This window comes from Caulobacter sp. GW821-FHT12F03 (assembly GCF_058806855.1).
Genome location: NZ_JBXAQC010000001.1, coordinates 1,028,977 through 1,084,944, shown reverse-complemented (window position 1 = coordinate 1,084,944; position 55,968 = coordinate 1,028,977). Strand labels below are relative to the sequence as shown.

The window sequence follows — 55,968 nt, the reverse complement described above, 5'->3', positions numbered from 1 at the left end:
TCCGTTCTCCGGCATGACGTTCGGCAACAGAGCCGCTGCGACCTTCGGCGATCTGGATGGGGACGGTGATCTCGACGCCATCGTCGGCGTTCCCTTCACCGGCCTTCAGTATTTCGAGAATACCGGCGCCGCCGCGGCGCCGGTGTTCCAACAGAGGACCGGGGCGGCCGTTCCGTTTGACATCATGCCGGGTGATCAGGCGCCCGCGCCGGTGCTGATCGACCTGGACGCCGACGGCGACCTTGACCTGGTGTTCGGCGCCAACGACGGGACGATCCGGTATCAGGAGAACATCGGCACGGCGCTGGCCCCGGCCTTTGTCGAACGGACAGGTGCGGCCAATCCCTTTGTCGCCGTAGACGAGACCTTCCGCGCGTCGCCCGCGTTCGGAGACGTGGACGGAGACGGCGATCTGGATATGGTCGTCGGCGAGGCCTATGGCGAAGTTCTGAACTATTACGAGAATACCGGCACGGCCGGGGCGCCGGTGTTTGTCCTGCGCACAGGGGCGGCAGATCCCTTCAGCGGCCTCAATGTCGGACGAGACAGCAATCCATTCCTGGTGGACATCGATGGCGACGGTGACCTGGATGCGGTGGTCGGCCAGTCCAATGGCACGCTCACCTTCCTCGAGAACACAGGCTCTGCTGGCGCTCCGAGGTTCGTTGCCCGGAGCGGCGCCGCGAATCCCTTCAATGGCGTGACCGTTGGCTATGAAAGCATGCCGACATTCGCCGACCTGGATGGCGATGGCGATCTTGACGCCCTTGTCGGCAACTATATCGGTTACTCCGCCCCCTATGGCTTGGTGCCGGCCAACCTCAAGTTCTTCCAGAACCAGACGGTCCACAACAGCGTCAGCACGACGATCACCGTCACCCCTGAAATCGACGCCATCCTCGGCGGCGCAACGGCGGACAGCCTGACCGGATCGGGCGCGGCAGATCTGATCGACGGCGGAGCCGGTGACGACTTCCTCGACGGCGGAGCCGGCAACGACACCCTGATCGGCGGCGTGGGCGCGGACTACCTGCGGGGCGGAACCGGCGCGGACGCCATGACCGGCGGCGCGGGCAACGACACCTACGTTGTCGACAACGCCGGCGACACGACCGACGAAGCGGGCGGCGACGGGGTCGACCTGGTCATTTCGGCCGTCAGCTGGACCCTGGGCGCGGGCTTCGAGAACGCGACCCTGGCGGCGCCCGGCGGGGCGATCAACGCCACCGGCAACAGCCTGGACAACGTGCTTCTGGGCAACAGCTCGGCCAACGTCCTGTCGGGCCTGGACGGTAACGACACGCTGCTGGGCGACGGCGGCGCCGACACGCTGAACGGCGGCAACGACAATGACACCCTCGACGGCTCGGTCGGCAATGACGTCCTGAACGGCGACGCCGGCGTCGACACCCTGATCGGCGGGCTGGGCCATGACACGCTCGACGGCGGGACCGGGGCCGACAGCATGACCGGCGGCCTGGGCAACGACAGCTATGTCGTCGACGACGCCGGCGACACCGTCATCGAGGCCTCCGGCGAGGGGACCGACACGGTGACGGCCTCGATCACCTACACCCTGGGAAACAACCTCGAGAACCTGACCCTCAGCGGGGCCGGGTCGATCAACGGCACGGGCAACGCCCTGCGCAACACGATTATCGGCGGCGGCGGGGCCAACGTCCTGCACGGCGGCGGCGAGGTCGACACCATCACCGGTCTCGGCGGCGCCGACACCCTCTACGGCGATGACGGCAACGACGTGCTCGACGGCGGCGACGCCGACGACCTGCTCTACGGCGGCAACGGAACCGACCGGCTGACCGGCGGGGCGGGGGCAGACACCTTCGCCTTCACCGACCTGGACATCCACCGGTTCAGCACCGGCGCGGGCCTCGTCGAGAAGGACACCATCGTCGACCTCAGCTTCGCCGCCAACGACCGCATCGACCTCTCGGCCATCGACGCCAATGTGAACAGCGGCGGCGACCAGGCCTTCACCTTCGTCTCCGGCTTCACCCGCGTCGCCGGCCAGGCGGTGCTGTCCTACAACGGCGCGGTGACCACCCTGCAGCTCGACGTCGACGGCGACGGCAAGGCCGACTTCCGCATCGAGATCAACGGCAACCTCACCGCCACCACCGGCAACCTCTACACCGGCGGCGGCGACACCAACGGCGGCTGGGTGCTCTGAGCGCCCTGCCCGTTCGCCGCGTCGTCGGCGAACACCACCGGCGGACCGCCGAACAGAAGGCGGGCGCTGCCGACCATCATGTCGGTGGCGCCCGCGACGAGAGTCTCGAAGTTGGTCAGCAGATCCTCCGAGAACCGCTCGCCGTCGGCGGTCGGGACCAGCAGACCGCGGTGACGCGCCTGTCGGAGCAGACTGACGACCTGCATCCGCGAGGTCCCGCAGCGCCGGGCCAGGTCAGGGACATTGAAATCCACCGTCCCGCGGGGCGGGAAGACGTCCCCCGGGCGGCCCCCCTTGAGCATCTCGCAGAGAATGCCCACCCCCGCGAACCGCTGCGAAAAGGTGTCGACGGGATTGCTGACCGTTCCCCCCGCCTCCATCGTCAGCAGGGCGACCTCGCCGATGATGGCGATGTAGGCGGAACAGACCCCCGGCTCGTCGAGGCGCGCCAGCAGGGCGGCCATGACCGGATCGGTGTCGCGCCGCGCCTCGAGCTCCAGCCGCAGCCGCGCGCGGAACGCCGCGCGCAGCCGGTCCGTCGTGCGGTAGTGCTTCTCGCGCCCGTTGCGGGCTTCCGGCGCGGGTTCGATAAAGCCGATGAAGCGCAGGTAGCCGAGGATGGTGCGGGCCCGCCCCGGCCCGGACAGGTTCGACCGCCGCATCGCATCGCTCATCCGCGCCAGGGTCAGCCCGCCCGGCGTGGCTTCCAGCCAGCTCACCCAGGCGCCGGCGGTGAAGCGGCCCATGTCCTGCAGCAGGCGGCTGAGCTCTCCGGCTGGCCCCGGCAGCGGCGCCCAGACATCGACCACACGCCGGACCTGTGCGCTGAAATCCGGCATCGCCCGACGGCGCAGATGCGGCAATTCCTGGATCAGGGCGCGCGACAGCGCCCGAGGCCCCCACGCGCCCCCTAGATTACAGCCGTCGACCGACACACGCCCCGAACCCTGAATGCCCCCGGAATCGGCCGTCACCAGCCGCCGATCGCATCTAGCTGAACGCCGTTCACGATGTAATGTCGCGAGCCCCGAAATTTCCGGGCGCAGGCCGAAACGCCGCAATTTCGGGCACGCGCCGGCCGCAGCGCGGCGGGCGACGTTTTCGCCCGGGACGCGAGCCAAACCCAATTCGGGTAACGTTTTCAGTAACCCTGTCTGTTTTTTTCCATTCACCGCGCGGTCGCGCGCCGCGAGGTTCCGCGCTTGGCCGATTGTCCGAAACCATCGCCGCGGAAGCCTTCTCGCGGGCCGGATGCTGACCGGACTCCCGGCCCCTCTGACCTGTTTGTCCGGCCCTCCCCGGCCGATGCGAGAGCTCTGAAACACGATGACCGCCCCTACCCTGACCGGCACTTCCAGCGCGACGTTCAACGAGAACACCGTCAACGCGGCGCCCCAGGTGATCGACTCGGCCGTCGTGTTCACCGACCCGGACAATGACTACAACGGCGGCACGCTGGTCGTCAGCGGCCTGCTGGCCGAAGACCGGGTCTCGGTGCTCAGCGGCCAGTTCATCAGCCTATCGGGCGGCGTGGTCTACTACGACGCCGACGGCGCCGGCGGTGCCGCGGCCGTGGCCATTGGCACAGCCGCCGGGGGCTCGGGCACGACCTTCACGGTGACTTTCAACGCCAGCGCCACGTCGGCGATGATCGACCTGCTGATCGAGAACCTGACCTACGCCAATGTCAGTGACACGCCGACGGCGAGCCGGACCCTGACGATCAACGTCACCGACGCGGCGGGCGGCAGCACCGGTGTGGTGTCGCCGGTCTTCACCGAAGCGACTGGCGCGGCCAATCCGTTCAACGGCTTCTCCACCGCGAACAACAGCATTCCCGCGCTGGTCGACATCGATGGCGACGGTGACATGGACCTCGTCGGCGGTAGTTCCGGCGGCTCGCTCTTCCTCTGGCGCAACGGCACGACGGGTACGTCGGGCGCGTTCACCGCGGTGACCGGCGCCAGCAACCCGTTCAATGGTCTTTTTACTGGCTTCCAGAGCCAGCCGGACTTCTTTGACATAGACCAGGACGGTGACCTTGACCTGCTTGTCGGCAATCAGGACGGCTCGCTTGTCACCTACAGGAACGGGACCAACGGGAGCGCCGGCGCCTTTACGGTGGTCACTGGCGCCAGCAATCCGTTCAACGGCGTCTCGGCCGTCCCGGGCGGCTTCGCGGCGCCGACCTTCGCCGACGTGGACGCGGACGGCGATCGCGATCTGATCGTTGGCAGCGAACAGGGCACATTGCAGTTCTACCGCAACACCGGGGGCGTCTTCACCCTGGTCACCGGCGCGCAGGATCCGTTCAACGGGGTCGACTATGGCCATTGGGCGAAGACGGCCTTCGCCGATGTCGACGGCGACGGCGACATCGACATGATCCTGGGCGAGTACGCCGGACGGCTGGATTTCTATCGCAACGGGACCAACGGCGCCTCCGGCGCCTTCACGCTCGTGTCGGGCGCGTCAAACCCGTTCAACGGCGTGGATGTCGGCTTCGTCAGCGCACCGGAATTCGGCGACATCGATGGCGACGGCGATCTGGACATGGTGGCCGGCGGCCTGAACGGCCAGTTCCGCACCTGGATCAACAACACCCCGACCATCCCGACCGTCGCCATCACCGTCACCGCCCAGAACGACGCGCCGTCGGCAACCGGCCTGCCGACCGACGTGACGGTGACCGAGGACACGGCCTCGACCCTCGACCTCTCGGCCATCACCCTGAGCGACGTCGACACGGGCGGCGCGATCACCGTCGTCCTGACCGCCTCGGCCGGCACGATGACCGCCGCGAGCGGCGGCGGCGTGACCGTCAGCAACTCGGGAACCGGCGCGATCACCCTGTCCGGCACGGCCTCGGCCATCGACACCTTCCTGAACACGGCGTCGAACATTCTCTACACGGGCGCGTCCAACGCCAGCGGCGACAATGCCGCGACCCTCACCGTGACCGCCGATGACGGCGCCGGCGCGGTCGCGCTGGGCACGGTCAACATCGACATCACCGGCGTCAACGACGCCCCGACCCTCTCCGGCGTCGCCGCCTCGGCGACCTTCGGCGAGAACCTCGTCAACGCCACACCGCAGATCATCGACGCCAGCGTCACGTTCGCGGACCCCGACAGCAACTACAACGGCGGGACCCTGACCGTGTCCGGCCTGCTGGCCGAGGATCGCGTGTCGATCGCCAGCGGCGCCGTCGTCAGCCTGTCGGGCGGCACGGTCTACTACGACGCCGACGGCGCGGCCGGCGCCCCCGCCGTGGCCATCGGCACGGCGACGGGCGGGTCAGGCGCCACCTTCACCGTGACGTTCAACGGCGCCGTCACCTCGGCGATGGTCGACGCGGTCATCGAGAACCTGACCTACGCCAACGTCAGCGACACGCCGACGGCCAGCCGCACCCTGACCATCAATGTCACGGACGCGGCCGGCCGCGACGTCGCCGGCGCCACCGCCTTCTCGGCGGTCACCGGCGCGAGCAGTCCGTTCGACGGCATCGACTCCGGCTTCCACTCGCGCCTCGCCCTGGGCGACTTCGACAACGACGGCGACCTGGACCTGGTGCTCGGCAACAACGGCGGCACGGTCCAGTATTTCGAGAACACCGGCACGGCCACGGCGCCGGTCTACACCGCCCGCACCGGCGCGGGGGTCCCGTTCGACGGCCTGAACGTCGGTGGCAATCCCAAGACCTTCATCGCCGACGTCGACGGCGACGGCGACCGGGACGTGCTGTTTGGTCTCGTCGACGGCACGATCGCCTACTACGAGAACACCGGCACGGCCGCGTCGGCGACGTTCACCGTTCGCACCGGCGGAGCCAATCCGTTCAACGCCACGACGGTGGGCAGCGAAGGCACGCCGACGCTGGTCGACATCGACAATGACGGCGATCTCGACCTGTTCGTCGGCGACGGCAGCGGGGGCATCAGCTACTTCGAGAACACCGGTTCGGCCGGGGCGCCGACGTTCACGGCCCGCGCCGGCGCGGCCAATCCGTTCAACGGCGGCGGCTTCGGCAACCTCGCCGGCGTGGCCTTCCTCGACAAGGACGGCGATGGCGACCTCGACGCGATCATCGGCCGCCAGAACAGCGGCATCCTCTACTACGAGAACACCGGATCCGCCTCGGCTCCGGTGTTCGTCGCCCGCTCCGGCGCGTCCAATCCGTTCAACGGCGTCAGCATCGGCAGCGGCTGGAATCCGCCGACCGTCGCGGACGTGGACGGCGACGGGGACGCCGACGTGGTCTTCGGGGAGCTGTTCGGGACCCTGTTCTACTACCAGAACACCGCCTCGCACGGTCAGTCGATCACCATCAACGTCACGGCCCAGGCCGAGCCGGTCATCGGCGGCGCGGGGTCGGAGACCCTGACCGGTACGGCCGATGGCGAGGTCGTCGACGGCGGCGACGGCGACGACATCCTCAATGGCCTCGGCGGCGATGACACGCTGGTCGGCGGCGCGGGCGCAGACCGCCTGCGCGGCGGCACGGGCGCGGACACCATGCAGGGCGGCGCCGGCAACGACACCTATGTGGTCGACAACGCCGGCGACACCACCGACGAGACCGGCGGCGACGGCGTCGACACCGTGGCCTCGACGATCAGCTGGACCCTGACCGCCGGCACCGAGAACCTGACCCTCGCGGGCTCGGCGCCGCTCAACGGCACGGGCAATGCCTCGGACAACGTCCTGACCGGCAACAGCGGGGCCAACATCCTGTCGGGGATGGATGGCAACGACACGATCAACGCCGACGGCGGCAACGACGCCGTCAGCGGCGGCGACGGCAATGACACGCTCAATGGCGAAGTCGGCGACGACGTCCTCAGCGGCGACGCCGGCGCCGACACCCTCAACGGGGGCAGCGGCGCGGACACGCTCGACGGCGGGACCGGGGCCGACGCCATGGCCGGCGGCGCGGGCAATGACATCTACTATGTCGACGATGGCGGCGACACGGTCACCGAGAACGCCGGCGAAGGAACCGACGAGGTCCGCGCGGCCATCACCTACACCCTCGGCGGCAACCTCGAGAACCTGACCCTGACCGGGAGCGGCGACATCGGCGGGACCGGCAACGGCCTGCGCAACATCATCACCGGCAACAGCGGGGCCAACACCATCTACGCCGGCGGCGAGGTCGACACTGTCAGCGGCGGTGACGGCAATGACACGATCTACGGCGAGGCGGGCAACGACGTTCTCAACGGCGACAACGGCGCCGACCTGCTCGACGGCGGTGACGGCGACGACATCCTGGCCGGCGGCGCGGGCGCGGACTACCTGCGCGGCGGCGTCGGGGCCGACCGCATGACCGGCGGCGCGGGCAACGACACCTATGTGGTCGACAGCGTCGGCGACACCACCGACGAGACCGGCGGGGACGGCGTCGACACCGTCATCAGCCGGATCACCTGGACCCTGCGCGACGGCACCGAGAACCTGACCCTGGCCGCGCCGGGCGGGACGATCAACGGCACCGGCAACGCGGCGGACAACGTCATCCTCGGCAACAGCGCGGCCAACGTGCTGTCGGGCCTGGGCGGCGACGACAGCCTCAACGGCGATGGCGGCAACGACACTCTCTACGGCGGCGACGGCGCCGACACGCTGGACGGGTCGGTGGGCGCCGACACCCTCTATGGCGAGGCCGGCAACGACAGCCTTATCGGCGGGGCCGGCAACGACGTCCTCGACGGCGGGACCGGCGCGGACTCGATGGCCGGCGGCCTGAACAACGACACCTACTATGTCGACAACGCCGGTGACACGATCGTGGAGGGCGTCGGCGAAGGGACCGACTCCGTGGAGTCCTCGGTCAGTTACACCCTGGCCGACAACGTCGAGAACCTGACCCTGCTGCTGCTGGCCGGCAACATCGACGGGACCGGCAGCAATGTCCGCAACACCATCATCGGCACCCGCGGCGACAACGTCCTGCATGGCATGGGCGATCTGGACACCCTCTACGGCGGGAACGGCAACGACACCCTGTACGGCGACGACGGCAACGACGTGCTCTACGGCGAGAACGACAACGACACCCTGTACGGCGGCAACGGCGAGGACTCCCTCACCGGCGGCGGCGGGTCGGACACCTTCGTGTTCACCAACCTCGACATCCACCGCACCGGTCTCGGCCAGTCGGCCGACAAGGACAAGATCCTCGACCTGGCGTTCAACTCGAACGACCGGATCGACCTCTCGGCCATCGACGCCAACGTCAACCTCGCCGGCGACCAGGCCTTCACCTTCGTCAGCAAGTTCACCCACGTCGCCGGCCAGGCGACCCTGGCGTTCAGCGGCGGGGTTACGGTGCTGCAGCTCGACGTCGACGGCGACGGCTACGCCGACCTGCGCGTCGAGATCACCGGCAACCACGCCGCCACCACAACCAACCTCTACACGGGCGGCGGCGACACCAACGGCGGCTGGGTGCTCTAGGGCGCCCTACTCCGCCGGGGCGGCGCCGGTGGTCGCCTCGTCGTGCTCCCAGGCTTCGATCTGGCGGGCGGTGTACTCCGGCGACTTCGTGAAGCGGGCCAGCAGGTTGTAGAACACCGGCACGACGAACACGGTCAGCATGGTGGCGAAGATCGCGCCGAAGAAGATCGTCACGCCGATGGTCTGTCGGCTGGCCGCGCCCGCGCCCGACCACAGCATCAGCGGCAGGGCCCCGAAGGCGGCGGTGATCGAGGTCATCACGATCGGCCGCAGGCGCAGCACGGCGGCCTCGATGACGGCGTCATGGATCGACCGGCCGGCGTCGCGCAGCTGGTTGGCGAACTCGACGATCAGGATGCCGTTCTTGGCCGCCACCCCGATCAGGATGATCAGGCCGATCTGGCTGTAGGTGTTGATCGTCTGGCCGCTGAGCAGCAGGCCGAACAGACCGCCCAGCGCCGCCAGCGGCACGGTGAGCATGATCACCGCCGGGTGGATCCAGCTCTCGAACTGCGCCGCCAGCACCAGGAAGACCAGCAGCAGGGCCATGCCGAAGGCCAGGCCCACGGCGCCGGAAGCCTCGAGGTAGTCCTTCGCCTGGCCGTCCCAGGTGTAGGTCACGCCGGGGGCCGGGTTCTTCTGAGCCTCGGCCTTCAGGAAGGCCACCGCGTCGGCCACGGTGTAGCCGGGCGCGAGCTGGCTGGTCAGGCGCACCGAGCGCTGGCGGTCGGTGCGCTGGCGGTCCGGGGTGTCGCCGTGCAGCCTGGTCGTGACCACGGCCGACAGCGGCACAAGGGTCCCGGAGCCGGCGCGGACATAGAGGGTGTTGAGGTCGCCGAGCGTGCGGCGCTTGTCGAGATCGGTCTGGACGATGACGTCATATTCCTGGCCGCCCTTGATGAAGGTCGTCACCCGGCGCGAGCCGAACATCGTCTCCAGCGCGCGACCGATCACCTGTGGCGTCACGCCGAGCGAGGCGGCCTTCTCGCGGTCGATCTCGACCGACAGGCGCGGCGCGGTGGGCTCGTAGTCGAGCCGGGGCCGCGAGAAGCCCGGATTGGCCTGCATCGCGTCGCGGATCGGCTCCAGCCAGCGGGCGATCTCGCCATAGTCGTTGCCGAGGCCGACGAGGTCGACGTTGGTGCCGCCGCCCTGCCCGCCGCCACGCTGGAAGGCGCCGCGCACGCTGGCCACGGCCCGCACGCTGGTCAGCTTGCTGAGGCTCTTGTTGAGCTCGTCGGCGACCTGGTCGGAGGTCTTCTTGCGCTCGCCCCACGGCTTCATCACCAGCACCCCGTTGCCGGTGTTGAACTGGGACGCGCCGAAGCGCGGGATGCTGACGACGTAGCGGTCGACCTCGCCCTGCTGGGCATAACGCTTCATCGCCGCCTCGACCTTGTCGACGGCGGCGCGGGTGTAGTCGAAGCCGGCGCCCTCGGGGCCGGAGATGCTGATGTCGACGCGGCCGCGGTCCTCGGCCGGCACCAGTTCCTGCGGCAGGACGACGAACAGCCCGCCCGCGACGAGGGCCAGCGCCAGCACCAGCGCCAGCGCGCCGAAGCCCGCGACGCGGGTCGACAGCAGCATCTCCAGCGAGTGGCGGTAGGACTCCTTGACGCGGTCGACGGCCGTGTCGACGCGCCGCGCCAGCCAGCCGTTGCCGGAGGCCGGCCGCAGCAGCTTTGACGCCAGCATCGGCGACAGCGACAGGGCGAGGAAGGCCGAGAAGGCCACGGCCGAGGCGATGGCCACGGCCAGTTCGACGAACAGCCGGCCGATATAGCCGGGCAGGAACATCAGCGGCCCGAACACCGAGATCAGCACGATGGTGGTGGCGATGACCGCGAAGAACACCTGTCGCGCCCCGCGCGTGGCGGCCACCGTGGCCGGCTCCCCGTCATCGACGCGGCGCTGGATGTTCTCGACCACCACGATGGCGTCGTCGACCACCAGGCCGACCGCCAGCACCAGCGCCAGCAGGGTCAGCAGGTTGAGCGAAAAGCCCAGCGGGGCCAGCACGATGAAGGTCGACAGCAGACAGATCGGCGCGACGATCGACGGGATGATCGCCGCCCGCCAGCTGCCGAGAAACAGCAGGTTGACCATCGCCACCAGGGCGATGGAGATGCCCATGGTGATCCAGACTTCCTTGATCGCCTCGGCGGTGAACTGCGAGGAGTCCACCGCGATGACGATCTTCGTGCCCTCGGGCAGGGTCGCGTTGATCGCCTTGACCTCAGCGCGGGCGGCCTTGGCGATGGCCAGGTCGTTGGCCTGCGACTGACGGCTGAGGGCCAGGCCGATCTGGTCGACCCCGTTGCCGCGGAACACGCGGCGGGCCTCGGCGGGCCCCTCCTCGATGCGGGCGATGTCGCCGAGCCGGGTGACATAGGCGTTGGCGGCCGCGGCCTGGCCGGCGACCTTGACCGGCAGGGTGGCGAAATCCTCCGGCCGCGAGTAGCCGCGGTTGACCCGGATGGTGAAGTCGCGCGCCGTGCTCTCCAGCGCGCCGGCCGGCAGCTCGACGTTCTGGCTGTTGAGCGCGGTCTCGACGTCGTCGACGGTGATGCCGCGCGCGGCCATCTGGTCGGCGTCGAGCCAGATGCGCATGGCGTAGGTCGGGCCGAGCAGGTTGACCGTGGCCACGCCCGGGATGGTCGACAGCCGCTCGACAAGGAAGCGGTCGGCGTAGTCGGCGAGCTGGAGCGGATCCAGCGTCGTCGAGGTCATGTTGAGGATCAGGATCGGCGAGGAGTCGGCGTTGGCCTTGGCGATCTGCGGCGGGTCGGCCTGGTCCGGCAACTGGCTGACCACCCGGCTGGCCGCGTCGCGCACGTCGTTGGCCGCCGTCTCGAGGTTGGTGTCGAGCTTGAAGGTGATGTTGATCTGGCTGCGGCCGTCACGGCTCGACGACGAGACCCGGTCGATGCCCTGGATGCCGCTGACCTGGCGCTCGAGCACCTGGGTGATGCGCTCCTCGACGATTTCCGCCGAGGCGCCGCGATAGGTGGTCGAGATCGACACCACCGGGGGATCGACACTCGGCAGCTCGCGGATCGGCAGGCTGAGGAACGAGGCCAGGCCGATCACGCAGAGAATGATGGCCGCGACCGCCGCGAAGACCGGCCGCTTGACCGACAGGTCCGAGAGCATCAGCCCGCCTTCCGGGCCGGCGCCGCGCCGCCCGGGCGCTGGCCGCCGCCGACCTTGACCGGCTGGCCGTCCTGGATGCGGTTGAGGCCGTCGGCGACGATCTTCTCGCCGGCCCGCAGGCCGCCGGTGATCTCGACGAAGCCGCCTTCGGTCGCTCCGGTCTGGACCGCCTGCTTGCGGGCCGAGAAACCGTCGGCGCGGGGGGTGATGACGAAGACGAAGGCCTGGTCGCCCTCGAACTGCACGGCCGCCTCGGGCACGGCCAGACCCTGGCGGGCGCCGTGGGCGATCGACACGCGCATCAGCATGCCGGGCTTGATGCGGCCGCCGGGGTTGGCGAATTCGGCGCGGGCGGTGATCGCCCGGGTGGTGGCGTCGATGCGGCTGTCGAGCCGGGCGATGCGGCCCCTGAAGGCCTCCGTCGGCCAGGCGTCGGCCCTGGCGACGATCGGCGCGCCCTCGGCCAGCACCGGCACGTAGCGGTCGGGCACCTCGAAATCGACGCGGACCATGGTCAGATCATCAAGGGTCACGATGGCCGCCCCGGGACTGATCAGGGCGCCGGGCGCCACGTCGGTCAGGCCGACCACGCCGGAGAACGGCGCCCGGATGACCCGGTCCATCTTGCGGGCGCGGGCCGCCTCGACGCCGGCGCGGGCCGTGTCCAGCGCCGCGCGGTACTGTTCCGCGGTGGCCCGGGGCGCGATGCCCTGGTCGGCGAGCGTCTTCCAGCGGGCGTAGTCGCGCTCCGCCTGGGTCTGGCGGGCCTGGGCCTCGATCAGGCCGGCGTCTTCCTCGCCCGCCTTCAGTTCGACCAGCACCTGGCCGCGCGACACCTGCTGGCCGTCGCGGAAGCGCACGGCCGTGACCAGTTCGCTGGTGTTGGAGGTGATGGTGACCGACTCACGTCCCTTGGCGACGCCGAGGGCCTCGATGCTGTCGGCGAACGGACGCTCGGCGACCACGACCTGCGACACGGCCGAGGCGCGACCGGCGCCGCCGCCGGGTCCGCCCTTGCCCTTGGGCTCGGCGGTGGCCAGCTTGATCCCGCCGCCGACCAGCATCAGCGCGAGCAGTGTGGCGGCGGCGATCAGGAAGAAATGACGGCGGATCACGAACAACTCCGGGCGCCGACACAGCCAGCGACATCTGGACGCACATATAGGGGCATTGCCGCTCGCGTAAACTGTAATGCGGTGACGCTTGCGTGACGCTCTGTTTCAGTGCCGCAACAAATCAGAACAACCGCCAGACAGCGAACACGGGTCCGCCTTCAAGCGGCGTCGACCGGCCGGCGACAGACTGTCTCCAACCGGCCTGAAAACGCCAGTCGCCGACCCTGCGGACGGCCGAGATCTCGAGCTTGAGCCAGCGAGGATCATTTCCACCCCGGTCGGCCTGGCCGGCATAGGCCTGCGCCAGGATCAGCCAGCGGTCCCTCGGCTCCATGCCGAGCGTCAGGTCGGCCCGAGTCTCGTCGGGCAGGCCCGAGCGGTCCAGTCGCGCCAGTTGCGCATCGACGAACGCCGCCCTCCCGGCCGCCGTGAAGGCGCGGCCGACCAGCAGGCGGGCCTCGACATCCGCGCCGCCCGCGCCCGGCGCGGCGTAGCCGGCGTTGCGCCCCTCCCCCGCCAGCGCCGCGCCGACATAGAGGCTGACCGCCGACCGGTCGGTGCGCAGGAGGCTGTAGCGCAGGCCCAGCTCCAGCGGCCCCCGGCCGGCATAGTCGGCGAAGCCGTCCTCACCGCGCGTCCAGCCGACCTGGCCCTGCAGCGTCAGCCGGCGGGTCAGGCCCCGCTCGACATAGAGGCTGACCGCGTCGTCGGCCCGGTCCTCCATGGCGACGCGGTCGCCGGAGGCGTCGAAGGCCTGGTCGGCCGTCGACCGTTCGTACTTCAGAATGGCCAGGGTCTCGCCCGGCGCCTGGGGCCAGGCCCCGGCAAGCGCCGGGCGCGAAAAAGCCGTCGCGAGCAGCAGGCCCGCGACGGCTCCCTCAAATCCCGGCGATCGGGCTAGGCGTCGTAGCCCGGCAGGCTGCGGTCCAGCTGGCGCAGGCAGCCCGGCCAGGCCAGGTTGCCGATCGCGCCCATGCCGCGCCCCATCTGGCTGCGCACTTCCGCCTGGGCGGCGTCCGGCGCGTTCAGCACGCCGTCGCGTCCCGCCGAAAGGGCCATGACCTGCTGAAGGCATGCGCGCTCCAGATAGAACATGTTGAGCCAGCAGGCCGCCGCCGTCTCGCCCACGGTCAGGGTGCCGTGGTTGCGCAACAGCATGGCGGACTTGTCGCCCAAGTCAGCCACAAGACGCTCGCGCTCGTCAAGGTTGAGGGCGATGCCCTCATAGTCATGATAGGCGAGTTGCGGCAGCACGATCAGCGCGTGTTGCGACAGCGGCAGCAGGCCGCCCTGCTGGGCCGAGACGGCGACGCCCTGGTCCGAATGCAGGTGCATCACGTACATCGCGTCCTCGCGGGCCGCGTGCACCGCCGAATGGATGGTGAAGCCCGCCGGATTGATGAAGTACGGCGTCTCCTGCTGCACCCGGCCCTCGAGGTCGATCTTCACCAGCGAACTCGCGGTGATCTCGTCGAAGAACATGCCGTAGGGATTGATCAGGAAGTGGTGCTCGGGTCCCGGAATGCGGGCCGAGATGTGGGTGAAGATCATGTCGTCCCACCCGTGCAGGGCGACCAGGCGATAGAGGGCGGCCAGATCGACCCGCGCCTTCCACTCCGCCTCGCTGACCGTTCCCTTCAGCGAGCTGACGCCCGCCATTGATCCGTCGGCCATGGCGCTTCTCCTCCCGTGTGTTTCGTTGGCGGGAAAGTCGCGCCGCCTGACGCCCGCGTCAAGCGCCACGCCCGCTTGCGAACCGGCGTTCGACCGGCCAATCTGAACGCCAGTCACGAACGCGCGAGACGTTCGAGGGAGGGCTTCATGACCAACTTCACCCGCCGCGGCCTGATGGCCGCGTCCGCCGCCGTCGCCGCGATCCCGGCGCTCGCCGAGGCGAAGCCGAAGGCCGCGCCCGTCGCGCCCTGGACGCCGGACGCCACGACGCTGGCCGGCATGATCCGCCGCAAGGAGATCAGCACCGTCGAGGCGGTCGAGGCGGCGATCCGCCGGGCCGAGACCCTGCAGCCGCAGCTGAACTTCATCGTCAACTCCGACTTCGACCGGGCCCTGGACGCGGCGAAGAAGGGCGGCCAGACCGGACCGTTCGCCGGCGTGCCCTTTCTGGTCAAGGATCTCGACGACTGGGCCGGCCTGCCGACCCGCTCGGGCAGCCGCGGCAACATGCTGAACCCGCCGGCGAAGACGACCGATCCCTATGTGCAGGCCGCGGTGAACAGCGGCTTCATCGTCATCGGCAAGTCGGCCTCGCCCGAGTTCGGCTACCTGCCGACGACCGAGCCGCTGGCGCTGGGCCCGACGCGCAATCCCTGGAACGTCGGCCACTCGACGGGCGGCTCGTCGGGCGGCGCCGCCGCGGCGGTGTCGTCGGGCGTGGTGCCGCTGGCCCACGCCAGCGACGGCGGCGGCTCGATCCGCATCCCGGCGGCCAACTGCGGCCTGTTCGGCTTCAAGCCCTCGCGCGGGCGGCTGGCCGGCAACATGGGCCTCAAGGTCGTCGACCTGTCGGTCAATCACGCCGAGACCCATTCGGTGCGCGACTCGGCGGCGCTGTTCGCGGCGACCGAGCGCACCGACGCCGCGGCCCCCTACCGCCCGGTCGGCTTCGTGCAGAAGGCCACGCGCAAGAAGCTGCGGATCGGCATTCTGGCCACCGGCGGCACGGGACGACGCCCCGACGCCGAGGTCCAGGCCGGCCTCGACGGCGCGGTGAAGCTGCTGCAGTCGCTCGGCCACCGGGTCAGCGAGACTGAGTGGCCGATCGACTCCGCCCGCTTCGGCCAGGACTTCCTCACCCTCTGGTCGGCCGGCGCGGCGATGGACATCGCAGCCATGAGCAAGGCGCTCGGCCGCGCGCCCGACACCAGCATGGCCGAGCCTTTCTCGCTGGCCATGGCCGAGCTGATCGCCAAGGCCCCCGAAGGCGCGGTGGAGGCCGCCATCGGCCGGCTGGAACAGGCCTCGGCGGCCTATGACGGCTGGTTCGCCAACTATGACGTCATCGTCTCGCCGGTGCTGGCCAAGCCGCCCGTGCCGCTGGGCTATGTCTCGGGCGACGTGCCGTTCGCGGTGCTGTCGGAGCGGCTGACCGACTACGTCGGCTACACCCCGCTCGAAAACGTCGCCGGGGCCCCCGCCATGAGCGTGCCGCTGCACTGGACGGCCGACGGCCTGCCCGTGGGCATCCAGTTCGCGGCGAAGGCGGGCAATGACGGACTGCTGTTCCAGCTGGCCTACCAGCTGGAGGCGGCGCAGCCCTGGGCGGGACGCAGGCCGCCGGTGAACGCGGGGTAGGACGGCCTCAGCACCCCGCGCCCTTATGGGCGCGGATGTGCCGGAGGATTTCGGCGACGAGATCGAAGTCGATCTTTTCCGGATTGCGATAGCGGATGCAGCCGCCGCCGAGGCTGGCGCCCTTGAGGCGGTCGCGGAAGGCCTCCACGGCGCCCTTCCCCGCGTAGAGCGAGATGTACTGCTTCTGGCTGTTGTAGCTGAACACCGGCGGGCCGGCTTCGGGGCCAAAGCCCGGCATGCCGTAGGCCATGGTCTCGACCCAGCCGGTGAAGATCTCGCGGCCGAGGTCGCGCACCCGGCTCATGGCCGCAAGGCGGTCCGGCTCGAGCGTGGCCATGTACTCATCGACCGTAGCGGCGGCGGACTGGACCATGCGGGTGCTCCTGGTTCGGAGGGGACAGGCGCTCCCTAGCGTGTCCCCATCGGCTTGAAGCGGCAAGGGACACGCACTGAAGTGCATGTCCCTGTTCTTCACGCCGTCTCGAAGACCTTCTTCAGCTCGTTCTTGAGGATCTTGCCGTTGGCGTTGCGCGGCAGGGTCTCGTGCCAGAAGACGACCTTCACCGGCACCTTGAAGGCGGCCAGGCGGTCGGCGACGAACGCGCGCAGCTCCTGTTCGGTGGCGTGGGCGCCTTCCTTGAGCGTCACGACCGCCGCCGGCTCTTCACCCAGCGTCTTGTGCGGGATGCCGACCAAGGCCGCGTCCATCACCGCCGGATGATCGTAGAGAACGTTCTCGACCTCGATGCAGTAGATGTTCTCGCCGCCGCGGATCAGCATGTCCTTGGCCCGGTCGATGATGAAGCAGAAGCCCTCCTCGTCCAGGCGCGCCAGGTCGCCCGTGCGCACCCAACCGTCGACGAAGGTCTGGGCGGTGGCTTCCGGCTTGTTCCAGTAGCCCTTCACGACCTGCGGCCCCTTGCACCACAGCTCGCCGACGGCGCCGATCGGCAGTTCGGTGTAGGGCGCCTCGACGGTCATGATCTTGAGGTCGGTGACCGGCACCGGCGGGCCGCAGCTGTCGGGGCGGTGCTCGTAGTCCTCGGCCGAGTTGGAGGTGGCGGTGGCGCTGGTTTCGGTCATGCCCCAGCCGTTGCCGGCGTGGGACTTGGGCCAGACTTCCTTGATCTTGCGCACCAGTTCCGGCGCGGAGGGCGCGCCGCCGTAGGCCATGCTCTCGATCGACGACAGGTCGTACTTCGCGCGCGCCGGATGCTCGATCAGCTGCCAGGCGATGGTCGGCACGCCGCCGGCGCTGGTCAGGCGCTCGCGCTCGATCATCTGCATCGCGGCCTCGGGATCCCAGCGGCGCATCATGGCCAGCTTGGCGCCGGCGTAGAGGGTCGGGTTGAGCACCGCGAAGCAGCCGGTGGCGTGGAAGAACGGCACGCTGAGCAGGCTGCCCTTCTGCGGCAGGGTCGGATCGGGCGCAGGCGGCGTTTCGCCCCGGCGCAGGAAGGCCCGCGCGCCGGCGCAGAGGGCCGAGAAGATGTTCGAATTGACGTTGCGGTGGGTGGCCAGGGCGCCCTTCGGCTTCCCGGTGGTGCCCGAGGTGTAAAAGATGGTCGCGTCGTCGTCGGCGTCGATCGGCGTCGTCGGCAGGGCGGTGTCCGGCAGCTTCGCCCAGTCGTTGGGACCGCCGATCGCGTCTTCCAGCTTGCTGACGAACGGGTGCGCCACCTCGTCGACCATCCGGCTGACGAAGACGTGCTGCAGGTCGGGGCAGTTGGGGAAGTGCTCGGCCAGACGGTCGAACCGCTCGACGTCGACGACGCAGATCTTGGTGCCCGAGTCGGTCAGGCCGTATTCCAGTTCCGGTCCGGTCCACCAGGCGTTCAGCGGCGTGACGATCGCGCCGAGGCTCGAGGCGGCGTAGAAGGCCACCGGCCATTCCGGCAGGTTGCGCATGACGATGGCGACCCGGTCGCCCTTGACGACGCCCTTGTCGGCAAGCGTCCTGGCGAACGCCGCCACCGCGCGGTGGAAGGCCTCGAAGCTGACGCGCTCGTCTTCGTGGACGAGGAAGATCTTCTCACCGTGCGCCCGGCCGATGGTCACCACGTCGCGCAGCGTCGGCGGCGCGTTCTTCCAGACCCGGGTCTTGATCCCGCGGATCTCGACTTCTTCCATCTCGGTCGGCATGCCCGGCGCGGTGAGGATCGCGTAGGCCTCGCGGACGGTCATCGCGGGCCAGGGCTTTTCGGTCTGGGCGGCTTGGGTCATGCAACGTCTCCCTGGAACACTGAAGGGGCGTTCTTGCCGACGCCTCGCGCCGTCAAAAGCACAGGCGCGGCAGGCATGCAAACGTCTGTTTGACCTAACGTCGCCCCGACAGCGCCGGAAGCAGGAAATCGAGGTAGGCGCGGGCCTTTCGGGGCAGTTCGGGCGCCGCCCAGAGCGCGTGCAACTCAAGGTCCGGCCCGCTCCAGTCCGGCAGGACGCGCACCAGCCGGCCGTCGTCGATCAGCGAGTCGACGAGGAAGGCCGGCAGCAGGGCGACGCCCAGGCCCTGCAGCGCCAGGTCCAGAACCGCCTCGCCCGAACTGGCGCGGGTTTCGCCGCGCACCTCGACCGTTTCACTGCGGCGGCCGTCGGACAGCGGCCAGCGGCGGCCGAAGGTCAGACCCGTGAAATCGAGCGTCGGGCAGTCGTTGAGATCGCGCGGCGTGCGGGGCGCCCCCACCCGCGCCAGCAGCTCTGGCGACGCGACGAGCCGCCGCCCGTAGGCGCCGAGGCGGCGGGCGGTCAGGCGGGAGTCCTCCAGCGGGCCAAGACGGAAAGTCAGGTCGACCGCCTCCGCCACCGGGTCGACCCGCTCGTCGCGCAGCACGAACGCCAGCCGCATCAGCGGGAAGGCCCGCAGGAAGTCCGCCGTGCGCGGGATGAGGGCGGCGCGGCCGAAGGCCACCGAGGCGGCCACGCGCAGCAGGCCGGTCGGGGTGCGATCCAGCCCCCGGACGGCGGCCTCCAGCCCGTCCGCCTCGGCCAGCACCGCGCGGGCGCGATCCAGCGCCAGACCGCCGGCTTCGGTCAGGGTCAGACTGCGGGTCGAGCGGGCGAACAGCCGCGCGCCGAGCTGTGTCTCCAGGGCCCCGAGCAGACGGCTGGCCGCCGGCTGGGTCAGGCCCATCTCGCGGGCCGCGCGGGAAATGCCGCCCGTCTCGGCGGCGCGAACGAACAGGCGATAGGCGTCCAGACGATCCATTCATGCCCACATTGCATGAATATGATGCCAGATCACGGGATTATCGCCAGCGCGGGACGTCGGCATAAGGTCGCCATGGCCCAGTTCCCGCTCCACACCCGCGCCACCGCCCCGTTCGAGGCCAAGCCGATCCTTGATCAGGCCAGCCAGACCATGGGCTACGTCCCCGCCCTGCTGGCCCAGATGGCCGAGGCCCCGGCCCTGCTGGAAGGCTATGCGGCGCTGTCGGCGATCTTCCGCAAGACCGGCTTCACCCCGGCCGAGCAGCAGCTGGTGCTGCTGACCGTCTCCGTCGAGCACGACAGCCACTACTGCACCCCGGCCCACACGGTTCGCGCCCGCGATGCCGCCATCGATGAGGCGACCCTGGCCGCCGTGCGCGCCGGACGGCCAGTGGCCGACGCCCGGCTCGAGGCCCTGCGCCTGTTCACCGTCAGGATGATCCGCGAGCGCGGCTTCGTCGCCGACGCGGACCTGGACGCCTTCGTCGCCGCCGGCTTCACCCGCGCCAACGCGCTGGAGATCATTCTCGCCGTCGGCCTCAAGACCCTGTCGAACTACGTCAACCACATCGCCGAAACGCCCCTCGATCCGCACCTCGTCGCCGACGCCGTCGAGCGTCGGGTCGCCTGAAGGAAACCCCGATGAAACGCCTGATCCTCGCCGTGGCGATCGCCGCCGCCGCCCTGCCCGGGGCCGCCCTGGCCGCCAGGCCGCCGGTCTACACCGCCCCGTTCTCGCAGGTCGGCGCCGGCGGCTACGATGTCGTGGCCTACTTCACGGCAGGGCGGCCCGTGAAGGGTAATCCGCAATTCGCCACGGACTGGAAGGGCGTCAGCTGGCAATTCAGTTCCGCCGCCAACCTCGCGAAATTCAAGGCCAATCCGGCCGCCTATGCGCCGCAATACGGCGGCTACTGCGCCTGGGCCGTGGCGCACGACTACACGGCCAAGGGCGATCCGCTGAACTGGAAGATCGTCGGCGGCAAGCTGTACCTGAACTATAACGCCGACATTCAGAGCAAATGGGTCAAGGACATCCCCGGCTACATCCGGCAGGGCGACGCCAACTGGCCCGGCGTCCTCGGAAAGTGAGCCCGGCCATGAAACGCTTCCTGAAATACGTCCCCGACCTGATGGCCGTGTTCATGGCCGTCATCTTCCTCGACAGCCTGCGCTACAAGTTCACCGACCATCCCAAGACCCAGGTGATCTTCGGCCTGCTCGACGGCTGGGCCGCCGGCCTCGGCGCGGCGGGCCTGTTCGGCCACACCGGTCTGTTCTCGCAGTATGTCATCGGCTCGATCGAGCTGCTGGCCTCGACCCTGTTGATTGTCGGGCTGCACCCGCGGTTCAAACATCTTCAGGCCGGCGGGGCGTTGGCCGGGCTGCTGGTGATGACCGGAGCGGTCAGTTTCCACCTGTTCACGCCGCTGGGCACGGACCCGAACCACGACGGCGGCGGCCTGTTCATCGCCGCCTGCACCAACCTGGTCTTCGCCGTCCTGCTGCTGGGCCTGTTCCGGCGGTCGGCGCTCGTGGAGCTGGGGCGGCGGGTCGCGGCCATCATCGCCCCGGCCCCGCGCGGCGCCTAGCCAATCAGTTCGACGGTCGTCCCCTCGAACACGCTCTTCAGTTCGGTCTGGTGGATCGGCGTATCCTCGTCGAACAGCGTGAAAGTCACCGGCTCGAAGCAGGTCTTCTCGAAGCGCGCCACCCCCGCCGACGGCGGGGGCGAGGCCGTCACCGTCAGCGCAAAGGACCCGTCCGCCGCCTTTTCCGAATGCGCGATCAGCGTCACGCCCGAGAGCGTGAACGGGATCGGCCGGGAGGTGCGGATCCTGCCGCCGATCTCGGCCTCGACCCGGGCCGTCAGGACGGGCGTCCGCTTCGCTGGGGTATTGGCTGCCATTGTCGGCCCTTCCGTTGTTGTCTTCAGGTTCAGGCCACGCTGGCCAGCCGTTCGAGCGCCGCTTCCAGCTTGGCCCTGGCGGCTTCAGCGTCGGCGAGCTTTTCGCGATTCTCCTCGATCACCTCTTCCTTGGCCTTGGCCAGGAAGTCCGGGTTGCCGAGCTTGCGGTTGACCCGCTCGATGTCGGCGAGATGGCCGGCGATCTCCTTGGTCAGGCGGGCCCGTTCGGCGGTGAGATCGATAAAGTCGGCGATGGCGATGGCTGCGGTGGCCTCGCCGATGGTGAACGGCGCCGAGCCGGCGGGCGGATCGCCCTCCTCCGCCGAGCCGAGACGGCCGAGCGTCAGGATCAGGTCGCGGTGGCGGGCCAGCCGCGCGCGCGTCTCCTCGCCGGCGCCTGACAGGGTCAGGGGCACGCGGGCGCCCGGCGGCACGTTCATCTCGGCGCGGATCGAGCGAACCTCGGTGACCAGGTCGACCAGCCAGCCGATCTCGGCCTCGGCGCCGGCGTCGATCCAGTCGGCCGGCAGATCGGGCCAGCGGGTGGTCATCAGGAAGCCGTCACGGGCAGGGCCGCCCTCCTCCGCCGTGCGGGCCCACAGCTCCTCGGTGAGGAACGGCATGACCGGGTGCAGCAGCAGCAGGCACTGGTCGAGCACCCAAGCGGTCATGGCCTGGGTTTCGGCCTTGGCCGCCTCGTCCGATCCGTTGAGGATCGGCTTGGCCAGCTCGACGTACCAGTCGCAGAAGACGTTCCAGATGAAGCGGTAGAGCGCGCCCGTGGCCGCGTCGAAGGCGCAGGACTCCAGAGCCTCGGTGACGGCGGCGGCCGTCTTCACCGCCTCGCCGCGGATCCACTTGTTGATCGTCTGGTTGACGCCGGCCGGGTCAAAGCCCTCGACGCGGGCGCAGCCGTTCATCTGCGAGAAGCGCGTCGCGTTCCACAGCTTGGTGCCGAAATTACGATAACCTTCAATACGCTGCGTCGACAACTTGATGTCACGCGCCTGGCCCGACATGGCCGTCAGGGTGAAGCGCAGGGCGTCGCAGCCGTACTGGTCAATGAGCTCCAGCGGGTCCATGACGTTGCCCTTGGACTTGCTCATCTTCGCGCCGGATGCGTCGCGCACCAGGGCGTTGATGACCACCCGCTGGAACGGAACCTCGCCGGTGAAGTGCAGGCCCATCATCATCATCCGGGCGACCCAGAAGAAGATGATGTCGAAGCCGGTGACCAGGGTGTGGGTCGGATAGAACCGCTCCAGATCGGCGGTCTTTTCCGGCCAGCCGAGCGTCGAGAACGGCCACAGGCCGGACGAGAACCAGGTGTCGAGGACGTCCTCATCCTGCTTCAGCGCCTTGCCGCCGGCGGCGGCGCGGGCGGCCTCCTCGGTCTCCTCGACGTAGACATTGCCGTCCTCGTCGAACCAGGCCGGGATCCGGTGGCCCCACCACAGCTGGCGGCTGATGCACCAGGGCTGGATGTTGCGCATCCACTCGAAGTAGGTCTTGTCCCAGTTCTTCGGCTCGAAGACGGTCGCGCCCTCCTCCACGGCCTTGATGGCCGGCTTGGCGAGGGTCTCGGCGTCGACGTACCACTGGTCCGTCAGCCAGGGCTCGATGACCACGCCCGAGCGGTCGCCGTGCGGCACCATGTGGCGGGTCTTCTCGGTGCCCTTGAGCAGCTCGAGCTCCTCGAAGCGGGCGATGATCATCTTGCGCACGACGAAACGGTCGTGGCCGACGAACTCGGCCGGGGCGTTCTCGTTCACCCTGCCGAAGGCGTCGAGGATGTTGATCGCCTCCAGCCCGTGGCGCTTGCCGACCTCGAAGTCGTTGAAATCGTGGGCCGGGGTGATCTTCACCGCCCCCGAGCCCTTGGTCGGGTCGGCGTAGTCGTCGGCGACGATCGGGATCGAGCGCCCGACGATCGGCAGCTTCACGGTCTTGCCGATCAGGCCCTTGTAGCGCTCGTCGTCGGGATGCACGGCGACGGCCGTATCGCCTAGCATGGTCTCGGGACGGGTGGTGGCGACGACGATGTAGTCGCGCGTCTCCCACTCCGTGGCCCTGCCCTCGTCATCGAAGGCGACCGGGTACTGATAGGTGACGCCGTTCTCCAGCGGATAGGCGAAGTGCCAGTAGGCGCCGTCGACCTCCTTCTGCTCGACCTCGAGGTCGGAGATGGCGGTCTGGAACTGCGGGTCCCAGTTCACCAGCCGCTTGTCGCGGTAGATCAGGCCGTCCTTGTAGAGCTGGACGAACACCTTGCGGACGGCGGCCGACAGGCCCTCGTCGAGGGTGAAGCGCTCGCGCGACCAGTCGCAGCTGGCGCCCAGCCGGCGCAGCTGGTTGACGATCACGCCGCCGCTCTCGGCCTTCCATTCCCAGACCTTGGCGACAAACGCGTCGCGGCCCATGTCGCGGCGGCCGACGTTGCCGGCGGCGGCGAGCTGGCGCTCGACGACCATCTGGGTGGCGATGCCCGCGTGGTCGGTCCCGGGCAACCACAGGGCCGCCTTGCCGCGCATGCGCTGGAAGCGGATCAGCACGTCCTGCAGCGTGTTGTTCAGCGCATGGCCGATGTGCAGGCTGCCGGTGACGTTGGGCGGCGGGATGACGATGCTGAACGGTTCCGCGGCCGGATCGTCGGTCGGGGCGAACGCGCCCGACTCTTCCCAGGCCTTGTAGAGGCGCGGTTCAACGGTCTGCGGATCGAAGGTCTTGTCGAGCATGGGATCTGGACACGGCAAAAGGGCGGCGCGCTGGCTGCGGGCCGCCGGTCTCTATCAAAGGTGATCGGGATCGCGAAGCGGCAAGGCCAGCTACCCTGGGTCGGGGGCCGGCCTCTATGGCTTAGCGGAATACTCGGTCGAGCTTTTCGCGCAGGATCGAGCGGACGATGCCGTCGAGGTTCTCGTCGGCCCATTCGTTGAGCTTGGGCTCGAGGATGCTGCGGACCAGTTCCTCGATCGTCATGCCGCCGGAGACCGACGCCGAGCCCATGGTGTAGCTGGGCGCGGGCGCGGGTTCGGGCGCGGCGGTGAAGACAGGCTCGGGTTCCGGCTCGGGCTCGGGTTCCCAGGCGGGCTCCGGCGCGGCCTTCGGCGGGCTGTAGACGTCGAGGTCGCCGACGGTTTCCACGTCCGCGGCCGAGATGGTCTCGGTCAACTCAAGAACGTCGTCGTCCTCGGGTTCGGGCTCAACGGGCGCGGGCGCGGGCGCGGGCGCAGCCATGACGACCGGAGCCGCCTCGACCGGCGCGGCCTCGGCCGGCGGCGCGTCGTCTTCGGAGATGATGCGCCGGATGGAGGCGAGAATCTCCTCCATCGTCGGTTCCTGGGCGGTCTGTTCAGACATGTCGAGCCGTACCTGCGGGAGGCGATTCCAATAGCCTAGCGTAAGCACGCCCCGGCGTTCGTGCAAACGCCGAACACGCGCTTTTGCTCAAGGCCTGTGCGTGGATCTGGTTAATGCGCGGTCGAGACGGGCGCGTCGACCGAGCCCGCCGCCGGCGGGGGCGGTCCCGGCAACGCCGCGACGCTGTCGATGAACACCAGCACCGGCTCCCACGGCGTCCAGCCCAGCTTGTGGCTGAACTTCTTGCCGTTGGCCGTGGCGTCGTACTGTTCGACGCCCGGCACCAGATAGCGGGCCTCGAGCTTGCCCATGGCCGACAGCAGGACGGCGGCGGCCACGTATTCGTCGTGGCGGGCGCTGACCAGCGAGAGCTCGGCGTTGCGCAGCTCCTGCTCGGCGTTCAACACGTCCAGCGTGGTGCGCAGGCCGACCTGGGCCTCCTGGCGCACGCCTTCGAACGCGATGCGCGCGGCGCGGACCTGTTCCTCGTTGGCCGTCAGGTTGGCGCGCGCGCCGATCAGGCTGTTCCAGGCCTGCGACACCGTGCGCAGCACGCTGCGGCGGGTTTCCTCGATCGACTGGCGATCGGCGTTGTTGCGCTCTTCGGCCGCACGGACCTGCGAGCTGATCAGGCCGCCGGTGAACAACGGCACGCTGACCGAGACGCGGCCGCTGACGCTGCGCTGGTAGTCGTCGAAGGCCCCGCCGGCGCCCGTGGGCGGAATGAACGACTGCTGCGCCGTCGAACCGGAGAAGCCCAGCGACCCGGTCGCCGTGACGGTCGGCAGGCGCGACGAGCGCGCCACGGACACGCGGGCGGCGCTGGCGCGCTCGGCGTATTCCGCGCCGAGGATCTGCGAGTTGTTCTGCTCGGCCGCGTCGAAGGCGTCCTCGATGGCCGGCGGCAGGAAGGTTTCCAGCGACGGCTCGGCTTCGAGGTCGCCCGGGTTCTGGCCGACGATCGCGGCGTAGGAGGCGCGGCTGTAGGCCAGCTGGGCCTGAGCCGAGGCCAGCGAGGCTTTCGAGGCGGCCAGTCGGGCCTCGGCCTGCGCGACGTCGGTGCGGGTGATTTCGCCGACCTCGAAGCGGGCGCGGGCCTCGTCGAGCTGGCGCTGCAGCACGGCGACGTTTTCCTGGCTGATGCGCAGGCGTTCCTGGTCGCGGCGCACGTCGACATAGGCGGTGATGACCGCCTGGATGACGCTGGCCTCGACGCTGCGCAGGCCTTCCTGGCCGGTCAGCACATCGGCCTCGGCGGCGCTGATCTGCGAGGACACGCGGCCGCCGGTGTAGATCGGCTGGCTGACGGAAATGCCGGCGTTGCTGGAGCGGGCGGCGTTGCCGGTCCCCTTCGCATCACCCTGGCTGTCGGACGTGGAGGCGCTGGCCGAGGCGTCGATCTGCGGCCGCAGGCCGGTGCGGGCCTGGACGATGCTTTCATCCAGCGCGCGCTGGCTGGCCCGCTGGCCCTGCAGGGTCGGGTTGGTCTGGTAGGCCAGGGCGATGGCGTCCGCCAGCGTCTCGGCCGAGGCCGAAGCCGCGGCGCCCGCGATCAGACCGAAACTGCAAACGGCGGCAAGAAGGCCCGCACGACGACTCTTCAACATGAATTATCCCCAAGGACCCACAAGCCAGGCGAGCCTTATATGATCGCCTGTAATGTCCGCCGCCAGTGGCGACCAGTTAAGCTTTTTTCACACGCGCCCGTTGCGGGCTTATTTCAGCTTCGCCCGATTAGAAGGCGAAACCGTGAACAGGTTCGAAGCCCGGCAGATAGGGCGGGGCCGCGTCGAAGGAAGCCCGGCCGCCGACGCCGTCGTCGGCGCGGACGAAGACGAACGCCTTGCCCATCGGACCGGCGCGCTCGACCACGCCGAGCCGGCCGCCGAGCGCCAGGGCCGATTTCCAGCTCTCCGGCGTGCGTGAGACCGATCCCTCGCTGATGATCAGATCGAAGCCGCCGGCCGGGACGGCGCCCAGGTCGCCCTCGTCCAGCCGCGTGACCCGCAGGCCCATGGCCTCCAGCACCGCCGCCGCGTAGGGCGCGGCGATGGCAAGGGCGCGCTCGCCGGCGCGCGGGCCCAGGGCCTGCAGCAGCTTGGTCACGTCACGCGGGCGCATCAGCCAGCGGCCCGGCGCGTATTCGACCTCGGCGTCGGCGTAGGCCGCGAAGGCCTTCGACGCGGGCAGCAGTGATTCGCGGGCGACGACGCGAATGGCGTCCTGCAGCGCATGATCGGTGACGTCCGAGGGGCGCACCTGGCTCTCGACCATGTTCAGACGGGCGGCGGCGAAGTCGGCGCTCATGCGGGTTCTCTGGCGGCTTGCAGGTTGAGTCTTCCGGGCGGCTTATAGGTCCGGCGGTAACGGGAACGCAATGCAAGCGTGGGAAGGCATTGTAAGCGGAGCAAGCGTCTGGTAGGCGTCCGCCCCTTCCCGACGCGACCGCCCGCGCCGGTGATGACGACACGACAAGGCCTGGTGGCGGAGTGGTTACGCAGAGGACTGCAAATCCTTGCACCCCGGTTCGATTCCGGGCCAGGCCTCCATCCTGCTTCGCCCTCCGGGCTTCGCAGGACAAGTCCTGCTTTTCCAGTCGAAGCAGGATGCCCTTCGAAGCCTTGGCGAAGAAGGGCCGGCGGCCGCCGCACGCCCTCCGGGCTTCGCAGGACAAGTCCCGCTTTTTCAGTCGAAGCAGGATGCCCTTCGAAGCCTTGGCGAAGAAGAGCTGGCGACCGCACCCCGCCCTCCGGGCTTCGCAGGACACGTCCTGCTTTTCCAGTCGAAGCAGGATGCCCTTCGAAGCCTTGGCGAAGAAGGGCTGGTGACCGCACCCCGCCCTCCGGGCTTCGCAGGACACGTCCTGCTTTTTCAGTCGAAGCAGAATGCCCCTCGAAGCCTCGGCGAAGACGGGACGTCAGCCGCCGCACGCCCTGCCCTACCGCTTGGGCGTTGCAGGAGCGGCGGCCCGGTCCAGCGACTTGATGTAGGCGATCAGGGCCGTCACGTCGGCCGGGTCGTAGGCGCGGTCGGGCATGCCCTGGTGGCCGACGCTGATTCCCTCCGCCAGCGCCTCGGCCAGGTCGTCGACCGGGAAGCGGCTGTGCAGATCGCGCCAGCGCGGCGCGCCTTCCAGCGGACTTTCGCCCTCGGGACCGACCGCGTGGCAGGACGAGCAGTCCCGTTCGGCGATCACGCGGCCGGCCTCGACCGGCGTCACGCCCGACGCCGCCGGGGCTTCGGCGCGCGCGCCGGCGGCGAGGGCCAGTCCCGTCGCCGCCGCCAGGGTCGCCAGCGCCAGCAGACCCTTCGAAAGACGATGATCGACAGTCATGAACCGGCCCCCATACAGCCCGGCAGCATCGGCGCGCGGCGCGGCCCGCGCCTTGATCGGGGTCAAACCGGACGCGTCCGCCGGCTTAACCTTCGATTCACCATGCGGGCGCACCGTCGGCCCGTCTTCCATGAAGGCATCCCACCATCACCAACTTGACAGCCCGGCCTCACCCGCCGGGCTTTTTTCATCGGCGATGCGGTTGCAAGGCGCTTGCGCCTCCCCCCGGCCGAAGCTATACGCACCGACCTTCCTGAGATGCGTGATCCGCGGTAGCTCAGTGGTAGAGCAGCCGACTGTTAATCGGCTGGTCGTAGGTTCGAATCCTACCCGCGGAGCCATCTTCCAGGGACCCCTCCCCTGACCGCTACTGAACGGCCCGTGCGCCGGGTTCGCCGGCCTCGATGGCGAGGATGCAGGCGATGATCTCGTCCCATTGCGCCAGGCCCGCGACGTCGCCGAGCGCCGCCAGTTCGGCCGCGCGCATGACCGCCATGACCTCCGCGTCCTCGCCGTACTGGCCGATCAGGGCCATGGCCGTGGCGCGGGCGCCGTCGGAGAAGGGTTTCGCGGCCGGCATCGGCGGACTCCTGACATCGGATCAATCGCCCGCCAGCTAATCCGGCGCGGGCGCGGGTCAACGGCCGGGCGCGGATCTGCTAGGATCGCGGCCATGACGTCGCCCGGCTTCACCCTGTTCGATACGGCCATCGGCCGCTGCGGGCTCGCCTGGGGCGAGGCCGGCGTCATCGGCTCGGCCCTGCCCGGCGCGAACGATGACCAGGTGCGCCGGCGATTCGTCGAGCGGTTCCCGGGCGCGGTCGAATCGCCGCCGCCGCCGGCGCTCCGGCCGGTCGTCGCCGGGATCGTCGCCCTGATGGCCGGGGACAAGGTCGACCTGTCCGACGCGCCGCTCGACATGGCCGCCGTGCCGCCGTTCCACCGGCGGGTCTACGCCGTCGCGCGGAAAATCCCGCCGGGCCAGACGATGACCTACGGCGAGATCGCCCTGGCGCTGGGCGAGCCGCGCGAGGCGGCCCGGGCCGTCGGCGAGGCCATGGGCCGCAATCCCTTCCCGATCCTCATGCCCTGCCACCGTGTGCTCGGCGCCGGCGGCAAACCGGGCGGCTTCTCCGCGCCCGGCGGGGTGGAGACCAAGCTCAGGATGCTCGAGATCGAGGGGGCGGCCGTGGGCGAGACCCTGACGCTGTTCGACGCCCTGCCGCTGGCGGTGAAGCCGGGGCGGTAGTGCGTCCTTCGACACGCCGCTTCGCGGCGGCTCAGGATGACGTGTATTTTGCGTAAGTCATGGTGAGCAGCAGCCGCAGGCTGCGTGTCGAACCACGCAACCCGCCTAGTCCACAGCCACCGTGTAGTTCAGCGCCAGGCGGCCGCCATCGGGATAGAGGGTCTGGCCAGTCATGTAGCTGGAGTCCTCGCCGGCGAGGAACACCGCCACCCGGCCGATCTCGCGCGGCTCGCCGATACGCTTCAGCGGCGTGCGGGCCAGCACGCCGCGTTTGGCCGCCTCGTCCTTGAACACGCCCTTGAGAATCTCGGTGGCGATGGTGCCCGGGCCGATGGCGTTGACCCGGATGCCGTGTTCGGCGAGGCCCAGCGCCATGGTCTTGGTCAGCTGGTTCACGGCGCCCTTGCTGGTCACGTAGGGGACCTGTCCGGGGATCGCGAGGATGGCGTTGACCGAGCTCATGTTGATGATCGAGCCGGGCTTGCCCGCCGCCACCAGGGCCTGGGCCACGGCCTGGCCGATGACGAACACGGCGCGGAGGTTGACCGCCAGCACCGCGTCGAAGTCCTCCAGGCTGGTGGTCAGGATGTCGCCCGGCCGCAGAATGCCGGCGTTGTTGACCAGGATGTCGACGACGCCGAGCTCGGCCCCCGCCCGGGCCACTGCGGCGCGGGCCGCATCGGCGTCGGAGACGTCGCAGGCGATGGCCAGGGTGCGGCGGCCGGTCTCGGCGGCGATGGCGGCGGCGGCCTCCGCGGCCCCCTCCCCGTCCCGGTCGAGCAGCGCCACGTCCGCGCCCTCGCGGGCCAGCTCCTGCGCGCAGGCCAGACCGATGCCGCCGGCGGCGCCGGTGACCAGGGCGATTCGACCGGCGAGGCTCATCACCAGACCCCGACGTTGGGCATCGAGACCCACGGCTCGGCCGGCGGCAGGTTCGGACCCTTCTGCAACAGCTCGATGGAGATGTTGTCCGGCGAGCGGACGAAGGCCATGTGACCGTCGCGCGGCGGGCGGTTGATCGTCACCCCGCCGTCCATCAGCTTCTGGCAGGCGGCGTAGATGTCATCGACCGCATAGGCCAGATGGCCGAAGTTGCGGCCGCCGTCATAGGCCTCGTCGTCCCAGTTCCAGGTCAGTTCGACCGTCGGGGCCTGGCTGACCTTCGCGGCCTCCAGATCGTCCGGCGCGGCGAGGAAGACCAGGGTGAAGCGGCCGGACTCGACGTCGACGCGCCGGACCTGGGCCAGGCCCAGCTTGTCGCAGTAGAAGTCGAGCGCGGCGTCGAGGTCGCGGACCCGGACCATGGTGTGGAGATAGCGCATCGGGGGCCTCAGGTGACTTTGGAGCGTTGGCGGAAAGCCGGATCGTCATAGGCCCGCGTGCGCACCACTTCCACCAGCAGATCGGCGGCGCGGGCCACGTCGGTGAACGACAGCGGCAGCGGTGACAGGCCAAAGCGCATCGTGCCCGGCTCGCGGTAGTCGCCGATCACGCCCCTGCTGATGAGGCACTGGACGATGGCGTAGGCGTCGGGATGGTGGAAGGCGACGTGCCCGCCCCGCCGCGCGCTGTCCGCCGGGCTTTCGAGCGTCAGGGCGTCGCCGACGCGGTCGATGAACAGCGCGCCCAGCGCCCGCGCCTTCGCCGCGGCGGCGGCCGGGCCGGCCTCAAGCGCGAGATCGACCCCGCCCTCCAGCGCCGCCAGGCTGAGCATCGGCGGGGTGCCGCAGGCGAAGCGTGCGACGCCGGCCGCCGGATCGTAGCCGTCCTCGAACGCGAACGGCCGCGCATGGCCGAACCAGCCGGACAGCGGCGAAACCAGCGCTTGCTGATGGCGCCGGGCGACGAACAGGAAGGCCGGGGCCCCGGGCCCGCCGTTGAGGTACTTGTAGCCGCAGCCCACCGCCAGGTCGGCGTTGCAGCCGTTCAGGTCGACCTCCAGCACGCCGGTGCTGTGGCTGAGGTCCCAGAGCACCAGCGCGCCCGCCGCCTGGGCCTTCGCGGTCAGGGCGGCCATGTCGCGCACCGCGCCGCTGCGATAGTGGGTCTGGCAGAGCACCAGCAGGGCCACCTCGTCGGTGATCGCCGCCTCGAGCGCCTCGCCCTCTGCCAGGACCAGCCGGCGGTCGCCGCCCAGCGTGCGGAGCGCGCCGTCGAGCATGTAGAGATCGGTCGGAAAGTCGGCTGGCGCGCTGAGCACCACCTTGCGGTCCGGCCTGGCCTGCAACGCGGCAATGGCCAGCTTGTAGAGGTTGGCCGAGGTCGAATCGGCGACGATCACCTCGTCGGCTTCGGCGCCGATCAGGCCGGCGATCTTGCCGCCGACCCGGGCCGGGGCGCCGATCCAGTCGTGGGCGTTCCAGCCCCGGACGAGGCTTTCGCCCCATTCCGTCGCGACCATGCGGCCGACCCGCTCCGCCGAAGCCCGCGGCAGCGGCCCCAGCGAATTGCCGGCCAGATAGATCAGCCCGGCCGGCCGCTCGAAGGCGTCGCGGAATCGCGCCAGCGGATCGGCGGCGTCGAGGGCCGCGGGATCGTCGGATGGTTTCATGCGTGACTTATCGGTCCCACCTGCCCGACTGACCAGCGTTCAGAATGGAACGTTTCAGGAATTTCATTTGCGAGAGCGATGCAATCCAGAGATACCGAACACTGTTTAGATTGCTCCGGGGGGCTGATAGAGGGCGCGCAATTCGCGCCCCGGTCCGTCGGTTTGCGCCCGGGACAAGAGATGCAGATCAAACGCTCCTACCTCATCGCCGGCGGGATTCTCGCCGTCGTCGTGGCCTTCTTCGTGGTCGGCACGATCGTGCGCGGGCTCGCGCCCAAGCCGAAGACGGAGGCGCAGGTCGCCGCGGCCAACGGCAAGACCGAGGATCCGCTGGTCAAGGTGGCGCTGGTCCAGGAGACCATGCGCCCGACGCTGGTGTCCGTGCGCGGCCGCACCGACGCCAACAAGACGGTCATCGTCCGCTCCGAGACGGCCGGGCCGGTCGTGGCTACGCCCGCGCGTGAAGGCGCCTTCGTGCCGAAGGGCGCGATCCTCTGCCGGTTGAACGTCGACGCCCGCCAGGCGACGGTCGACCAGGCCCGCGCCGCTCTCAAGTCGCGCCAGCTGCAGCGCGAGGCCTCCGAGCGCCTCGCCGCCCAGGGCTACCGCTCGCAGACCCAGGTCCTGCAGGACCAGGCCAACCTTGACGCCGCCACGGCCGCCGTGCGCCAGGCCGAGGTGGCGCTGGAGCAGGTCAACATCCGCGCGCCGTTCGCCGGCGTGTTCGACAGCCGCGAGGCTGAAGTCGGGTCGTTCCTGGCCCCGGGCGGCGCCTGCGGCACGATGATCCAGCTCGATCCGCTGGTGGTCGTCGTCGACGTCTCCGAAGCCGAGGTCGGCGGCGTGCGCGTCGGCGTTCCGGCGACGGCGACCCTGGTGTCGGGAGAAGTGCTGAGCGGCCGCGTGCGGTCGATCGGCCGCAGCGCCGACCCGGCCACCCGCACCTACCGGGTCGAGATCGAGGCCCGCAATCCGGGCGGTCGCGCCCGGTCGGGCCTGTCGGCCGATGTGAAGGTGTCCGTCGGCTCGGGGCCCGCGCTGCTGGTGCCGGCGGCCACGCTGGTGCTCGACGCCGCCGGCCGCCAGGGCATCCGCTACGTCCGCAACGACGGCCGCGTCGGCTTCGCCCCGGTGCAGGTGCAGGACGAGACGCCGGAGGGCATCTGGGTGACCGGCCTGCGCGGTCCCGCCCAGGTCATCATCGTCGGCCAGTCCTACGTGTCTGAAGGCCAGAAAGTTCGCGTGTCCGCGCGCTAGGCGCGACGGGCCCAGGAGAAGTCCAAGATGATCGCAGCCCTGATCGACGGCGCCATCAAGCGGCGCAAGGTCGTGCTCGGCATCGCCGCGATTGCGTCGTTGTTCGGCCTGTTCGCCTACATGGGTCTGCCGCGGGAATCGAACCCGAACATTCCCGTGCCGTTCATCGCCATCACCGTGCCCTATCCCGGCGTCAGCCCCGAGGACTCGGAACGGCTGCTGGTGCGTCCGCTCGAGCGCGAGCTTCAGTCCCTCGAAGGGCTGAAGGAGATGAACGCCGTCGCACAGCAGAACGCCGCGACCGTGGTGCTGGAGTTCGAGGTCAACTTCGACAAGGACAAGGTCCTGCAGGACGTGCGGGCCAAGGTCGACCTGGCGCGCGGCCGCTTCCCGCCCGACGCCGAAGAACCGATCATCCAGGAAAACAACGTCAACGACGATCCGGTGCTGGGCATCATGCTGTCCGGCGCGGCGCCGGAGCGGACGCTGTACCAGACCGCGCGCGAGCTGCAGGACCGCATCGAGAGCCTCGAGGGCGTCCTGCGCACCGATCTCGGCGGCGGCCGCGAGGAACTGCTCGAAGTCACCATCGACCCCGTGCGGATGGAGGCGGCCAACGTCACGGCCGGCGAGCTGGCGGGGGTCATCGGCCGCAACAACCAGCTTGTCCCGGCCGGCAACCTGCAGACCGAGGGCGGCAAGTTCGCCGTCAAGGTTCCGGGCGTGATCGAGAAGCCCGAGGACATCCTGGCCCTGCCGATCAAGAAGAACGGCGACCGGCTGATCACCGTCGGCGACATCGGCGAGGTGCGCCGCACCTTCAAGGAACCGACCCGGATCACCCGGTTCAACGGCCAGCCGGCGTTCGCCATCGACGTGGTCAAGCGTTCCGGCGCCAACGTGCTCGACACCGTGGCCGAGGTCCGCAAGGTCGTGGCCGAGGAGTCCAAGCGCTGGCCGCCGACGGTCAAGGTCGACTTCACCTACGACGAAAGCGAGTTCATCAACCGCGGCCTGGTGGTGCTGGAGTCGGGCCTGATCACGGCGACCCTGCTGGTCATGGTGATCATCATCGCCAGCCTGGGCCTGCGCCAGGGGATCATGGTCGGCCTGGCCATCCCGCTGTGCTTCATGATCGCCTTCCTGCTGCTGCAGGCGTTCGGCATCACCCTGAACCAGATGGTCATGTTCGGCCTGATCCTGGCCGTCGGCATCCTCGTCGACGGGGGCATCGTCATCGTCGAATACGCGGATCGAAAACAGGCCGAGGGCATGGCCAAGGCCGAGGCCTTCGCCGCGGCCGGCAAACGGATGTTCTGGCCGGTGGTCAACGGCACCCTGACCACGCTGTGCGCCTTCATCCCGTTCATGTTCTGGAACTCGATCGCCGGGAAGTTCATGAGCTACCTGCCGATCACCCTGTTCATGGTGCTCGGCGCGTCGATCTTCGTGGCGCTGATCTTCACGCCGGCGCTGGGGTCAATCTTCGGCCGCAAGACGGGCGTCGACGAGGAGCACCTGGCGCAGATCCACAAGTCCGAACACGGCGATCCGCGCCAGATGGAAGGGTTCATGGGCTGGTACGCCCGGATCCTGTGGTCGTCAGGCCACCATCCCGGCCGGGTGACTCTCGTGGCGATGGCGGTGATTATCTCGATCTTCGTCTGGTTCTCGAAGACGCCGCACCGGACCGAGTTCTTCCTCGACCAGGATCCCGAATGGGCCACGGTCTATGTGAAGGCGCGCGGCAACCTGTCGACCGAGGCGGCCAACGCCCTGGTGCAGCAGGTCGAGGCCCGGCTGGTCGGTCTGAAGGGCATGGAGTCGATCTACGCCTCGGCCGGCGCGTTCAACAGCTTCGGCTTCGGCGGCCCGCCGAACGACACCATCGGCCGACTGCGCATCCAGTTCGTCAACTTCGAGGCCCGGCACGAGCTTGACATCCGCGGCCAGCAGATCGTCGAGGACATCCGCAAGCGCGTCGCCGATGTGCCCGGGGTCCTGACCGAGGTCCAGCTGCCGCAGGGCGGCCCGCCGCAGGGCAAGGACATCCAGGTCGAGCTGCGCGGCTCCGATCCGGCGTCCCTCAACCAGGCCGCCGACCTGATCAAGGCCCACCTCGCCGGCGATCCGCAGCTGATCGAACAGGAAGACACCCGGGCCTCTCCGGGCATCGAATGGAACCTGACCGTCGACCGCATCGCGGCCGGTCGCTACGGCGTCGATGTGCTGCAGGTCGGCCAGGCGATCCAGTTCGTGACCAACGGCATCCTGGTCGGCCGCTTCCGGCCGGACGACGCCGAGGACGAGCTCGACATCCGCGTCCGGTTCCCGCCGAGCGCGCGCAACATGTCGGCGTTTGACCGGCTGAAGATCACCACGGCCCAGGGCCCGGTGCCGGCCAGCTATTTCGTCCACCAGACCCCGGCGCAGCAGGTGACCTCCATCCAGCGTCGGGACGGCCAGCGGCTGGTAATCATCAAGGCCAACACCGTCGACGGCGTGGCGGCCAACCAGAAGATCGAGCAGCTCCGGCCCTGGCTGGAAAAGGCGCCGATCGCCCCGTCCGTGCGCTGGAAGTTCCGCGGCGCCGACGAGGAGGCCCAGAAGGCCGGCGTCTTCTTCCTCGTCGCGGGCCTGGCGACCATCTTCATGATGGGCGTGATTCTGCTCTGGCAGTTCAACAGCTTCTACGGCGTGCTGGTGACGCTGTCGGCGGTGGTCATATCGACCATCGGGGTGTTCCTGGGGGTGCAGGTCAATCTGCTGCACACCTTCGACTACATCTCGATCATCATGATGGGGACCGGGATCATCGCCCTGTTCGGGGTGGTCGTGGGCCACAACATCGTGCTCGTCGACACCTACTACCAGCTCAGGCGACAGGGCTTCGACGCCGATGTGGCGGCCATGCGCGCGGCAGTGCAGCGGTTCCGGCCGGTCATGCTGACCACGCTGGTGACGGTGGTGGGGCTGCTGCCGCTGATGTTCCAGATCCACCCCAACTTCCGCGTCGGCGACATCGAGTACAAGTCGCCGGGGTCGGAGTGGTGGGTCCAGCTGTCGGCCGCCGTGGTCTGGGGGTTGAGCTTCGCGACCCTGCTGACCCTGTTCCTGACCCCGGCCGCCCTGGCCGCGCCCAAGACCCTGGCCCGGCGGTTCCGCAACATCTGGCTGGCCCTGCGCGGCAAGCAGGCCTGGGCGGACCGCCAGCGCGTCAACGACGAGGCCCAGGTCGCGGACGAGGGGTACCAGCCCTACGCGCGGCCCGAGCGGTAAGGACCCGCGCTCCAGCGCGCAGTAACGGGCAACAACGGGGACAGGCGATCCTGTCCCCGGCCGGAACTCCCCTACCGGCCGCGGGTCTGGCGTTTCCACAGGGTGGCGTATTCGCCGCCGGCGGCCAGCAGGGCGTCGTGGGCGCCGCGCTCGACGATACGGCCCTTCTTGAGGACGAGGATCTCGTCGGCGTCGGCGATGGTCGACAGCCGGTGGGCCACGACCAGCGTTGTGCGGCCCTTGCGGGCCCGGCGCAGGGTGTCCTGGATGGCCGCCTCGGTGCGGGAGTCGAGCGCGCTGGTCGCTTCGTCGAGGATCAGCACGCGGGGATCGGCCAGCAGCGCGCGGGCCAGGCCGACGCGCTGGCGCTCGCCGCCCGACAACTTCAGGCCCCGCTCCCCGACCTTGGTCGCCATGCCGTCCGGCAGGCCCGCGATGAAGGTCGACAGCTCGGCGGCGGCGGCGGCGGAGGCGATCTCCTCGCGCGTCGCGTCCGGCCGGCCGAAGGCGATGTTGGCTTCGAGCGTGTCGTTGAACAGGGCCACATCCTGCGGCACCAGCGCCACGGCCCGGCGCAGGGCGGCCATCTTCAGCCGGCGCAGGTCGACCCCGTCGATCGACACGCCGCCGGTCTGGGGATCGATGAGCCGCAGGGCCAGACGCACCAGCGTCGTCTTGCCGGCGCCCGAGGGCCCGACCAGGGCGACCGTGGTTCCCGGCCGGGCGCGGAAGCTGACCTCGCTGATGCCCTCCGAGCGCGCGCCATGGCGGAACGACACCGCGTCGAACACGACCTCGCCCCCCTGTCCCGCCGGCGCGGCCGGCAGATCGGTCGCATCGGCGGCCTCGGCCACGTCCGGCGCCTGGCGGCGCAGATCAAGCATCGCCTCCATGTCTATGAAAGACTGGCGGATTTCGCGGTAGGCGAAGCCGAGAATGTTGAGCGGCGCATAGAGGTTGATCATGATCAGCACGGCCGCCGTGACATCGCCCGGCCCCATGCGGCCCTGCGACGCCTCCCAGCCGGCCATCACCGCCATCAGGGCGAGACCCAGGCTCATGATCCCGGACTGCATGGCGTTGAGCAGGGTCAGGGAGTTGGTCGCCCGGACCTGGGCCACGGCGTACTGGCCCAGGGCCACCTCGTAGTTGGCCACGGCGCGGGCCTCGGCGCCGAAGGTCTTGACCGTCTCGTAGTTGATCAGGGCGTCAACGGCGCGGCCGGCGGCTTCCTGGTCGGCGTCGTTGAGCGCCCGGCGGTGGGCGATGCGCCAGTCCGACACCGAGAAGGTCAGAACGATGTAGACCGCCACCGTGGCCACCGCGACCGCGGCGAAGCGCCAGTCGTACTTGCCCGCCAGCACCCCCGCCGCGATGAACAGCTCGATCACCGTCGGGGCGAGGTTGAACACCAGCGCCCGCAGCAGGAAGTCCATCGAACGGGCGCCGCGGTCGATGACCCGCGACAGCGAGCCGGTCCGCTTGCTCTGGTGGAAATCCATCGACAGCGACAGGGCGTGGGCGAAGGTCTCCGACGCCGCCCGCGCCTGGGCCGCCTGGGCCACGGGCGTGATGATCGCGTCGCGGGCCTGGGGCGCGGCGGCGGCCACGAAACGGATCGCGGCCCAGCCCAGCGCGAGGCCGGCGAAGGCCGCCCCGACCTGGACGCCTGCTCCCTGTCCGGCCGCCAGATGGTTGACGGCCGCGCCGAGCAACAGCGGGGCCGTCACACCGGCGATCTTGCCGCCGAGGGTCAGGATCGAGGCGACCGTCAGCCGCCAGGTCAGGCCCGGCGCCTTCGACCGCAGCACCAGTCCGGCCAGGTCCTTCAGCGCCGTCAGCGGCCGCGCGCGGGGCTCGGCCTCGGGCTGCGGCGCCGGCGTCTCGGCGGGGCGGCGGGTGCGCGGAGCGTGGCCGCGCATCAGCGTGCCTCCGGCGCCGGCGTGTCGAACAGCAACGTCGTCTGGGCGCCGCCGCCGGGCGTCATCCAGTCGATGCGCCAGGCGTTGGACAGACGGGTGGCCCGGAACGGCCGGTCGAGGGCCTCGGGCCGGCCGGTGGCGACGACGATCACGTCCTCGCCGCCCTCGCCGGACATTTCCAGTTCATGAGTCGCCGGGGTGATCGGGCGGCTGAGCGCGAAGCTGTAGCGGCCCTGGCGATCGATGGTCGTGCCGCCGGCGGCGGTGCGATCGAGCCGCAGGCCGATTTCCGCCCCGACCGTGCCGACGCCGGAGATCATCGCCGCGCCGTCGCGATCAAGATCCAGCGCCAGCATCAGCGGCCGGCGCGAGGTCGGCGCCACCACCACGGCGCCCGCGCCGGCGCGCAGCAGCGCCGCGCGGCCGTCCGGCGCCACGGCGACGTAGCCCTCCGCCTGGATCGTGCGCTTGTCGACGATCATGGCCACGCCGAACAGCCGTAGATCGGCTGACGGCGGCACGACAATGGTCCACTGCCCGGCCGCGTTGGCCTGGCCCGGATGCATCTGGCCGGTCGGTTCACCCAGCCGCACGCGGGCGCCGGGCTCGGCGAGACCGGCGAGAGCGATTCCGCCGCGCCCGGCCCGCACCGCCAGCACGCGCGGCGGCGTCAGATAGCTGTCGACCGGGGCGACCTTCGGGGCCTCGGATTTCCACACCGGCCGGCCGCCATCGCCACAGGCCCCCACGAGCAGCAGCGGCAGGAGACCCGCCCAGGCGATCCAACGTCCCGACACCACGCTTGCAACCCCGCCCTCAAAAACCGATCATGCAGATGATAGCCCCACGGCGCGCCCGCAAGCGCGCCTTTTTCATCCCCGGAGCCCTTTGGAGATGCCCAGCCAGCCTGCCCGCGTGGATTCGATCTGCGTCTATTGCGGATCGTCCAACGACGCGGACCCGCAGTTCCTGTCCTCGGCCCATGCGATCGGGGCTGAGATCGCGGCCGCGGGCCTGAAGTTCGTCTACGGCGGCGGCGGCGTCGGCCTGATGGGCGCCAGCGCGCGCGGCGCGCACGACGCCGGCGGACGGGTGCTCGGCATCATCCCCGACTTCCTGCAGGGCCGCGAACAACCGTTCAACGACGTCGAGACCATCGTCGTCCACTCGATGCACGAGCGGAAGATGATGATGTTCGAACGGTCGGACGCCTTCGTCGTCCTGCCCGGCGGCATCGGCACGCTGGAAGAGATCGTCGAGCTGCTGTCGTGGCAGCGCCTCGGCCTGCACGCCAAGCCGGTGGTGTTCTACAATCCGCGCGGCTTCTGGGACCCGCTGTTCGAGCTGTTCCACCACACGATCCGCGAGAAGCTGTCGCCGGCCAACTTCGCCGACGCCTGGCGATCGGTCGACACCGTCGAGGCGGTCGTCCCGGCCGTGCTGGCGATGGGCGCCGAGATCGGCGTCCAGCCGACCGACCGGGCCGTGTCCGGCCTTACCTGAGCGGACTCAGGCGGTTTCGCCGGTCAGCCGGCGGGCCGCCTTGTCGTGGCCGATCAGCGGCAGCAGCGGGCCCATCTCCGGACCATGGTCGAGTCCCGTCAGGGCCCGACGCAGCGGCATGAACAGACCGCGGCCCTTGGCCCCGGTCTTCTCCTTCACCGCCGTGGTCCAGGCGCTCCAGCTGGCGCCGTCGAGCATCGCCGGCAGCAGTTCAGCGGCAGCCGCCACGACCGCGCGATCCTCCTCCGCGATCAGCGGCGTCACCGCGCCCTGCACCACGCGCACCCAGTTGGACACGCCCGAGAACAGACCGAGATTCGAGCGGATCGCCAGCCAGAAGGGCTCGCCCAGATCGGCGCCCAGCTCGGCCAGCCGGGGCTGCGCCTCGGCGTAGCTCATCGCGTGCAGCACGGCCGCGTTCAGCCGCGACAGGTCGGCCGGGTCATAACGGCCCGGATGACGGGCCATCTTGCCGAAGGTGAAGGCCGCGGCCAGGGCGTCGATGCTCTCGGACGCCTCCAGCGGATCGGAGGTTCCGATGCGGGCCAGGTGCGAGACGATCGCCAGCGGCTCATAGCCGCCATCACGCAGTTCCATGATCGACAGCGAACCGATGCGCTTGGACAGGCCCTCGCCGTCCGCGCCGACCAGCAGGGTGGTGTGGGCGAACTGCGGCGCCTTCGCGCCCAGCGCCTCGAAGATCTCGATCTGCGCGCCGGTGTTGGTGACGTGGTCCTCGCCGCGGATCACGTGGGTGATGGCCAGGTCGATGTCATCGACCACCGACGGCAGGGTGTAGAGGAAGGCCCCGTCCTCGCGGATCAGCACGGGATCCGACATCGAGGCGGTGTCGACCTCGCAGTCGCCCCGCGCCAGGTCGGCCCACTTCACCCGCTTGCCCTCGAGGCGGAAGCGCCAGTGCGGCCGCCGCCCCTCGGCCTCCAGCGTCGCCCGCTCGGCTTCGCTGAGCTTCAACGCGGCGCGGTCATAGACCGGCGGCTGCCCGCGGGAGAGCTGCACCTTCCGGCGGCGGTCGAGTTCCTCGCCGGTCTCGTAGCAGGGGTACAGGCGGCCGGTCGCCTTCAGGCGCTCCGCGGCCTCGCGGTACAGCGGGAAGCGCGCCGACTGCTTGTGCTTTTCGTCCCAGACCATGCCGAGCCAGGCGAGGTCGGTCTCGATGCCGTCCTCGTATTCCTGCGTCGAGCGCTCCAGATCGGTGTCGTCGATGCGCAGCACGAACTGGCCGCCCTGCGAGCGGGCGAACAGCCAGTTGATCAGGCCGGTGCGAATGTTGCCGACATGCAGCCGCCCGGTAGGCGACGGCGCGAAACGGACCCTTACGGTCATGGGAAAGTCGTCCTTCTCAGAGCCGGGCTAGGTCGGCTTTGAGCGGCGGGAAGTCAAGGTCGGAGGGCGCCGGAGATCAGGTCCGAGGACCGCGGACGATCCCGAAAGCAGGGGACAGACGCCACCGGCGCCTGCCCCCCTTTGTATCAGTCGTCCCGATGGACCCGTTCGCGGCGCTCGTGCCGCTCCTGGGCCTCGACGCTCATGGTCGCCACGGGACGGGCCTCGAGCCGGGCGAGACCGATGGGCTCCCCCGTCTCCTCGCAGTAGCCGTAAGAGCCGTCCTCGATGCGACGCAGGGCCTCGTCGATCTTCGAGATGAGTTTCCGTTGCCGGTCGCGGGTGCGGAGTTCCAGAGCCCGATCAGTCTCCGACGTAGCGCGGTCGGCCAGATCGGGGTGGTTCTCTGTTTCCTTCTGGAGATGGGTGACCGTTTCGCGAGATTCGCGAAGGATCTCATCCTTCCAGGCCAGCAACTTTTGCTTGAAATATTCGAGCTGTCGCTCGTTCATGAACTCCTCATCGTCCGAAGGACGATAAGTCGTTTCTTCCGCCAGAACCGTAGCCGTCGTCATTGACGTCTCACGCCCCCATTACGCCACGCTCACAAGAGCGGGGCCTTATATCAAAAGCGCTGCGTCGATCAATGAAGCTCGCGTCGGGCGGGCGATTCATGCCGCGACCTTCGCCTGTTCGAGCTTCGCCATCTCCACCGCGGCGCGGGTTTCGATCTCGTTGAGCACCCCTTCGAGGCGCGGATCGTCGGTGGCCATGCGCTCCTCGCGGATGGCCCGCGCGAGACGTTCCAGGTCTCGGGCCGACACCTCGCCGTCGATCAGGGCCACCTTGACCTCGTCGAGCACGTCGAGAATGCGGTCGGCCCGGCCCATGGCCCGGCGGCGGCGCTCCAGCGGCCCGCCGACATCCTGCAGGGCCAGCAGCGCGTCGAGCGAGCCGATTCCGCCCACGCCGACGCTGCGGGCGATGTCAGAAGCGGCGCTGGCCGAGGCCGTCGCAGGCAGCGAAAAGGCGCCCTGCCCGCCTGACGGGCGCGCCGCGGCCCTGGCGCTTCCGAGTGATCCGGCCGAACTGGATCCCGTGACTTTCATGGAGGCGATACGCCGCTCCGAACCGTGAATTGGACCTCAATGTCGGCCCGGTAGCTTGCGGCATGGTTAATGCCGGGCAAATTCTGCCGTGGGCAAGGTGGCGACGAGCCATTCGCCCGCTATCGTCCTGTTTTTACAGCGCTTTTGTCGTGGCGCGCTTCTCGCATGGGAGCGCGGGTAGCGTGGCGTTGCGACAGGAAAGACATGCGTCCCTCGGTAGCCGGCAGTCTGATGGTGGTTCTGGCCCTGGTGATGGCCGGACCGGCCTTCGCCAAATCCAGAATCAAGGACGTCGTCGCCTTCGAGGGCGTGCGGGAAAACCAGCTGACCGGCTACGGCCTGGTGGTCGGCCTGAACGGCACCGGCGACAACCTGCGCAACGCGCCGATGACCCGCCAGAGCCTTGAGGCGATGTTCGAGCGGCTCGGCGTCAATGTTCGCGACACCAACCTCAACACCAAGAACGTGGCCGTGGTCATGGTCACCGCCAAGCTGCCGCCGTTCGCGGCCTCGGGCTCGGCCATCGACGTGACCGTCTCGGCCGCCGGCGACGCCAAGAGCCTGCAGGGCGGCACCCTGCTGGTGACCTCGCTGCTCGGCGCGGACGGCAACGTCTACGCGGTGGCCCAGGGCACGGTGCAGACCGGATCCGTCTCGGCCAGCGGCGCGTCGGGCTCCTCGGTCAGCAAGGGCGTCCCCACGGCCGGCCGCATCGCCGGCGGGGCGACGATCGAGCGCGAGACCGGCTTCCAGATGGCCCAGATGAGCGAGATGCGCATGACCCTGCGCAATCCCGACTTCACCACGGCCCAGCGCATCGCCACGGTGATCAACGCCCGCTACCCCGGCACGGCCGTGGCCGACAATCCGACCATCGTCACCCTGCGTCCGCCGGCGGGCCAGGGCATGGTGGGCTTCATGACCGCCGTCGAGACGCTCGAGATCGAACCCGACGCCCCGGCCAAGGTCATCGTCGACGAGATCAGCGGCGTCATCGTCATGGGCGACTCGGTGCGCATCTCCACCGTGGCCATCGCCCAGGGCAACCTGACCATCTCGGTGCAGGAAACGCCGCAGGTCAGCCAGCCCCAGCCCTTCAGCCGCGGCGGCGACACGGTGGTGACCAGCCAGTCCGCGGTCGCGGTGGACGAGGAACGCGGCCGCCAGCTGCTGACGCTGAAGAACGGCGCCTCGCTGGCCAGCCTGGTCAGCGGCCTCAACGCCCTGGGCGTCACGCCGCGCGACATGATTTCCATCCTGCAGGCGATCAAGGCCGCCGGCGCCCTGCAAGCCGACATCGAGGTGATGTGATGACCGCACCCGTGGGCGTTTCCGCCGACATCCTGATGGCCCAGGCCCAGACGCCGACCGCTTCGGCCGGCGACCTGGCCCGCAAGCGCAAGATCTCCGACGCCGCGCAGACGTTCGAGGCCTCGTTCCTGTCCACCATGCTGCAGCCGATGTTCGCCGGCCTGTCGACCGACGCCCCGTTCGGCGGCGGCGACGCCGAGGCGATGTTCAAGTCGTTCATGACCGACGCCATCGCCAAACAGACCGCCAAGCACGGCAGCCTGGGCATCGGCGACATGGTCCAGCGCGAAATGCTCAAACTCCAAGGTCTCACCTAGAAAGACGAATTCATGGCCCTCGACGCCCGCGACGCGACCGACCGTGTCGACCAACTGATCTCCCTGACCGACCGGCTGACCGCGCTGATGGCGCAGCAGTGCCTGGCGTTCGAACAGCGTCGGCCGCAGGACGCCGCCGCCCAGATGGAAGAGCTGTCGAAGCTGGCCAACATCTACCGCCACGAGTCGGCGCGGGTGCGTCAGGCGCCGGCGATGATCGAGGAGGCGCCGCTGGAGCAGCGCATGCGGCTGATGCAGGCGACCGAGGCGTTCGACGCCGTGCTGGCCCGCCAGGGCCGCGCGCTGGAAGCCGCCCGCACCGTCACCGAGGGTCTGGTCCGCGCCATAGCCGAGGAAGTGGCCTCGCAACGCACGACCGGCGCCGGCTATGGCCCCGGCGCAGTCGGCCAGGCCGGCGACGCCCGGGCGATCACGCTGAACAAGAGCGCCTGATTTGACCTGAATCAGGGACGGGGTCCCCGCCCCGCCCTCTGCTGGCTACCATGCCGGCTCCCTGCCCATCCCCCGTCGAATCCGATCCAGACGCGACCTTCCTCGCCGAAGTCCGCCGATTCCTCGCCGAGGCCCTGACGCCCGACCTGCGCGAGGCCGGCCGCCGCACGCTGGGCGTCCACAGCGACATCGCCGCCTGCAAGCTGTGGCACCAGCGCCTGCACCGCCGCGGCTGGATCGCGCCGGGCTGGCCGGTCGCCGAGGGCGGCACGGGCTGGACGCCGCGCCAGCGCTTCCTGTTCGATCGCGAATGCGCCCTCAACGACGCCCCGGTGCTGTTCGCCGGCGGCATCCGCAGCCTGGGGCCGCTGATCATCGAGATGGGCACGCCGATGCAGAAGGCGCGCTACCTGCCCGCCATCCTGTCGGGCGAGGATCTGTGGGCCCAGGGCTTCTCCGAGCCCGGCGCCGGGTCCGACCTGGCCCAGGTGGCGACCAGGGCCGAGCGCGTCGGCGAACGCTACATCGTCAACGGCTCGAAGATCTGGACCACCGGCGCCCACCTGGCGAACCGCATGTTCGCGCTGGTGCGCACGGCGACGGAAGACAAGCCGCAGAAGGGCCTGACCTTCCTGCTGATCGACATGACCACGCCTGGCCTGACCGTCTCGCCGATCATCACCATCGACGGCGAGCATGAACTGAACGCGGTGTTCTTCGACCAGGTCAGCGTGCCGGTCGCCAGCCGCATCGGCGAGGAAGGCCAGGGCTGGGCCGTGGCCAAGCGGCTGATGTCGCTGGCCCGCTCGAACAACACCCCGGCCGCGCTGGTTCGCCGCGTCTACCAGCGCGCCCGGGCCGCGGCGATGGCGGCGGACGATCTGGAGCCCGGCCTGATGGCGCGCCTCGTGGCCGCCGAGATCGAACTGACCGCCTTCGAACAGGCCGAGCTCAACCTGCTGCCGGGCGGACGCCTGCGCCCCGGCGACAACACCAGTTCTTCCGTGCTCAAGCTGATCGGCAGCGAGCTGCACCAGCGGGTGGCCGAGCTGGCCATGGAGATCACGGGCACGGCGCGGGGGCTCGCGCTGGACCCGTTCCGCGACGAGGCCGGCCGACTGGCCGACGGCGCACGGGCGACCGCCAAGCACTTCGCCACCCGGGCGGCGAGCATCTATTCGGGATCGAGCGAAACCCAGCGCAACGTGATCGCCGGCGTGCTGCTGCCGCGCGGCTAGAGCGTAAGCGGCACGGTGCGGTCGGTGGCTGCGATGAAGGTCGGGGTGCGGACCACGGGCCGCTGGGTCTGCAGGCGCGCCTCGACCCACGACCACAGGGCGGTGATCTCGCCGGCGGCGGAGCTGGACGGCTCCATGTCCTGAGCCGTCGAGCCGCCCGCCACGCTGCGTTGGTAGGCGACGCGGGTGCGCAGGCCGATCGGCGCGACCGGGAAGCCCAGGGCGCGCAGGGCCGAGACGGCCTCCATCAGCACCGGCGCCTCGATCGATTGCTGGCGATGCGGAGCCTGGTTGAGCACGAACGCGACCGGCCGGTGAAAGCGCGCGGCCAGGGCGGCGGACTCGGCGACCGCGCGGATGTCGAAGAAATTGGGCCGGGCCACGACCAGGCAGAGATCGGCGCAGCGGACCGCCTGTTCGACCTCCTCCTCGACCGACGGGCCGGTGTCGACGATCAGCAGGTCCACCCCGGCGCGGGCGGCGTCCTGCTGGCGGGCGAACAGGGCTCCCGGCTTGACGGCCTCGACGACGGGCTGGGTCTGCTGGCGCATGCGGCGCCATTCAACGGCCGAGTGCTGCCGGTCGGTGTCGGCCAAAAGGGTGACGTAGCCGGAAGCATGGGCCGCGGCCGCCAGATGCACGGCCAGGGTGGTTTTCCCGGTCCCGCCTTTGCGGGCAATGATGGCGAGAGTTTTCAACGCCTGTCCCCGAACGAAACGCTCTGGCGGGTTCCCAGCAGGAACCGTGCCCGGCCGCGCCGGTCCAGGGGTCAATCGAGCGGGCGCGCGATCCTGGCGTCAAAGAGGGTCGCGAGGTGTTCGCCGGCCTCGAGAATGGGCGCCGGCCCGCGATACAGGCGGGCGCGGATTAGACTGCCCTGCAGCAGGCCGATGGCCACGCCGGCCAGCCGGTCGGCCTCCCCGTCGGCGACGCCATCGGCGCGCAGTTTGCCGGCGATCACGGCCTCCCAGGCCGCGAAGGCTTCCAGCCCCGCCTGTCGCAGCGCCTCGTCCTCGGCGGCCGTCTCCAGCAGCACCGTCGTGATCGGGCAACCATCCCGCCAGCCGCTCTGCTCCATCCAGCCGGCCAGCCGGCGCACGTACGCCCGGACCAGGGACGCCCCGTCCGGCGCTTCGGCGGCGATCTGCTGCAGGGTGCGCCGGACAAGGTCCCCGGCATGGCGCACCGCCGCCTCGCCGATCTGCGCCTTGCCCTGCGGGAAGTAGTGATAGAGCGAGCCCTTGGGCGCGCGGCTGCGGGCGACGATGTCATTCAGACCCGTGGCCGCGTAACCGCGACGCCGGAACAGAACGGCGGCGGCCTGGACGATGGCCTGACGATGTTTGGGCTGGGCTGCCATGAGTTTTTATATAGACTGGTCTACATCAATAGAAGGTTGATGGCCATGTCCGTTCCAGAGGGGTTCACACCCCATTTCCGCCAGAGCCCGCTCACCGCGCCGTGGGAGCCGCTCTACAGCCGCACGACGGACGAGGCGGTGATCATCGGCCTGCGGGCCGGCGAAGCGCACTGCAACAGCCGCGGACTGGTGCACGGCGGCCTGATCTCGGCCCTCGCCGACAACGCCATGGGCCTTTCAGCGGGGCTGGGTCTGAACGCCGCCGGCGGACTGGTCACGGTGTCGCTGGCGATCGACTTCCTCGGCGCGGCGAAGCCCGGCCAGTGGCTGGAGTTCACCACGGCCTTCGCCAAACGCGGCAGGACCCTGTGTTTCGCCCAGCTGTTCGTGACCGCCGACGGCGAGACGGTCGCCCGGGCCAACGCCACCTTCCGCGTCATCGGCGGCTGAGGTCAGCCCAGGGCGATCTCACGGCCGATGCCGATGGCCGCCAGAAAGTCCGGGTCGTGGCTGACCACCAGCAGAGCCCCGTCGTAACCGGCCAGCGCCGCCTCGACCGCCTCGATCGACTGCAGGTCCAGATGGTTGGTCGGCTCGTCGAGAATCAGCAGCTGCGGCGGCTCCGGCGACGACAACACGCAGGCCAGCGCCGCGCGCAGCCGTTCCCCGCCACTCAGCGAGCCGACCGTCTGGTGCGCGGCGGTGTTGCGGAACAGGAAGCGGGCCAGCGCCGCCTGGGCGTCATTGACCGAGGCGGCGGGATTGAGCCGCTGGAAGGCCTGCAGGATCGTCTCGTCGTCGCGCACCACGGCGGTCTTCTGGTCGAGCAGCACCGAGCGCGCGCCGCAGGTGATCCTTCCCGCCACGGGGACGAGCTCCCCGGCCGCCAGCCGGATCAGGGTCGTCTTGCCGGCGCCGTTGGGTCCGGTCACCGCGACCCGCTCGGGTCCGACGATCTTCAGCGACAGGTCCGACAGGATCGGCGTCTCGCCGTAGCCGAACGCCACGTACTCGAAGGCCAGCACGGTCTTGCTCGCCGCGAGCCCTGAGGACGGCAGGGCGAAGGCCAGCGCCCGCACCTGTTCGACCCGCGCCCGCGCCGCCGCCAGCGCCTCGGCCGCCGCATCCCGCTGGCGTTCGGCCAGCCGCTCGCCCCGGGCGCCGCTGTTCTCGGCCCGCTCGGCCATGGCGCCGAGCAGGATCTTCGGGGCCGAGCCCGAGGCTGCGTACTTGCGGCCGGCAGAGTCGCGCCGGTCCTTGCGTTCGCGCGCCTGCTGGGCGTCGCGTTCGATGCGGCCGGCCACGCGTTCGGCGTCGCCCAGCGCCCGTTCGGCCGCCGCCCGTTCCTCGGCCTTCCGCTCGACGTAGAGGTCGTAGTTGCCGCCATAGACCCGCGCGCCGAGCCCCGAGAGCTCGACGATGCGGTCCATCTCGCGCAGCAGCGCCCGGTCGTGGCTGACCACCACCGCCCCGCCCCGCCAGCGCCGCAGGACGCCGACGAGGAAGGCCCGCGCCTCGGCATCGAGATTGTTGGTCGGCTCGTCGAGCAGGATGACGTCCGGCGCGCTGACCAGCAGCGCCGCCAGGGCCAGCCGCGTCAGCTGGCCGCCGCTGAGGCTGTCGCCCGGCCGGTCATAGGCAAGGCCGGGCAGACCGACCTCGATCAGCGCGTCGTCGATCCGCGCGGGCAGGTCCCAGTCGGCCTCGGCGAAGTCCTCGTCATCGGCCGTTCCGGCCTCGACCCGGGCCAGCCGCGCGAGGCCGTCGGCGACGCCCAGAAGGTCCGCTACCGTCGCGCCCGGCGGCGGCGCCAGCGTCTGGCGCAGCACGCCGATCCGGCCCGCGCGGCTGATGCGGCCTGAGGCGGGGGCCTGCTCGCCGGTGAGCAGGCGCAGCAGCGTGGACTTGCCCACGCCGTTGCGACCGACGAGGCCGGTGCGTTCCCGCCCGAAGGCGAGGCTCACGTTGTCGAAGAGAAGACGGCCGTCAGGCGTCGAGGCGGAGACGGCGTCCAGAACGAGACTGGTGGAGATCCGGGGAGACATGGGCGCTCACGGGCAGGGACAGGGAAACGGCGAAGCGATTTTCCATGCTGCGATCCACGAGAGCCTCCCTTGGGTGACCGGCCCGGCGCCGGACCCCCGATATAGGCCATCGCCGGCGCGGCGCAAAGACGCGGCCGGGTGGCCAGGGGCGCAGCGGAGGACTATCTGACGCCCATGAGCGATCCCCTCGCCTTCCAGGCCACGGCCTATTCGCCCGAAGAAGCCCGCGCGCGCCGCGCCGACGCCATCGCGCGCGCCAAGGCGGCGACGGGCATCGACGAGGCGCTGATCTCCGACCTTGTCGAGGCCTTCTACCAGCGGGTGCGGGCCGACCCGCTGCTGGGGCCGGTGTTCGCCGAGAGGATCGCCGACTGGGGGCCGCACCTGGCGCAGATGAAGGTGTTCTGGGGTTCGGTGGCGCTGGCCACCGGCGCCTACCAAGGGCGGCCGATGCCCAAGCACATGCGGCTGCCGGTCGACGCGCGCCATTTCGACCGCTGGCTGGCGCTGTTCGAGGATACGGCCCGCTGGCTATGCACGCCGCTGGCCGCCGAGCATTTCATCGTCCGCGCCCGCAACATCGCCGAGAGTCTCGAACTGGGCGTGGCCAACGCCAGCGGCGTGATGCTCGGCGTCGGCGAACGGTTCGTGCGGCCGGACTGAAAGTCAGCAAGAACCGGGTCGCGGCCCGCCGCGCGCCTGACCAGACTGGAACCCCTCAACAGAGGAGTCCCCATGTCCTACGTCGTCACCGGCCTGTCGCCCGAGCCCTTCGCCCCGCTGTTCGGCCTCGACGAGGCCGCTCTGGCCACGCGCGGCGTCATCCGCATGACCGTCGACAGCAAGCCCGGCTTTCCGTGTCGCATCACGCTGGAGGACGCGGACCCGGGCGAGACGGTGCTGCTGCTCAACCACGAGCACCATGCCGCCGAGACCCCCTACCGATCGCGCCACGCCATCTTCGTGCGCGAGGCCGCGGCGTCGCCGGCCCGGTTCGAGGACGACCTGCCGCCGGCGCTGAAGGCGCGCCTGCTGGCGATCCGGGCCTACGACAAGGCCGGCATGATGATCGACGCCGAGATTGTCGAGGGCGCGCAGGCCGGGCCGCTGATCGAGCGCTTCCTCGCCGACCCGCGCGCGGCCTATCTGCACGCCCACAACGCCCGGCGGGGCTGCTTCGCGGCGCGCATCGACCGGGGCTGATGACAGGGTGGTGTCAGCAGGATCGGCCCCTGCTGACATCATGCCGCCGCGTTCCCACAATGTTCTTGTGCAATTGGCGAGTCTGCGCACTACATATAGCCGTTGCGCCGCGCTTCCTTCTGGCCGGCTGAGCGTTCCTCCCGGTGACCATGGCCGACCATCAGAATTTCATCCGCGTGCGCGGCGCGCGGGAGCACAATCTCAAGAATGTCAGCGTCGACATTCCCCGCGGCGAGCTGGTGGTGATCACCGGCCTGTCGGGCTCGGGCAAGTCGTCGCTGGCGTTCGACACCATCTACGCCGAGGGACAGCGCCGCTACGTCGAGAGCCTGTCGGCCTACGCCCGCCAGTTCCTCGAACTGATGAGCAAGCCGGACGTCGACCTGATCGAGGGCCTGTCGCCGGCCATCTCGATCGAACAGAAGACCACAAGCCGCAATCCGCGCTCGACCGTCGGCACGGTGACCGAGATCCACGACTACATGCGCCTGCTTTGGGCGCGGGTCGGGGTGCCCTATTCGCCGGCCACCGGCCTGCCGATCGAGAGCCAGACCGTCAGCCAGATGGTCGACAAGCTGACCGCCCTGCCCGAGGGCGAGCGGCTGTACCTGCTGGCCCCCGTCGTCCGCGGCCGCAAGGGCGAGTACCGCAAGGAGATCGCCGAGTGGCGCAAGCTCGGCTTCCAGCGTCTGAAGATCGACGGCGTGCTCTATCCGATCGAGGACGCGCCAGAGCTCGACAAGAAGTTCAAGCACGACATCGACGTGGTCGTGGACCGGCTGGTGACCAAGAACGGCCTGGAGCAGCGCTACGCCGACAGCATCGAGCAGGCCCTGCGCCTGGCCGACGGCATCGCGGTGGCCGAATGGGCCGACATCGCCGAGGGCGCCAGCGAGCCGCACCGCATCCTGTTCTCAGAGAAGTTCGCCTGCCCGGTCAGCGGCTTCACCATCAGCGAAATCGAGCCGCGGCTGTTCTCGTTCAACAACCCGTTCGGGGCCTGCCCGGCCTGTGACGGCCTGGGGGCCAAGTTGGCGTTCGACGCCGACCTGGTGGTGCCGGACAAGGACAAGACCCTGCACAAGGGCGCCGTGTCGCCCTGGGCCAAGGGCCCCTCGCCGCTCTACACCCAGACGCTGCAGGCGCTGGCGCGGCACTATGGTTTCTCGATGGACGCGCCCTGGCACAGCCTGTCGGCCGAGGCCCAGAAGGTCGTGCTGTACGGAACCGGGACCGAGAAAATCCACTTCGTCTACGACGACAACGCCCGCAAGTATGAGGTCAACAAGCCGTTCGAGGGCGTGTTGCCGAACCTTGAGCGGCGCTGGCGCGAGACCGACTCCAGCTGGGTCCGCGAGGAGCTGGGCCGCTACCAGTCGGACACGCCCTGCGACGTCTGCCACGGCGCGCGCCTCAAGCCCGAGGCTCTGGCGGTCAAGATCGGCCAGCGCAACATCGCCGAGGTCAGCACCCTGGCCATCCGCCAGGCCAAGGCCTGGTTCGAGGCGCTCGAAGGCCAGCTGACCGACAAGCAGATGGAGATTGCCCGGCGGATCCTGAAGGAGATCAACGACCGCCTGCGCTTCCTCGTCGACGTCGGTCTCGACTACCTGAACCTCTCGCGCGGCTCGGGCACCCTGTCCGGCGGCGAGAGCCAGCGCATCCGCCTGGCCAGCCAGATCGGCAGCGGCCTGACCGGCGTGCTCTATGTGCTGGACGAGCCGTCGATCGGCCTGCACCAGCGCGACAACACCCGCCTGCTGCAATCACTGCGCGGCCTGCGCGATCTCGGCAACTCGGTGCTGGTGGTCGAGCACGACGAGGAAGCCATCCTCACGGCCGACTATGTCATCGACATGGGCCCCGCCGCAGGCGTGCACGGCGGCAATATCATCGCCGAGGGCAAGCCCGACGACATCATGGCCAACCCGGCCAGCATCACCGGCCAGTATCTGACCGGGACGCGCGAGATCGCCGTACCCGAGCAGCGCCGGCCGATCTCGAAGAAACATGTGCTGCGCGTCGTCGGCGCCACCGGCAACAACCTCAAGAGAGTCACCGGCGAGATCCCGGTCGGCACCTTCACCTGCATCACCGGGGTCAGCGGCGGCGGCAAATCGACCTTCACCATCGAGACCCTCTACAAGGCCGCCGCGCGCCGGCTGAACAACGCCAGCGAGGCCCCCGCCCCCTACGAGAAGATCGAGGGGCTGGAGAACTTCGACAAGGTCATCGACATCGACCAGAGCCCGATCGGCCGCACGCCGCGCTCGAACCCGGCCACCTATACCGGCGCCTTCCAGCCGATCCGCGACTGGTTCAGCCAGCTGCCGGAAAGCAAGGCGCGCGGCTACGGCCCGGGCCGGTTCAGCTTCAACGTCAAGGGCGGCCGCTGCGAGGCCTGCCAGGGCGACGGCCTGATCAAGATCGAGATGCACTTCCTGCCCGACGTCTACGTCACCTGCGACGTCTGCAAGGGCAAACGCTACAACCGCGAGACGCTCGAGATCCTGTTCAAGGGCAAGTCGATCGCCGACATCCTGGACATGACCGTCGAGGAGGCCGCCGACTTCTTCAAGGTCGTGCCGCCGGTGCGCGACAAGATGGAGACGCTCAAGCGCGTCGGCCTCGGCTACATCCACGTCGGCCAGCAGGCGACCACCCTGTCCGGCGGCGAGGCGCAGCGCGTCAAGCTGTCCAAGGAGCTGAGCAAGCGGGCCACCGGACGGACGCTCTACATCCTCGACGAGCCGACCACCGGCCTGCATTTCGAGGACACCAAGAAGCTGCTCGAGGTGCTGCATGAGCTGGTCGACCACGGCAACACCGTGGTGGTCATCGAGCACAATCTGGACGTCGTGAAGACGGCCGACTGGATCGTCGACTTCGGCCCCGAAGGCGGCGACGGCGGCGGCGAGATCGTCGGCGTCGGCACGCCCGAGAAGGTCGCCGGCATCGAGGGCAGCTGGACCGGCCGCTATCTGGCCGAGGTGCTCAAGCGCCACCGCGACCGGGCCGGCGAGCGCCGCAAGCGGGCCTAGGCGGCCCGCTCGCGGCGGGCGCGTCAGTCAAACGTCGACGCCGGTCCGCTGGCGCCGACCAGGCTGCGATAGATCGACGGCGCCGGGCAGAGCATGATCAGCATCAGGAACGGCGCGGGGATCATCGCCAGCAGCTGGTACAGCAGCGTCATCGGCGTGAAGTAGGTCTGCAGCGAGGTCATGTCCGGCGAGAAGATGCCGCCGGCCGCCGCGAAGCCGCCGCCGAGGGTGATCACCACGAGCAGCAGGATCGCATAGACAGCGGCATAGGCGATCATGGCCAGCACCAGCGCCAGCAGATAGGCCCCGAGCATGGGCAGGACGCGCCCCTTGGTCAGCTTCCACGACCCGAACAGGTTGATGCGCCCTGTGGCGTAGGTCTGGGCGCTGGCGAGCGACAGGCGGACCGACATCACCACCAGCAGCCCCAGCAACGCGAGTCCGGCGATCACGCCGACGAGGATTCCGACGCCCGTACCCGCAGCGGCGCCGATCGCCGCGGCCAGAACGCCGACGACGATCACACCGACCAGATAGACAGCGAAGAACAGCAGGCCCATCAGGATCATCAGGCCGATCTGCCGGAGCTCGTCGGCCCCGAACGCGATCCAGGCCAGCTTGCGGTCGGACGGCCGCAGGATCATGCGGTTCACCGCGGCGTAGAGGATGCCGTAGAAGACCAGGCAATAGGGGATGATCACGGCGTAGAGCGTCCCGAGCGGCTTCAAGGCCTCAAGGGCGGCCTTGGGATCGGAACCGGACGCCGCCTGCTGCTGCTGCAGCGCCACGAGGCCGGGCCCCGCGAACACGATCATCAGCACAAGCATGGTGAGGGACAGGACGCCGAGGATCGGAATCCAGATCAGCAGCGTCCTGAAATTCTCACGACCTTCGCGAAATCCGCTGAAGGCGGCGTCTGTCGCCGAAAACATCCCGTAGCACTCCCCACATCGGCGATCCCCGACCACCGCTCCGGCGGCGAGGTGAGCATTCCCGATCCGGCGTGGCAAGACCCGCCGCGCCTCCGGGTTGCACCCTTTCCCATCGCAATGTCCCGCGACGGCATCATGACAACACCCGCCGGGCATGGTCTTGTGGGGGCAACCCGCCGCCCAGGAGCCACGCCTTGTCGACCTGCCGCCAAACGCTCGCTGAAACAGGCGCTCCCGCATGATCCTCTACGGCGAGCGCAACCCCGCGCCCAATCCCCGCCGCGTGCGCATCTTCATCGCCGAGAAGGGCATCGACCTGCCCGAGACGCGCGTCGCGCTGCACAAGCGCGAGCACAAGTCGGACGAACACCGGGCGCGCAACTCGCTGGGCCAGGTGCCGACCCTGGTGCTCGACGACGGGACGGCCATTTCCGAGAGCGTGTCGATCTGCCGGTACCTCGAAAGCCTGCATCCGGCCCCGGCCCTGTTCGGCGAGACGGCGATCGAGCAGGCGACCATCGACATGTGGATTCGCCGCATCGAATTCCAGCTGATGACGCCGGTCGGCATGTTCTGGCGCCACGCCCATCCGCTGACCGCGGCCCTGCTGACCCAGTTCCAGGACTTCGGCGAGTCCAACCGCGAGACCTATGGCCGGGTGCTGGCCTGGCTGGACCGCGAGCTGGCCGACGGCCGGGAATTCCTGGCGGGGCCGCGCTATTCGATGGCCGACATCGTGGCCCTGACGACGATCGACTTCGCCAGCTTCACCGGGCTCGACGTCCCGACGGACGCGCCGCACCTGCGCGCCTGGCTGGAACGGGTCTCCGCCCGGCCGAGCGCCGCCGCCTAGAGGTCGGCGACGCCGTGGGCCTTGAGGCGGCGATAGGCGGCCGCCGGCGGGGCGTAGAAGATCACGAACACCAGCACGATGAGCAGGGTCTGCAGGGCCATCTGCAACAGCAGTTCGCCGAGCAGGCCTAGCGCCAGCGCCGGCGTGAGGTGGCTGAGGTCGGGGCTGGCCAGCCGGCCCATCATCGTGAAGCCGCCGGTGATCTTGGCCAGCACCAGGCTGAACACCAGCGCCAGAATGACCACGCCGACGGCGTAGACGATCGTCAGGCCAAGCGTGAGCAGCAGCCGCCAGAACTGGCCCTGGGTCAGCCGCCAGGCGGCCGAGAGGCGGAAGTGGTGCTCGGCGAAGGTCATAACCCCCGCCAGCGCCAGCCGCGTGGCGAGCCAGCCCAGCAGGACCACGCCGCCGAGCGATCCCACCACGGTCACCGCCCTGTGCAGGCCGCCCGAGTTGTTGGCCACCACCACCACCAGGGCGCCGTAGAGGCCGCTGGCGATGGCGAAGATGAAGATCACCAGCAGGCTGACGAGGAACATGCGCAGTTCGTCGGCGCTGATCTTGAGGTGGGCGAAGCCCTTGTCCTCGGGATTGAGCACGGTGCGGTAGATCGCCGTCACCAGCATGATCGGCATGATCACCGCCAGCGGGAAGGCGATGAACATCGACACGCCGAACCGGGCGACCAGTTCACTGAAGTCGCGCTGCACGCCGGTCGCCTCGACGGCCGCCAGGGTGCCGATGTTCGGCACCAGCAGCACGACGATCATCGCCAGCAGCGAGAGCAGGTAGAAGCCCGTCCAGGCCAGGATCAGTCCCGGCCGGTCGCGGATGATGCGGAAGCCCTCGAAGGCCGTGTCGGACGGCGAAATGATCATTGGCCTGCCCCCTGCCGCAGACGACGATAGATGTGGGACGTCATGCCCACCGAGATCGGCACATAGAAGAAGGTCGA

Annotated in this window: 48 protein-coding genes and 2 tRNA genes (2 of these 50 cut by a window edge); 21 read left to right on the top strand and 29 right to left on the bottom strand. The window is 69.6% G+C overall.

The genetic code is table 11. The annotated features are described in order from the left end of the window. On the top strand, window positions 1-2,191 hold the 3' portion of the coding sequence (locus tag AC1RN0_RS05295; protein ID WP_492786382.1) for an FG-GAP-like repeat-containing protein. The gene continues 2,156 nt to the left of window position 1, outside the view; 2,191 of the gene's 4,347 nt are visible here — the last part of the coding sequence; the start codon falls outside the window, past its left edge; the stop codon is at window positions 2,189-2,191. On the opposite strand, the gene AC1RN0_RS05290 is transcribed toward AC1RN0_RS05295, so the two are convergent. Further along, on the bottom strand, window positions 2,149-3,000 hold the full coding sequence (locus tag AC1RN0_RS05290) for a hypothetical protein (RefSeq protein WP_492786381.1): 852 nt from the start codon (window positions 2,998-3,000) through the stop codon (window positions 2,149-2,151). The two genes, AC1RN0_RS05295 and AC1RN0_RS05290, sit on opposite strands and share 43 nt — an antisense overlap. 517 nt (window positions 3,001-3,517) lie before the next feature. On the opposite strand from AC1RN0_RS05290, the gene AC1RN0_RS05285 reads away from it, so the two are divergent. Then, a complete protein-coding gene (locus AC1RN0_RS05285) occupies window positions 3,518-8,653 on the top strand; it encodes a beta strand repeat-containing protein (protein WP_492786380.1) in 5,136 nt (1,711 codons plus the stop codon). A gap of 6 nt (window positions 8,654-8,659) precedes the next feature. Here the strand turns inward: AC1RN0_RS05285 and AC1RN0_RS05280 are convergent, their stop codons facing one another. The 4 genes from AC1RN0_RS05280 to AC1RN0_RS05265 form a co-directional block, all read right to left on the bottom strand. Then, window positions 8,660-11,806 (bottom strand): efflux RND transporter permease subunit, encoded by a 3,147-nt coding sequence (locus tag AC1RN0_RS05280; protein ID WP_492786379.1) that lies wholly within the window; start codon window positions 11,804-11,806, stop codon window positions 8,660-8,662. Continuing rightward, entirely contained in the window at window positions 11,806-12,921 is a 1,116-nt protein-coding gene (locus AC1RN0_RS05275; protein WP_492786378.1) for an efflux RND transporter periplasmic adaptor subunit, read from the bottom strand. The genes AC1RN0_RS05280 and AC1RN0_RS05275 overlap by 1 nt, the downstream gene beginning before the upstream one ends. Before the next feature lie 121 nt (window positions 12,922-13,042). Next, window positions 13,043-13,645: a hypothetical protein gene (locus AC1RN0_RS05270; protein WP_492786377.1), complete on the bottom strand. Its 603-nt coding sequence runs from the start codon at window positions 13,643-13,645 to the stop codon at window positions 13,043-13,045. 173 nt (window positions 13,646-13,818) lie between these two features. Then, window positions 13,819-14,595, bottom strand: coding sequence for a class II aldolase/adducin family protein (locus AC1RN0_RS05265; RefSeq protein ID WP_492786376.1), 777 nt, complete (start codon window positions 14,593-14,595; stop codon window positions 13,819-13,821). A 147-nt stretch (window positions 14,596-14,742) separates the two neighbouring features. On the opposite strand from AC1RN0_RS05265, the gene AC1RN0_RS05260 reads away from it, so the two are divergent. After that, entirely contained in the window at window positions 14,743-16,233 is a 1,491-nt protein-coding gene (locus AC1RN0_RS05260; protein ID WP_492786375.1) for an amidase, read from the top strand. Between the two features lie 7 nt (window positions 16,234-16,240). Here AC1RN0_RS05260 and AC1RN0_RS05255 read toward each other — a convergent pair whose 3' ends face one another. The 3 genes from AC1RN0_RS05255 to AC1RN0_RS05245 all read right to left on the bottom strand — a co-directional run bounded on the left by AC1RN0_RS05255 (window position 16,241) and on the right by AC1RN0_RS05245 (window position 19,438). After that, complete coding sequence (locus AC1RN0_RS05255; protein WP_492786374.1) at window positions 16,241-16,606, bottom strand: iron chaperone; 366 nt, start codon at window positions 16,604-16,606, stop codon at window positions 16,241-16,243. Window positions 16,607-16,704: 98 nt separating this feature from the next. Continuing rightward, window positions 16,705-18,456, bottom strand: coding sequence for a class I adenylate-forming enzyme family protein (locus AC1RN0_RS05250; protein ID WP_492786373.1), 1,752 nt, complete (start codon window positions 18,454-18,456; stop codon window positions 16,705-16,707). 94 nt (window positions 18,457-18,550) lie between these two features. Beyond that, on the bottom strand, window positions 18,551-19,438 hold the full coding sequence (locus AC1RN0_RS05245) for a LysR family transcriptional regulator (protein ID WP_492786372.1): 888 nt from the start codon (window positions 19,436-19,438) through the stop codon (window positions 18,551-18,553). Between the two features lie 75 nt (window positions 19,439-19,513). Here AC1RN0_RS05245 and AC1RN0_RS05240 point away from each other — a divergent pair, with 75 nt between their 5' ends. Genes AC1RN0_RS05240 through AC1RN0_RS05230 form a run of 3 tightly spaced genes read left to right on the top strand, consistent with a single transcriptional unit; the run spans window position 19,514 to window position 21,032 of the window. Then, window positions 19,514-20,071, top strand: a complete 558-nt coding sequence (locus AC1RN0_RS05240) for a carboxymuconolactone decarboxylase family protein (protein WP_492786371.1) — start codon at window positions 19,514-19,516, stop codon at window positions 20,069-20,071. Between the two features lie 11 nt (window positions 20,072-20,082). Beyond that, on the top strand, window positions 20,083-20,532 hold the full coding sequence (locus tag AC1RN0_RS05235) for a YHS domain-containing (seleno)protein (protein WP_492786370.1): 450 nt from the start codon (window positions 20,083-20,085) through the stop codon (window positions 20,530-20,532). Window positions 20,533-20,540: 8 nt separating this feature from the next. Continuing rightward, on the top strand, window positions 20,541-21,032 hold the full coding sequence (locus AC1RN0_RS05230; RefSeq protein ID WP_492786369.1) for a hypothetical protein: 492 nt from the start codon (window positions 20,541-20,543) through the stop codon (window positions 21,030-21,032). Here the strand turns inward: AC1RN0_RS05230 and AC1RN0_RS05225 are convergent. The 5 genes from AC1RN0_RS05225 to AC1RN0_RS05205 form a co-directional block, all read right to left on the bottom strand. Next, window positions 21,029-21,349: a hypothetical protein gene (locus AC1RN0_RS05225; protein WP_492786368.1), complete on the bottom strand. Its 321-nt coding sequence runs from the start codon at window positions 21,347-21,349 to the stop codon at window positions 21,029-21,031. The two genes, AC1RN0_RS05230 and AC1RN0_RS05225, sit on opposite strands and share 4 nt — an antisense overlap. A gap of 29 nt (window positions 21,350-21,378) precedes the next feature. After that, on the bottom strand, window positions 21,379-24,084 hold the full coding sequence (locus AC1RN0_RS05220) for a valine--tRNA ligase (protein WP_492786367.1): 2,706 nt from the start codon (window positions 24,082-24,084) through the stop codon (window positions 21,379-21,381). Window positions 24,085-24,205: 121 nt separating this feature from the next. Continuing rightward, window positions 24,206-24,709 (bottom strand): DUF2497 domain-containing protein, encoded by a 504-nt coding sequence (locus AC1RN0_RS05215; RefSeq protein WP_492786366.1) that lies wholly within the window; start codon window positions 24,707-24,709, stop codon window positions 24,206-24,208. A gap of 110 nt (window positions 24,710-24,819) precedes the next feature. Further along, window positions 24,820-26,316: a TolC family outer membrane protein gene (locus AC1RN0_RS05210; RefSeq protein WP_492786365.1), complete on the bottom strand. Its 1,497-nt coding sequence runs from the start codon at window positions 26,314-26,316 to the stop codon at window positions 24,820-24,822. A 127-nt stretch (window positions 26,317-26,443) separates the two neighbouring features. Continuing rightward, the gene (locus AC1RN0_RS05205) at window positions 26,444-27,016 is read right to left on the bottom strand and encodes a protein-L-isoaspartate O-methyltransferase family protein (RefSeq protein WP_492786364.1); all 573 of its coding nucleotides are present in this window, start codon (window positions 27,014-27,016) and stop codon (window positions 26,444-26,446) included. Window positions 27,017-27,184: 168 nt separating this feature from the next. Between AC1RN0_RS05205 and AC1RN0_RS05200 the strand changes: the two genes are divergently transcribed. After that, a tRNA-Cys gene (locus AC1RN0_RS05200) sits at window positions 27,185-27,258 on the top strand. Between the two features lie 389 nt (window positions 27,259-27,647). On the opposite strand, the gene AC1RN0_RS05195 is transcribed toward AC1RN0_RS05200, so the two are convergent. Next, window positions 27,648-28,043, bottom strand: coding sequence for a c-type cytochrome (locus AC1RN0_RS05195; RefSeq protein ID WP_492786363.1), 396 nt, complete (start codon window positions 28,041-28,043; stop codon window positions 27,648-27,650). 266 nt (window positions 28,044-28,309) lie between these two features. Between AC1RN0_RS05195 and AC1RN0_RS05190 the strand changes: the two genes are divergently transcribed. Then, window positions 28,310-28,384: transfer RNA gene (locus AC1RN0_RS05190), tRNA-Asn, on the top strand. 26 nt (window positions 28,385-28,410) lie between these two features. Here the strand turns inward: AC1RN0_RS05190 and AC1RN0_RS05185 are convergent. Beyond that, window positions 28,411-28,623 (bottom strand): hypothetical protein, encoded by a 213-nt coding sequence (locus AC1RN0_RS05185; protein ID WP_492786362.1) that lies wholly within the window; start codon window positions 28,621-28,623, stop codon window positions 28,411-28,413. 93 nt (window positions 28,624-28,716) lie between these two features. Between AC1RN0_RS05185 and AC1RN0_RS05180 the strand changes: the two genes are divergently transcribed. Beyond that, window positions 28,717-29,292 (top strand): methylated-DNA--[protein]-cysteine S-methyltransferase, encoded by a 576-nt coding sequence (locus tag AC1RN0_RS05180; protein ID WP_492786361.1) that lies wholly within the window; start codon window positions 28,717-28,719, stop codon window positions 29,290-29,292. A 105-nt stretch (window positions 29,293-29,397) separates the two neighbouring features. Here AC1RN0_RS05180 and AC1RN0_RS05175 read toward each other — a convergent pair whose 3' ends face one another. Genes AC1RN0_RS05175 through AC1RN0_RS05165 form a run of 3 tightly spaced genes read right to left on the bottom strand, consistent with a single transcriptional unit; the run spans window position 29,398 to window position 31,843 of the window. Further along, window positions 29,398-30,174, bottom strand: a complete 777-nt coding sequence (locus tag AC1RN0_RS05175) for an SDR family NAD(P)-dependent oxidoreductase (protein ID WP_492786360.1) — start codon at window positions 30,172-30,174, stop codon at window positions 29,398-29,400. Next, window positions 30,174-30,614 carry a lactoylglutathione lyase gene (locus tag AC1RN0_RS05170; protein ID WP_492786359.1) on the bottom strand — a complete coding sequence of 147 codons (441 nt, stop codon included), beginning with the start codon at window positions 30,612-30,614 and terminating at the stop codon, window positions 30,174-30,176. The genes AC1RN0_RS05175 and AC1RN0_RS05170 overlap by 1 nt, the downstream gene beginning before the upstream one ends. Window positions 30,615-30,622: 8 nt before the next feature. Then, window positions 30,623-31,843, bottom strand: a complete 1,221-nt coding sequence (locus tag AC1RN0_RS05165) for a kynureninase (protein WP_492786358.1) — start codon at window positions 31,841-31,843, stop codon at window positions 30,623-30,625. 180 nt (window positions 31,844-32,023) lie between these two features. Here AC1RN0_RS05165 and AC1RN0_RS05160 point away from each other — a divergent pair, with 180 nt between their 5' ends. Both AC1RN0_RS05160 and AC1RN0_RS05155 read left to right on the top strand, forming a co-directional pair. After that, window positions 32,024-33,100 (top strand): efflux RND transporter periplasmic adaptor subunit, encoded by a 1,077-nt coding sequence (locus tag AC1RN0_RS05160; RefSeq protein WP_492786357.1) that lies wholly within the window; start codon window positions 32,024-32,026, stop codon window positions 33,098-33,100. Window positions 33,101-33,127: 27 nt separating this feature from the next. Next, on the top strand, window positions 33,128-36,379 hold the full coding sequence (locus AC1RN0_RS05155) for an efflux RND transporter permease subunit (protein ID WP_492786356.1): 3,252 nt from the start codon (window positions 33,128-33,130) through the stop codon (window positions 36,377-36,379). Between the two features lie 71 nt (window positions 36,380-36,450). Here the strand turns inward: AC1RN0_RS05155 and AC1RN0_RS05150 are convergent, their stop codons facing one another. After that, window positions 36,451-38,301: an ABCB family ABC transporter ATP-binding protein/permease gene (locus AC1RN0_RS05150; protein WP_492786355.1), complete on the bottom strand. Its 1,851-nt coding sequence runs from the start codon at window positions 38,299-38,301 to the stop codon at window positions 36,451-36,453. Further along, entirely contained in the window at window positions 38,301-39,101 is an 801-nt protein-coding gene (locus tag AC1RN0_RS05145) for a hypothetical protein (protein ID WP_492786354.1), read from the bottom strand. The genes AC1RN0_RS05150 and AC1RN0_RS05145 overlap by 1 nt, the downstream gene beginning before the upstream one ends. A gap of 94 nt (window positions 39,102-39,195) precedes the next feature. On the opposite strand from AC1RN0_RS05145, the gene AC1RN0_RS05140 reads away from it, so the two are divergent. Further along, window positions 39,196-39,804: an LOG family protein gene (locus AC1RN0_RS05140; RefSeq protein WP_492786353.1), complete on the top strand. Its 609-nt coding sequence runs from the start codon at window positions 39,196-39,198 to the stop codon at window positions 39,802-39,804. Between the two features lie 6 nt (window positions 39,805-39,810). Here AC1RN0_RS05140 and gltX read toward each other — a convergent pair whose 3' ends face one another. The 3 genes from gltX to fliX all read right to left on the bottom strand — a co-directional run bounded on the left by gltX (window position 39,811) and on the right by fliX (window position 42,260). Next, window positions 39,811-41,151 carry a glutamate--tRNA ligase gene (gene gltX, locus AC1RN0_RS05135; RefSeq protein ID WP_492786352.1) on the bottom strand — a complete coding sequence of 447 codons (1,341 nt, stop codon included), beginning with the start codon at window positions 41,149-41,151 and terminating at the stop codon, window positions 39,811-39,813. Window positions 41,152-41,297: 146 nt separating this feature from the next. Next, entirely contained in the window at window positions 41,298-41,726 is a 429-nt protein-coding gene (gene dksA, locus AC1RN0_RS05130) for an RNA polymerase-binding protein DksA (RefSeq protein ID WP_492786351.1), read from the bottom strand. 96 nt (window positions 41,727-41,822) lie between these two features. Next, window positions 41,823-42,260, bottom strand: coding sequence for a flagellar assembly regulator FliX (gene fliX, locus AC1RN0_RS05125; RefSeq protein ID WP_492786350.1), 438 nt, complete (start codon window positions 42,258-42,260; stop codon window positions 41,823-41,825). Between the two features lie 204 nt (window positions 42,261-42,464). On the opposite strand from fliX, the gene AC1RN0_RS05120 reads away from it, so the two are divergent. From AC1RN0_RS05120 to AC1RN0_RS05105, 4 genes are read left to right on the top strand one after another with little or no spacing between them, the layout of a single operon-like run. Then, entirely contained in the window at window positions 42,465-43,571 is a 1,107-nt protein-coding gene (locus tag AC1RN0_RS05120; RefSeq protein ID WP_492786349.1) for a flagellar basal body P-ring protein FlgI, read from the top strand. Then, complete coding sequence (locus AC1RN0_RS05115) at window positions 43,571-43,888, top strand: rod-binding protein (RefSeq protein WP_492786348.1); 318 nt, start codon at window positions 43,571-43,573, stop codon at window positions 43,886-43,888. Before AC1RN0_RS05120 ends, AC1RN0_RS05115 begins: the two co-directional genes overlap by 1 nt. Before the next feature lie 12 nt (window positions 43,889-43,900). Further along, window positions 43,901-44,341, top strand: a complete 441-nt coding sequence (locus AC1RN0_RS05110) for a flagellar basal body protein (protein WP_492786347.1) — start codon at window positions 43,901-43,903, stop codon at window positions 44,339-44,341. Between the two features lie 50 nt (window positions 44,342-44,391). Beyond that, the gene (locus AC1RN0_RS05105; protein ID WP_492786346.1) at window positions 44,392-45,579 is read left to right on the top strand and encodes an acyl-CoA dehydrogenase family protein; all 1,188 of its coding nucleotides are present in this window, start codon (window positions 44,392-44,394) and stop codon (window positions 45,577-45,579) included. Here AC1RN0_RS05105 and AC1RN0_RS05100 read toward each other — a convergent pair. Together AC1RN0_RS05100 and AC1RN0_RS05095 are read right to left on the bottom strand one after the other, a co-directional pair. Beyond that, window positions 45,576-46,277 (bottom strand): AAA family ATPase, encoded by a 702-nt coding sequence (locus AC1RN0_RS05100; RefSeq protein ID WP_492786345.1) that lies wholly within the window; start codon window positions 46,275-46,277, stop codon window positions 45,576-45,578. The genes AC1RN0_RS05105 and AC1RN0_RS05100 overlap by 4 nt on opposite strands. Window positions 46,278-46,348: 71 nt before the next feature. Further along, entirely contained in the window at window positions 46,349-46,939 is a 591-nt protein-coding gene (locus AC1RN0_RS05095; RefSeq protein WP_492786344.1) for a TetR/AcrR family transcriptional regulator, read from the bottom strand. Between the two features lie 39 nt (window positions 46,940-46,978). Between AC1RN0_RS05095 and AC1RN0_RS05090 the strand changes: the two genes are divergently transcribed. Next, window positions 46,979-47,389, top strand: coding sequence for a PaaI family thioesterase (locus AC1RN0_RS05090; RefSeq protein WP_492786343.1), 411 nt, complete (start codon window positions 46,979-46,981; stop codon window positions 47,387-47,389). Between the two features lie 2 nt (window positions 47,390-47,391). Here the strand turns inward: AC1RN0_RS05090 and AC1RN0_RS05085 are convergent, their stop codons facing one another. Further along, entirely contained in the window at window positions 47,392-48,984 is a 1,593-nt protein-coding gene (locus AC1RN0_RS05085) for an ABC-F family ATP-binding cassette domain-containing protein (protein WP_492786342.1), read from the bottom strand. A 174-nt stretch (window positions 48,985-49,158) separates the two neighbouring features. Here AC1RN0_RS05085 and AC1RN0_RS05080 point away from each other — a divergent pair, with 174 nt between their 5' ends. The 3 genes from AC1RN0_RS05080 (at window position 49,159) to uvrA (ending at window position 53,228) form a co-directional block, all read left to right on the top strand. Further along, window positions 49,159-49,647, top strand: coding sequence for a group III truncated hemoglobin (locus tag AC1RN0_RS05080; RefSeq protein ID WP_492786341.1), 489 nt, complete (start codon window positions 49,159-49,161; stop codon window positions 49,645-49,647). Window positions 49,648-49,719: 72 nt separating this feature from the next. Next, window positions 49,720-50,187, top strand: a complete 468-nt coding sequence (locus AC1RN0_RS05075; RefSeq protein ID WP_492786340.1) for a DUF1203 domain-containing protein — start codon at window positions 49,720-49,722, stop codon at window positions 50,185-50,187. 149 nt (window positions 50,188-50,336) lie between these two features. After that, window positions 50,337-53,228 carry an excinuclease ABC subunit UvrA gene (gene uvrA, locus AC1RN0_RS05070; protein ID WP_492786339.1) on the top strand — a complete coding sequence of 964 codons (2,892 nt, stop codon included), beginning with the start codon at window positions 50,337-50,339 and terminating at the stop codon, window positions 53,226-53,228. A 23-nt stretch (window positions 53,229-53,251) separates the two neighbouring features. Here the strand turns inward: uvrA and AC1RN0_RS05065 are convergent, their stop codons facing one another. Continuing rightward, window positions 53,252-54,160, bottom strand: coding sequence for a hypothetical protein (locus AC1RN0_RS05065; protein WP_492786338.1), 909 nt, complete (start codon window positions 54,158-54,160; stop codon window positions 53,252-53,254). 238 nt (window positions 54,161-54,398) lie between these two features. Between AC1RN0_RS05065 and AC1RN0_RS05060 the strand changes: the two genes are divergently transcribed. Next, window positions 54,399-55,013: a glutathione S-transferase family protein gene (locus tag AC1RN0_RS05060; protein WP_492786337.1), complete on the top strand. Its 615-nt coding sequence runs from the start codon at window positions 54,399-54,401 to the stop codon at window positions 55,011-55,013. On the opposite strand, the gene AC1RN0_RS05055 is transcribed toward AC1RN0_RS05060, so the two are convergent. Both AC1RN0_RS05055 and AC1RN0_RS05050 read right to left on the bottom strand, forming a co-directional pair. Continuing rightward, window positions 55,010-55,891 (bottom strand): hypothetical protein, encoded by an 882-nt coding sequence (locus AC1RN0_RS05055; protein ID WP_492786336.1) that lies wholly within the window; start codon window positions 55,889-55,891, stop codon window positions 55,010-55,012. The genes AC1RN0_RS05060 and AC1RN0_RS05055 overlap by 4 nt on opposite strands. Next, window positions 55,888-55,968, bottom strand: the 3' end of a protein-coding gene (locus AC1RN0_RS05050; protein WP_492786335.1) for a hypothetical protein. 723 nt of this gene lie beyond the right edge of the window; only the last 81 of its 804 coding nucleotides appear in the window; its start codon lies off the right edge, out of view — the gene reads right to left on this strand; it ends in the stop codon at window positions 55,888-55,890. Before AC1RN0_RS05050 ends, AC1RN0_RS05055 begins: the two co-directional genes overlap by 4 nt.

What these genes read in the sequence shown, in the direction of transcription:
- AC1RN0_RS05160 (WP_492786357.1), top strand. Translation starts at nt 32,024, where the DNA reads ATGCAGATCAAACGCTCCTACCTCATCGCCGGCGGGATTCTCGCCGTC.
- AC1RN0_RS05230 (WP_492786369.1), top strand. Translation starts at nt 20,541, where the DNA reads ATGAAACGCTTCCTGAAATACGTCCCCGACCTGATGGCCGTGTTCATG.
- AC1RN0_RS05195 (WP_492786363.1), bottom strand. Translation starts at nt 28,043, where the DNA reads ATGACTGTCGATCATCGTCTTTCGAAGGGTCTGCTGGCGCTGGCGACC.
- gltX (WP_492786352.1), bottom strand. Translation starts at nt 41,151, where the DNA reads ATGACCGTAAGGGTCCGTTTCGCGCCGTCGCCTACCGGGCGGCTGCAT.
- AC1RN0_RS05120 (WP_492786349.1), top strand. Translation starts at nt 42,465, where the DNA reads ATGCGTCCCTCGGTAGCCGGCAGTCTGATGGTGGTTCTGGCCCTGGTG.
- AC1RN0_RS05080 (WP_492786341.1), top strand. Translation starts at nt 49,159, where the DNA reads ATGAGCGATCCCCTCGCCTTCCAGGCCACGGCCTATTCGCCCGAAGAA.
- fliX (WP_492786350.1), bottom strand. Translation starts at nt 42,260, where the DNA reads ATGAAAGTCACGGGATCCAGTTCGGCCGGATCACTCGGAAGCGCCAGG.
- AC1RN0_RS05170 (WP_492786359.1), bottom strand. Translation starts at nt 30,614, where the DNA reads ATGCGCTATCTCCACACCATGGTCCGGGTCCGCGACCTCGACGCCGCG.
- AC1RN0_RS05155 (WP_492786356.1), top strand. Translation starts at nt 33,128, where the DNA reads ATGATCGCAGCCCTGATCGACGGCGCCATCAAGCGGCGCAAGGTCGTG.
- AC1RN0_RS05240 (WP_492786371.1), top strand. Translation starts at nt 19,514, where the DNA reads ATGGCCCAGTTCCCGCTCCACACCCGCGCCACCGCCCCGTTCGAGGCC.
- AC1RN0_RS05250 (WP_492786373.1), bottom strand. Translation starts at nt 18,456, where the DNA reads ATGACCCAAGCCGCCCAGACCGAAAAGCCCTGGCCCGCGATGACCGTC.
- AC1RN0_RS05225 (WP_492786368.1), bottom strand. Translation starts at nt 21,349, where the DNA reads ATGGCAGCCAATACCCCAGCGAAGCGGACGCCCGTCCTGACGGCCCGG.
- AC1RN0_RS05210 (WP_492786365.1), bottom strand. Translation starts at nt 26,316, where the DNA reads ATGTTGAAGAGTCGTCGTGCGGGCCTTCTTGCCGCCGTTTGCAGTTTC.
- AC1RN0_RS05165 (WP_492786358.1), bottom strand. Translation starts at nt 31,843, where the DNA reads ATGAAACCATCCGACGATCCCGCGGCCCTCGACGCCGCCGATCCGCTG.
- AC1RN0_RS05105 (WP_492786346.1), top strand. Translation starts at nt 44,392, where the DNA reads ATGCCGGCTCCCTGCCCATCCCCCGTCGAATCCGATCCAGACGCGACC.
- AC1RN0_RS05255 (WP_492786374.1), bottom strand. Translation starts at nt 16,606, where the DNA reads ATGGTCCAGTCCGCCGCCGCTACGGTCGATGAGTACATGGCCACGCTC.
- dksA (WP_492786351.1), bottom strand. Translation starts at nt 41,726, where the DNA reads ATGACGACGGCTACGGTTCTGGCGGAAGAAACGACTTATCGTCCTTCG.
- AC1RN0_RS05175 (WP_492786360.1), bottom strand. Translation starts at nt 30,174, where the DNA reads ATGAGCCTCGCCGGTCGAATCGCCCTGGTCACCGGCGCCGCCGGCGGC.
- AC1RN0_RS05265 (WP_492786376.1), bottom strand. Translation starts at nt 14,595, where the DNA reads ATGGCCGACGGATCAATGGCGGGCGTCAGCTCGCTGAAGGGAACGGTC.
- AC1RN0_RS05280 (WP_492786379.1), bottom strand. Translation starts at nt 11,806, where the DNA reads ATGCTCTCGGACCTGTCGGTCAAGCGGCCGGTCTTCGCGGCGGTCGCG.
- AC1RN0_RS05205 (WP_492786364.1), bottom strand. Translation starts at nt 27,016, where the DNA reads ATGAGCGCCGACTTCGCCGCCGCCCGTCTGAACATGGTCGAGAGCCAG.
- AC1RN0_RS05235 (WP_492786370.1), top strand. Translation starts at nt 20,083, where the DNA reads ATGAAACGCCTGATCCTCGCCGTGGCGATCGCCGCCGCCGCCCTGCCC.
- AC1RN0_RS05270 (WP_492786377.1), bottom strand. Translation starts at nt 13,645, where the DNA reads ATGGAGGACCGGGCCGACGACGCGGTCAGCCTCTATGTCGAGCGGGGC.
- AC1RN0_RS05245 (WP_492786372.1), bottom strand. Translation starts at nt 19,438, where the DNA reads ATGGATCGTCTGGACGCCTATCGCCTGTTCGTTCGCGCCGCCGAGACG.
- AC1RN0_RS05095 (WP_492786344.1), bottom strand. Translation starts at nt 46,939, where the DNA reads ATGGCAGCCCAGCCCAAACATCGTCAGGCCATCGTCCAGGCCGCCGCC.
- AC1RN0_RS05150 (WP_492786355.1), bottom strand. Translation starts at nt 38,301, where the DNA reads ATGCGCGGCCACGCTCCGCGCACCCGCCGCCCCGCCGAGACGCCGGCG.
- AC1RN0_RS05220 (WP_492786367.1), bottom strand. Translation starts at nt 24,084, where the DNA reads ATGCTCGACAAGACCTTCGATCCGCAGACCGTTGAACCGCGCCTCTAC.
- AC1RN0_RS05260 (WP_492786375.1), top strand. Translation starts at nt 14,743, where the DNA reads ATGACCAACTTCACCCGCCGCGGCCTGATGGCCGCGTCCGCCGCCGTC.
- AC1RN0_RS05060 (WP_492786337.1), top strand. Translation starts at nt 54,399, where the DNA reads ATGATCCTCTACGGCGAGCGCAACCCCGCGCCCAATCCCCGCCGCGTG.
- AC1RN0_RS05180 (WP_492786361.1), top strand. Translation starts at nt 28,717, where the DNA reads ATGACGTCGCCCGGCTTCACCCTGTTCGATACGGCCATCGGCCGCTGC.
- AC1RN0_RS05115 (WP_492786348.1), top strand. Translation starts at nt 43,571, where the DNA reads ATGACCGCACCCGTGGGCGTTTCCGCCGACATCCTGATGGCCCAGGCC.
- AC1RN0_RS05075 (WP_492786340.1), top strand. Translation starts at nt 49,720, where the DNA reads ATGTCCTACGTCGTCACCGGCCTGTCGCCCGAGCCCTTCGCCCCGCTG.
- uvrA (WP_492786339.1), top strand. Translation starts at nt 50,337, where the DNA reads ATGGCCGACCATCAGAATTTCATCCGCGTGCGCGGCGCGCGGGAGCAC.
- AC1RN0_RS05085 (WP_492786342.1), bottom strand. Translation starts at nt 48,984, where the DNA reads ATGTCTCCCCGGATCTCCACCAGTCTCGTTCTGGACGCCGTCTCCGCC.
- AC1RN0_RS05285 (WP_492786380.1), top strand. Translation starts at nt 3,518, where the DNA reads ATGACCGCCCCTACCCTGACCGGCACTTCCAGCGCGACGTTCAACGAG.
- AC1RN0_RS05110 (WP_492786347.1), top strand. Translation starts at nt 43,901, where the DNA reads ATGGCCCTCGACGCCCGCGACGCGACCGACCGTGTCGACCAACTGATC.
- AC1RN0_RS05140 (WP_492786353.1), top strand. Translation starts at nt 39,196, where the DNA reads ATGCCCAGCCAGCCTGCCCGCGTGGATTCGATCTGCGTCTATTGCGGA.
- AC1RN0_RS05055 (WP_492786336.1), bottom strand. Translation starts at nt 55,891, where the DNA reads ATGATCATTTCGCCGTCCGACACGGCCTTCGAGGGCTTCCGCATCATC.
- AC1RN0_RS05090 (WP_492786343.1), top strand. Translation starts at nt 46,979, where the DNA reads ATGGCCATGTCCGTTCCAGAGGGGTTCACACCCCATTTCCGCCAGAGC.
- AC1RN0_RS05215 (WP_492786366.1), bottom strand. Translation starts at nt 24,709, where the DNA reads ATGTCTGAACAGACCGCCCAGGAACCGACGATGGAGGAGATTCTCGCC.
- AC1RN0_RS05065 (WP_492786338.1), bottom strand. Translation starts at nt 54,160, where the DNA reads ATGTTTTCGGCGACAGACGCCGCCTTCAGCGGATTTCGCGAAGGTCGT.
- AC1RN0_RS05185 (WP_492786362.1), bottom strand. Translation starts at nt 28,623, where the DNA reads ATGCCGGCCGCGAAACCCTTCTCCGACGGCGCCCGCGCCACGGCCATG.